Source organism: Bacillus sp. ABR (assembly GCF_056172715.1).
The window spans coordinates 288,357-346,027 of record NZ_JAOYSL010000001.1 but is presented as its reverse complement, the minus strand read 5'-3'; the positions used below and the strand labels follow the sequence as shown (position 1 = coordinate 346,027).

Below are 57,671 nucleotides of genomic sequence, written 5' to 3'. Positions count from 1 at the left end.
AAATCTATCAAGTAACTTTAGCTTAATATCTTGTTCAAAGTCTTCTCTCTCCTGATATGAAACATTGTATAGACATTTTTTGATAAGAGGGGTTAACATTTGTAATAATTCTTCTTGTTCAATTTGAGTTATGTTTTCATGTTTACAAAAAGAGTCCATTTCAGTCCTCCTAATTTTTAAGACTAATAGTGCTTTTTAAATCTGTTGAGACTTCTCTTATGAATGTTATTGATATTTTGTTTTGAATCTCCTAAAAAAGTTGCTATGTCTTGAAGAGTTAAGCCTTCTATATACATTAAGTTCAATACTTTTTTTTGCTTCTTATTTAATCTGGTATAAGCTTCGTATAACGTTGGATCTGTAATACATTCTGTTAAATTTACACAAGAAGTTGTAAAGGGCTCTTCTACTGGATCTGGGATTGTCTCAGTTCGTGTAGTTTTTTCATCCTCATTATTTAAAGGAGCATCTAATGTAAGTAAGAAACGCTGCTTAATCTTTCGATCTTTTTTATCAAAATCAATTGAAGATATCCTAATCATGGTGCTGAAATATTTAAGCATTCTTGCCTTTTTATAAAACACTTTGAACTTTCTATCTAACAATAAATGATTTTGTTCATTTGGATTTTCAGTCACCTCTTGAAATAATCGTTGATTTTGGGGATCAGCAAGAAAACGTTTTACAATCGGCTCATTTAAAAAATCGAAATTCAATAAAGTTTGACTCAAAGAAATCACCTCTATTTTTATAATGAATTCAGCCCACAAAAAGTAAACGGTTCAATAAATATCAAGAAACATATGTTCTATTTTATGTGGATTTATCACCACTTTCAAATAATCTTTATAGTAAATTTAAGGTAAATTTAAATAATCTATAATGGACGTTTACTTTCAATCTATTAGATGCATTAGTTTACTTAAATGGCAGCATAGCCAAGGGGTAAGGCAAAGGTCTGCAAAACCTTTATCATCGGTTCAAATCCGATTGCTGCCTTTTAGAAATAAATAAAAGGAGAATGATTATGAATCCAAAAGTCGTTATTTATACAGCAAAAGGTTGTAGTTTTTGTATCAAACAGAAGGAATGGCTAGATAACCATTCGATTGAATATAAAGAAAAGAAAGTAGAATTTGAAAAAAATAGACAAGAGTTATTAGAGAAAAAAGTATTAGGTGTACCTTATACAGTGATTAAGATTGAAGATGAACCAAATGAAATTACGGTAGCCGGTTTTAAATTAAATAAGTTAGAGAGTCTTTTACTGGGGGATTAATAATGGAACAGTTTGAGCGCTCACTAGAGCATTATTCTCATGTAAAACAAGAGTTAATAAAAACAGCACAAAAGCTTAACTCGTGTGACTCTGAAGAAAAAGAGATGTATCAAGAGATTGCCCTTTGCTATAGTAAACATCTAAAAAAAATGAATAAACTTTTAGAAGAAAAGTATGGATTGAATCTATGTTCTATCGAAACATAAAACACCCCCATTCTCGTAGAGATGGGGGGTTTTCATTTGAATAGAAACAGACATTGATACTCATGAGGTCAGAAAGAAAATCACAGTATTGACTTTGTATGTGAGCATTTTGGATACGTTGTGCAACCATAAAACGAACGGCCAGAATGCCTATTCTTTTTACTGACCATTTCAGCACCACAAACACACTTGATCGGCTTTGCCTTTCCTTTCTGTTTGAATTCACCAGCTGTCATGCTTACTGATAAATTGAGTGCTGTCATTAGTTCAATGAGTTTGTATCTATCCAAAAGCTTAACATCATTGCTTTCAGCCAGTTCTCGCGCACCTTTAGTATAAAAGTTGTTCGTGATTACCCAGGACTCTTCAGCCTTATAGTGATTTTTAGCGGTCACTATTTCCTGAATCGCTTTTATACCAACCTTAGCTTTTTGACGCTTTGCTTGCACTACGATCTTTGCTCCTGATTTTTTTATGATAAAATCAGCCCTAAAACCCTTCCTTTCAGGTGTCACCTGAACCTTATAATCATTGGCGCTAAACATATATGCCAGATATTGCTCAAACTGAAAATCATTCATATAATCAATATCCTTGATGCCGGACTTTATGAATTTTTTCTTGTTTTTGTTCTTTGAAAGATAGTTTGCAACATGATAATAAACACCTATCATTACGATCACGGCAAATACAATAAACAAGACATTCCAGGTGTTAGGTAGTTTCAATAAGATATTTGTCCTCACCAAAATTGACTCCTCCTATTGTAAAGAAAGAAAAAACCTCCTAAATAGGAGGCTATCTTTGCTCAGCAAATTCCACTCTTTTATTTTCAAAGCTATAGACTATCAATTGGCCCAAGCTTTACCCTTGCTTAACTTTAGTTTCACTTTTACAGTAAACCCATTGAGTCATTTGGCTGCTTCCTTTAGCGCAACTTTTTTCTACCCCAATTTCTCCAAGTTGTTTTAAACTATAAGCCTTAGAATTTTTAAGAATAGTTTTTCCGCACTGTTTACATGTTGCTATTACTTCTCGTTCAACAATTATTCTCTTTACGTTGTTCTTAATGGAAAAATAAATTTTATTGACAAATTACTTCAATTCCATGTAAAAGTCTTCTTTCGTCATTTTGCCTGCTTCAACTTCCGACAGCAATGACTCTAGATATGCTGTTACATGCACCTTCGTAAGTAGATAATCATCCGGCACCATCAATTTTGGGTGAAGCTGCATACGTAGTATTTTTATTGAAAAGATTGAATAAAAAAGACAGTTCAAATGCATACTTTCAATCTATTCATCAATAACTAATTCTTAATTCTTTTACCATGATTAATCAATTTTTCAAACGAGACCTTCTCCCTTTTTCCATTGATTAACATGTACAATACTTTCTCATCCATTTCTAAATAGCCCTCATTATTAACCCTAAATGTTTCTATCCCCCTGGCTGTATTATTAGTGGTTGGGTTAGCATTAAAGAAGCAATAACAATTAAACTTAAAACAATCAATAAACGCCTTAATAATAATTTCATATAGGTATCCTCGCCCTTTTTAATAAAAAAAGAGTATTTCTTTTTAAGAAATACTCTTTTTTCTTGCTATTTATTTAGTTCATCCCATGTCACGTCAAGTTCACCTTCACTGTTACCTCCATTATTTTTAATATTGCCACCACCAGTTCTTTTACCGTTAGAGATAGAATTTATTAAGCGACTTTTTTTTGAGTCTCTTTTTTTACTTAAGATTTTTTTGGCTAGTTGAACTAGAACTAATATTGTGATTTTTCTTGGGAATATTTTGATTTAAGTGATCTAGAAACATTGGAATTATTATTAGATTTATTTGAACTGTATCCATTTTGGACTTTCTTATTGCTGCTAGGAGTTTGTTCTTCGGTTTTACTAGTAACGCCTTGATTACTTTTCTCATTGCTAGTCACAATGTTTTTCTGTTCATCTTTAGTTTTTGTTTTGACATAATTTTTTTCAAGTCTCACTCCAGCTTTTAACGCTTTTTTCTAAGAATGAATGCCGTAATAAAAGACTCTAGGTGCTACAATTAAATATGGAAACCAACTTAAAATACATTATATGGTACAAGAAATGTAACTTCCATATTTATTCGTATTATCTCTTTTTATAATGTTGGTTTTTGGCATGTACCAACAACCTTGAATTTCCTATTATAAATAGAAAACCTCAGTCACGAATTGGATCACAAGTGGATTTTAAGCTTCTCCCCACTAACTAGATTAGTCGTATAGTTAACTTGGTTGGTGATCTTCGACCAAGCACCACGCATAATTTTTTTTCAAGGAACATTCTAATAATCATTACAGTTTAACTTGCTCTATAACTAACTGATCTTGATCTTCCAACCTTAACCAATTCACTATTTCTATTCTTGCGTTTAGCAAGAACTTTGCCTTCAATTGTTCTTACTGTTCTTATATCATAATAAATTTCATGAAATCTTAAGATTTGATTATTATTGACATTTTGAACAAATAAACTTGATTTCAAAACATAAATCTCTTTATTAAAGGTCTTAATCGTCACTGTATTAGCAAGATCAACAAATTCAAATCTTACCATTTTTTCTTCTGACTTTTTTTGCGCTTGTCTCATATTTGATGTTGCACCACCGTTTATAAATTTTCTGTTAAATCCTCTATCTTTATTCCTAATGTTTGCGCGATTTTCATCATTACGGCAAGAGAGGATTTATTATAGTCTCCATTCTCAATCTTAGAGATGGTTGCTTGTGAAACCCCGGAAGCTGTTGCCAAATGAAACTGGGTCCACCCTTTTTCTTTTCTCTTTTCTTTAACGATGTTCTTTATGGTTTTCACCTCCTTAAGGAATATTCTTAGGGGATTAAAATATCTCACCTTTTTCTGCTATTATTAAATAAAAAACAAGCATTGGTGCGTGGATCTTATGAACGAATTACGAAATGGAATAGGAAGTAATATTCTCAAACGCAGGCAAGTATTAAAGATATCATCTCCTGAACTCTCTACTTTCAGGAGCCTCCCAATCCACTATAAGTAAAATTGAAAGGGGGACTTCCTCTCCAAACATCGAGACACTGATTAAAATTTGCAAAGCTTTAAATATTACATAGTATGAAGTTCTGCCTAAATCTCTCTTCCTTGAAATTGATGATATCGCCCAGAATAATGGGAATATTAAACAATTTCTTAATCAAATTTCAGGTTGCGAAATAGAGTTTAATCAATCATTTTTGTCAACTAATGTTCTTTCACATATGAATAATATTGCCCCCTCATACAATCCTTCAACGAATTAAGTGATAAGGAACGTGACCTATTAAGCGGATTTTCAAATTCGATTACGAATATTACTTTACAAGATGATAAAACAAAAAGGGAGGGTTAATTTTATACCCCCCCCCCTTTATTTAAGTTTCTTCTTTATCGTCTTCAACTGTTTTTTTATTGTTTCGACCGATTTAAACAAATGTTCTGCAATCTGCCCTCTTGTTAACCCTTTTTCTTTTAATTTATAAACCTCTCTTTCGGCCGGAGTTAATATGCTGGCTTTTCTCTCTATACGCAGTTCATTAATCAACAGACTTGAAACATTCGCATTTAATGTAACCTTATCTATAAAAGCTTCTCTAATAAATTTTGGAATATCTTTGTACGATGACTTGTTAATGTAATTCATGGCCCCTTGATCAAATGAATCTAGAATGATTGCAGGCTCTTCCCAGGAAGTAAGCATTATGATCTTCTGGAAACCTCTTTCAACTAACTCTTTTGATAAATCTAAACCGCCTAATTCCTCATCTTCAGATAAAGTTAAATCCATAAGAATAATATCAATTTCATGATTCTCCAGCTGTAAGGCTTCACTTTTCGTGAAAGCTTTTTTTACAACAACCATATCTTTTTCTTTTGAAATTAAGTCGCTAATACCTTTCATCCATACTGGATCATCCTCAACAATCATTACCTTGATCCTATTATCCATAGCTTTCACCAACAATTTCTTTTTTCGAACTTGAACTTGATTTTAAGTTGATAACTCTGTTTCTAGGAATAGTTAAGGTTATAGTTGTTCCCTCTCCTAGTTGGCTATTTACTTTTATGCTGCCGTTGTGTTTTGTCATGACGTTATAACAATATGTTAAGCCAAGACCAAAATTTCCAACCTTCTTTTTCGTAGAGAAAAAGGGGTCCAACATTTTGGCCTGCATTTCTTTATTAACGCCCTTACCATTATCAGCGACATCAATATGTAATTTACGACGCAACTGGTAGACTCTGATCTTTATCTGCTTATTATCCCCCATTGCTTCCATCGCATTTTTCATTAAATTTAATAATGTTTCTTGCAAGTGAATAGGGTCTGCATAGATATTCGCATCCACTTCAAATAATTTCTTTAATTGAACAGTGCTGATCTGTGGCTGAAGTAGTTCAACACTTGAATTAACAAGATCTATAATATTAAATTCTGTTTCCTTTAATTCAATAATATCAAGTTTACTTTGAATACGGCTCGACAACTCAAACAAGTGATTGGCTGATTTAAGAATCATATCAACTGATTCCTGATTTCCCCCAAATTTTGACCCTTTCAGATTATTTGCAAGGAGATCTATTTTGGCTACTTCATTTTTTATTGAATGATTTAATAAGGCAGTACCAGATGTTACTGCCTTCATTGTTAAGTCTCTTCTTTGTTTTTCAAACTTTATCTGTACTCCCAGGAAGCCATATTTGATTATAAAATAAACAAATAATACAAAAGCAATAGCTATGACCCAAGGGTTTAGCATCCACACACCAAATATTCCAAAGGCTTCTAAAATTATATTGGTGAATACCGCAAATAATAGTGTTGGAACAACAACTAGACATGTATAAATCTTTTGTCTTTTGCTTGTTATACTCTTTTCTGTATATGCTGCATAAACCATCAAACCTATTGAAATAAAGACATATGGTACGACCCATAAAGAGAGAAATACATGATGTGTTTGCCATTGAGGAAATTCTGTAAAGTAAATCTGCATAATGATTACGGGTATGAACAAAATTATTTTCCAAATGAAACTTCGCTTTTTACTTTTGATTATTTCTGAGAACACAAGGCCGAAAATCATAATTGCATATGCTGTTCCATAGTGTCCTAGCGATGATGTAATATAATGGATTAGCTGTAGATGGCTAGATGAACCATCCAAGTAATACGACAAAATTACACTTAAACCACCAAAACCACCAAAAAATCCTATAAAGCTGCCCCATCTTGTTTTTTCATTTTCAGGATAAGTAAGAAACAAAACTAAACTCATGGCCCACAACAATGCAGTTAGGATGAACATCATTTTATTTCTTTAGCCTGCTTTCAATAAATTGAAGTGTGTCGGCTGCTATTCTATTTCTAGATAGTACAATTCCAGCATGGCCACAACTGTATACGTGCCTTTTAGGTTGATTCCAGCTATTCCACAGAGTATCTGCATCGTTTATGTCAATATACATGTCATATTTTCCTGATATTAAGAGTACATTTTCTTTGTCTACGAGAAGTTTTGCTTTACTAGGGTTCATAATATCCCAAGCTTTGTCGAGTTCTTCATACTCTGTTCCATGTTCCTCCAGATCTCTTCGTATATACTTCCCAGGAAGAGTGTTCCAGATGGAATGCGCAATATTATTCGCATAAAAAGCTGATACAACAATATTCACGTCTTTCTCGACTGTTGCTAATAAGTTTGTTAGCCACCCTCCTAAACTAATACCAACTACGATTATTTCCCCACCTTCATTTTCCTTGATCCATTTAATCAACCCTCTAAGTTCAACAATAGCTTGCTGGGAAGATTGCACTGTTCGACTTATATTAGCACTAATCATCTGTTCACCAGAATATGTTGAATTTTGTGGTTCCCTATCGAAATGATAAGGCAGCGTGTAGTAATACATATTCCAATCATAATTTTTAACGATCTTATCGTGATAAATCTTCTTGATTCTGTCGTATGAATCCATTCGCCATCCATGTACGAAGATTACATTGGGGTTGTGCTTTGACTCTTTTCGTAAAAACACTTCCCCAGAAACCTTGTCATTCTTATCTACACCAGATTTGATGCTTGAATTAAAAGAAAATATTCCACTTTTTAAGTTTGCTGTATGGTTGTTGATGTGGAATTCTAAATCAATTGGCTGAGCACTAAAAAAACGATCCCTGTTACCTACGTCAATAGGCAAATTGTTATAGTGACTTTCTTTGCTTCTTGTTCTGTGCATATCCATTAATGCTGCGTAATCTATTACTTTTAAAAGCTTCAAAAGAATTAACTCCTTTAATTTCAAATTATTACTATACGAATATTTTAGCATAAAAAGGTTATTTTTTTGGAAACAAATTAAATAACTAAATTGATGAATGAAGGCTAATTAGTAAGCCAATGATGTGTAATAAACAAGGTAGATTAAAGAAACAATTAATATAAAGATAAACAATAAAAATAAAAGACAAAAAATATAAGGGAAATTATAAAAACCTTGTTGATGCATATATATTAATAGATTGAGAGATTTTAATGATTCATATAAATCCACAATCAACAACTTCACATCAGCAATAATACCTTATTAACAATTCACATTTTTACAAATACATTTAGTCTGTTTAATTTATTTTGTATATATGTCCTCAGCCATTCTGCCTTTAATATTGGGAATGCCGGCGGTGCAGCGCTTGGCGGTCTTGCTATCGACATCACACATTTACAGCTTGTTCCGTTATTTGCTGCAGCTGTGACATTTATTGGCCTTATCATTACGTTTATGAGTTATCAGTCAGATAAACGAATAAAAAGGACCTGACATAGGTCCTTTTTTATTTCATCACGGTCATTTCTGGCTCTTCTATTTGTTTCAAGCGTTCCTGAATAGGATGAGAAAAAGAGTGCTCTGACAAGACAATATGGGAGACGGTTTTTGTAAATCCAGACACTTCTTGAATAAAGGCTTCAATTTCTTCAAGAGACGAAACTGACAGCTTAATGAAAAAGCAAGACTGTCCTGCCACTCGATAAGCAAAAAAAGCGCGTGGGTGCTCGTTCATAAAAGCCACAAAACGCTGATACTCCCCATTTAACACCGTAACTTCCAGCAGGCAGTCAATCAGAAGCCCTAATTTTTTATAATTGACCTGAACAGAATACCCTTCGATAATCCCTGCGTCCTCTAATTTACGCACTCTTTCTGCTACCGCAGGTGCTGATAAATTCACTCGTTTGGACAATTCCCTCATGGATAAGCGGGCATCTTCTCTCAATTCATTTAAAATATGCACATCAACATCGGTGATTTTCATTCGTACCTCTCCTATCCAAAAATCGTTCCATTTGAAAAGTATTTGATGATAATACTTATGATGCGAAATGTAAAATAAAACTAAATAATGGTAGAATTTATTTTAACGGAATTGAATGAAAAAGCAAGTATGGAGGGATCACTTGATGAAAGAATCTTTAGACAGCCAGGCTTCTAAAACATTTCCCATCACACTTGCCATCGCACTCACACTTGGCGTTTTTGCGGCGGGATCGGAGGAACTGGTGATTTCACCACTGCTGCCTGATTTATCAAACTCATTTCAGCACTCTCTTGATGTTCTCGCTCTTTCCATCAGCATTTATGGGTTAGCTGTGCTGGTTGGAGCTCCGCTTCTCGTTCCTTTAGGGGACCGGTATTCAAGAGAGCTGTGTTTGATAATTGGGCTGTCTTTCTTTTTGATTGGAACAGTGATGTGTGCTGCTGCCCCAAATTTGGCCGTGTTTTTTACCGGCCGTGCTATTTCTGGGCTGGCGACTGGTGTATTTGTGCCAACAGCCTATGCTCTTGTGGGGGACCGGGTTCCATATGAATATCGCGGCAAAGTGATGGGACTCATTGTCTCGAGCTGGTCTCTTTCTCTTGTCCTTGGTGTGCCCATTGGCGCTTTTATCGGTCAAAGTTTGAACTGGCGCTGGACATTTTGGATTTTCGCCATGATGAGTCTCGTTGTCCTGCTGCTCGTCATCCTTGAATCTAGAAAACAAGTCGCCACAGCTGATAAGAAGGCACCTCAAGCTAGGGAGAAATCAGGTTCTTTATGGGGGGCTTTGAAAATCGACCGTGTCCCTGCCTATTTGACCGTGACATTTTGTAACATGCTTGGATTTTATGGCATGTACTCATTTTTAGGAGCTTACCTGCAAAGTTTGTTTTCCGGAGGGCAATCAACAGCTGGACTTCTGATCATGGCTTATGGCGTTGGTTTTTCCATGAGTATATTTACGGGGAAATTAGCAGATTGGTTTGGCAAAACACGGTCTCTTTTCTTTGTGCTGGGCGGGATTGCGCTCGTTCTTGCCTTACTTCCTTATGCACCGTTCTCATGGACATTGCTCATTTTCGCTTTATTTATTTGGGGTGCCATGCAAAGTTTATCCGTCACGCTTTTGAGCACCGTCCTGAGCGACTGCTCCCAAACCCACCGAGGCAAAGTGATGGCTTTTTACAGCCTTGCTTCCAATCTAGCCGTTATGCTTGGGTCCGCTTTGATGGGACCTGTTTATGTCCATTTCGGCTATCATACGGTAGGACTTGTATGTGCACTCATTACGCTCGTTGGTTTTCTCATCAGCTTCATCAGCTATAAACGTGAAAAAACCTTACAGCAGAAACATAAAAATACCTTTGAAACGTGAGCTCATTTCACTGCACATCTCGATATGTGCAGTTTTTTAGATCAATTTTTAATATCATCATAAAATACATTTTTTATAAATTTTGTTGACAATTACCAATTTTATTTTTTATAATCTAGTAAAAATTTGAAAAAGATTGGATGGTAAACATGATCTTAAAGAATGATGTTTTTCATTTCAAAGAAGAGCCCATCGTTTCACCTAAGATGTTTACAGTCAATACATTAGGCCCTAAGGGGACAAGCAGTGAATATGCAGCAAAACATTTCATCTCTCATTCCACCACTACACTCGGCACTCATACGAAACTATCCCTTTACGACACATTCGAAACTTGCATTGAACATACTCTCTCTAACGCACTCCAATACACTCTCGTTCCACACGCATACGAAGGAATCAAACATTTCTACATGAGACCTGACCTGCAGCTTTTACAAATATTCAGATGTGACACGCCCATGTATGGTTTGGCTGTCAGGCCAGATTTCCCCTTTCAAGAACAAATGCTTCACCATTTAAAAATTGTTTCTCATCCTGCACCTGTGAATTTGATTCAATATTTTATTCATCAAAATGCTGAATTTGAGCTTGTCAATTCCACAAGTACAGCCGCACAAAAAGTAAGAGACGGCGAATTTGATTTCGCTTTAACCAATGAGGTGGCTAGAGCTACATACGGCCTCACCTTCATTCGAACATTTAAAAGCATTCCTATGAGCTGGTCTATATTCGGAAAAGGAGAGATGTAACATGACGACTGAACAAAAGGTGCAAGAATTATATTTTCCTCAAGCGAAAAAACGAGAATGGGATAATGGTGTCATCCAATATTCTACTGTCAGAGGCGATACGGAAGTGTTAATTTCATACGTCCCTCCTCACACGATCATCGAACCTCACGAGCATCCAGAAGCGCAAATCGGCATCGTATTAAAAGGCGAGCTTCAAATGACGGTCGGCCAATCGACCCAAGTGCTCACCCCATTAGAATCAGCCTATATTGCACCACCATTCGTTCCTCACGGCGCATCGAATCTGACAGATGAAGAAGTGATCGCCATTGATATTAAGAGATTAAAAGATGGCGAGGAATATACGGCTCCTCCTACTTATTTCTTAGACATTTTCAAAACGCGTGATTTGCTTCCTGGCATGGAAGTGACCTTTTTTGTGGAGGACTGGATGGAGCTTATGATTGCCAACATTCCGGGGAATGGCGGGGAAATGCCTTTTCATAAGCACCGTAATGAACAAATTGGGATTTGCATTAGCGGTGGATACGATATGACGATTGAAGGCTTTACAGAGAAGATGGAATTTGGCACGACCTACTTCTGTGATCCAAAAGAAGATCACGGCGCCATTAATCCAAAGCCAGAAGCATCAAAGTCTATTAATCTCTTCTTCCCTCCACGCTATAACCGCTTAAAGCCAAAAGCGTCTAAGGTGAAGAAATGAACATTGCCGGAAAAGTCGTCCTGATTACAGGAGGTGCGTCTGGGATTGGGCTTGCCGCCGTCAAGCTTTTCCTTGAACACGGAGCAAAAGTAGCTGTGGCTGATATTAATGAAGATAGCGGTAAACAACTCGTTGAATCATTGCCTCATGAACATGCTGCGTTTTTCAAAACAGATATTACAAATGAGGCTGACTGTCAAAAAACCGTTCAATCCGTGCTGAGCCAATTCGGGACAATTGATGTGTTGATTAACAATGCAGGCATCGAAATTGTCTCACCTATTCACGAGATGACACTGGAAGATTGGAACCACATTCTACAGGTCAACCTGACGGGTGTATTTCTCATGAGTAAGCATACATTGCCGCATATGCTTGAGAAGAAAAGCGGAAGTATTATTAATACTGGATCTGTCGGAGGTCTCGTTGGCTGGCCTGACATTCCTGCATACAACGCAACAAAGGGCGGTGTCATCCAGCTCACCAAATCGATGGCGATTGACTATGCCGCTCATCAAATCAAGGTGAATTGTATCGCCCCAGGCATCATTGATACGCCATTAAATGAAAAATCCTTTTTAGACAATCATTCAGAAAGTCTTGAGGTTGTCAAAAAGGAAAAAGCAAAGGTGAATCCCTTGCTTCGTCTCGGAAAACCTGAAGAAATTGCGGGCGTGATGCTGTTTCTCGCCTCTGATCTATCCAGCTATATGACTGGAAGTGTTGTCACAGCAGATGGCGGTTACACCGCTAGATAAAAAGGAGTGCTTTCATTGAGTAAAAAAACCGTACTTGTCATTGCTGACTTAGGAGGATGCCCGCCCCATATGTTTTATGAAAGCGTGGCGGCATCTTATCATATCGTTTCTTACATCCCGAGACCCTTTGCCATTACAAAGGGACACGCTGAACTAATAGAAAAATACTCCATTGCCGTCATCAAAGACCGTGATTATTTTGAGACACACCCTTCTTTTGAGCACCCTGATTCTATTTACTGGGCACATGATGATTATTTGAAATCAGAGGAAGAGGTGGTGGATGACCTAGTCCGTGTGGCTTCCTTTTTCAAAGCTGATGCCATCACCACCAATAATGAATTATTCATTGCACCAATGGCAAAAGCCGCCGAACGGCTGGGGCTGCGCGGCGCTGGGGTAAAAGCAGCTGAAATGGCGCGTGATAAAAGCCAAATGAGAGCTGCATTCAACGCTGCTGGTGTCAAAGCGGTGAAAACTCAGCCTGTCACCACTTTAGCTGATTTCCAGCAAGCTATTGAACATATCGGGACACCGCTTATTTTAAAGCCTACATATTTAGCAAGCTCGATTGGCGTGACCCTTTTTCATGACAGAGCCGGCAGTGATGATCTCTTTTTAAACGTACAGTCCTATTTGCAAACCATTCCCGTCCCAAACGCTGTGACATATGAAGCACCATTTGTCGCTGAAACGTACTTAGAGGGGGCTTACGAGGATTGGTATCAAGAGGGTGGCTATTCTGATTATGTCAGTGTAGAAGGGTTCGTCGTGGAGGGAAAATATATCCCTTTTGTCATACATGACAAGACCCCTCAAATCGGTTTTACAGAAACGGCTCATATTACTCCCTCGATCCTAGACAATGAAGCACAGCAAATCATCATTGAGGCAGCTAAGAAGGCAAATGAAGGGCTGGGACTTGAAAACTGTGCGACCCATACAGAGATCAAGCTCATGAAAAATCGAGAAACAGGACTGATCGAATCCGCAGCTAGATTTGCTGGCTGGAATATGATTCCGAATATCAAAAAAGTGTTTGGTGTGGATATGGCCAAGCTGCTGATCGATGTATTAGTCGATGGAAAAAAAGCGAATCTGCCAAAAGAGCTGCTTTCTGGACATACGCATTATATAGCAGACTGCCATTTATACCCTCAGCATTTCAAAGAAAGCGGACACATACCGGCAGAGGCCACACATATCACCATTGATCATGTCCATATTCCGCAGGATGCTTTAGTTGGAGATACTGTGATCGTCAGTGAATCCGTCCCATCTAAAGGCACCTTTGTGGATCTCTCTTTATTTGAAGCCTTTAATGGCATCGTGTCGCTTGAATTAAAAGGGTCATCCTCACAGGATGTTGCCGCATCCATCCGCAACTTACAGAAGCAAGCTGCCATTCAGTTAATGGATGAATTAGTGAAGGGATAGAAAGAGAGGGTAATGTGGTGAAGATCTTACCATCTAACGTGATTGAACGGCTGCCAGAACAGAAATTTGGAACCGTCTTTGAGAAAATTGCGCATAAAGCACAAAACGGGGCGAACATCATCAACCTTGGGCAGGGAAATCCTGATCTTCCGACTCCTGCACATATCGTAAGCGCGCTTCAAGAGGCAGCAGGCACTTTAGAGTTTCAGCAGTATGCACCTTTTAGAGGCTTCGACTTTTTCAAGCAAGCCATTGCAGATTTCTACAAAAAAGAATTCGGCACTGAGATAGACCCACAGAAAGAAGTGGCCCTTTTCAATGGGGGGAAAACAGGCCTTTATGTCATGAGTCAGTGTCTGCTTGACCCAGGGGACATTGCCCTCGTCCCCGATCCAGGATACCCAGAATATCATTCTGGGATCTTGATGGCAGACGCAAAGCCCTACTGCATCAAACTTGAATCAAAAAATGGCTATTTGCCGAATTTCTCTTCAATTGATCCGGAGGTGCTCAAAAAGGCAAAGGTTCTTTTCTTAAATTATCCGAATAACCCAACAGGTGCTGTGGCAAATGATGCATTTTTTGAAGAGGCTGCTGATTTTGCATCAGCTCACGGACTGCATGTCATTCATGATTTTGCCTATGGTTCATTTCATTATGAGCAAAAACCAGTAAGCTTTCTGAATGCTCCTCTTGGAAAAAGTGTAGGAGTAGAATTATATTCTCTATCCAAAACATTTAATATGGCAGGGTGGAGAGTCGCTTTTGCTGTAGGTAATGAGGACATCATCCAAGCCATTAACGCCTTCCAAGATCATGTGTTTGTTAGTATGTATGGCGGATTTCAACAAGCCGCAACCGTCGCCTTGCAAAGTGATGACCGTCACATTCAATCATTAAAAGAGGTCTACCTTGAACGAATTCACTTCTTCATCCGTCAGGCAGAAAAGCAGCTAGGATGGTCCATCGAACGTCCAGCTGGCGCCTTTTATTTATGGGCTCCAATCCCTGATGAGTTTGAACATTCTCATGCATTTGCAGACTATTTACTCGAACATACCGATGTCGTTGTCACGCCCGGGGGGGTGTTTGGAGCACATGGAAAACGTCATGTCCGCATCTCAATGGTTGCTCCAATTGAACAGCTTGCCCTGTTTATCGACCGGCTTCGCATCCTTCCGATTCGCTTTAATCAAAAAACCCGCATCTAGCGGGTTTTTTTGACAAATGGCTAAAATGGGTCTTGATTTTAGCCATTTGTCTTCTTTTCAGCGTGATAGAAAACCTTTGCAGCCCTAGGAAGGACGAGTACCGGAGCGGAGCGAATTTGACATTCGTAAGCACCGGCACGCAGACCTGACACCAAATGCGAGGGTTTATCTACACGCTGGATCAAAAAACCGCATCTAGCGGTTTTTTTGATGCTATATACTTTTCATCGCTCCACCATCGACAGATATTTGTTGTCCTGTAAGATAGGAGGCTTCCTCTGATGCGATAAAAGCGGCCAATGAAGCCATTTCACTCGCTGAGCCCACTCGTTGCATTGGAATTCCTGACGCTACAGCCTGTACAGCTTCTTCCCGCGATAATGCCTGTTTACATATCATGTTTCCGATAAATTGTTCATACCGATCTGTAGCAATAAATCCCGGGTTTAAACAATTCACTGTGATCCCTGAAGGTGCAAGCTGTGTGGCAGCATTTTTACTAGCATTGATAATCGCTGCATTCATCATGCTGTTCGTAAACATTTGGTCACCAGGTTCCTTCCATAGGTTCCCGACAATTTGAATGATCCGGCCATATTCATGTCGTTTCATCATCGCTGCTGCACGCTTCATCGTATCAATGTACGCAATGGCTTTTTGAGAAAATGCTGCCATCATCTGCTCGCTCTCACATGAATCAAAGGTATCTGGCTTTCCCCCCGGAATGTTATTAATCAACACATCCAGTCTGCCAAACTCTTTTTCTATTTCCTCAAAAGCCTCAGCCCGCACCCCTTCATCTGACATGTCGCCACAGAAAAGAGCCACCGGCTCCTTTGTTTCTGCCATACGCCCAATGTCCTGCTGCGCTTCTTCTAGTGAGGATTGATTTCTAGAATTGATGATGATCTTTACATTGTCTTGAGCGGCAAGCTTTATGGCGATGGCCTTTCCAATTCCTGTACTTGCTCCTGTTACAAATGCAATTCTTTTAGACAAACTCATCCACATCCCTTTTCTTATCAGCTTCGTACATATACATAAAATGACACATATAGAATGTATTTCAACAAAAAAAGACCTTTCTCCTGCGAAAGGCCCCTCGTTCTCTATTTAAATGTCGTTTCCCAATCAAACCCGATCATTTCGTCATTCCAGGCGATTCGCTTTTCATCTGGGTTTTTCGGGTCATACGATTCTGTTGTGAAATACACAATTTGCAGCGGCGTCTCACCTAATACACGGTAGCCATGCGCGACACCCTTTGGTATGAGAAGCAGCATCGGATTGTCTTCCCCCATATAATACACATCGGTTTGCCCCTTTGTGGGAGAGTCCTCACGCAAATCATATAACACGACCTGTGCATGACCTGCGGGGAAGAACCAAACGTCGTCTTGTTTTTCATGATAATGAAAGGCTTTGATCACGCCTGGAAAGCTTTTCGACCATGACGCCTGACCAAAGCGTTTCAGCATCGGTTCATCATCTCGAATGAGCTCTGCAAAAAAGCCGCGGTCATCACAATGTTTCATGAGTTTTTTCGTTTGAACACCATCAATCATGCTGATGCCATCTCCCTTCTTTCTGCAAGTATTCGTGAAGTGCATCCTTCCAATGCCTCGGCTGCCAGCCTGTGGCTTCAATCGCTTGAAGATCTAAGACAGAATAGGCCGGGCGTGGCGTTTGGAAGCCATACTCTTCCGTGGAAATCGGCTCAATTGTGGCGGACAAGCCGCTTTTCATCACAATTTCTGACGCAAAATCAAACCAGGAACAGCTTTCTCGGTTACTGACATGGTACACGCCTGCCTTCTGATCAAACAAATGAATCAGAGCCTCGGCTACATCCTTTGTATAAGTAGGAGACCCTATCTGATCGTTCACAATGCGTAAATGATCCTTCGTTTCAGCAAGCCGAAGAATGGTATTCACAAAATTATGCCCCTCATGTCCGTAAAGCCACGAGGTACGAATGATTTTCACTTCGTCTGATACAAGCTGAATCAATTCCTCACCAAGCTTTTTACTCTTTCCATAAATGGTTTGAGGATCTGCTTGTGCATCGACTTGGTAAGGGGTGTCCGCCTGCCCGTCAAACACATAATCTGTACTGACATGTAACACATCAGCCCCTGCGCGCTTTGCTTCTAATGCTGTATAGTAGGCGCCAATGCCATTCACAAGATACGCCTTTTCGGTTTCTGTTTCACATTGATCAACAGATGTATAGGCTGCTGCACTGACAACAATATCAGGCTGATAGTGTCTCATCGCATGTCTGACTGCTTGCTGGTCTGCGATATTGAGCATGTTCCTCGTTAAGGCAATGACGGTCATGTCTTTTTCCTTGAGCTGCCTGCTCAATTCTTTCCCCAATTGGCCGCCTGCACCGGTGATTAAAACTTTCATCCGTCACCCTTCTTCGCTCTGATCGTATTTGGCTCGATACCAATTGATCGTTTTTTCGATACCTTCTTCAAATGACGTCTCCTGCGTCCAGCCGAGCTCGCCTTTTAGCTTGCTGGCATCAATGGCATACCGTCTGTCATGTCCTTTTCGGTCTTGAATAAACGCAATTTGATCATGACTAATCCCGAGCTGCGATAAAATCGTTTTGGTCAAATCGAGATTTGTTTTCTCATTGCCGCCGCCAATATTGTATACCTGCCCCGCTGTGCCATTTTCGAGCACCTGCTTCACAGCTCTCGCATGGTCCTCTACATACAGCCAATCGCGAATTTGCTGACCGTCTCCATAAATCGGGATGTTCTCTCCATTGACTGCTTTTCTAATAATGGTCGGGATTAATTTTTCCTCATGCTGATACGGTCCGTAATTGTTGCTGCATCGTGTAATCATCGCGGGTAATTGGTGAGTGTGGATATAGGATTTCACAAGCAGGTCTGAACTCGCCTTGCTTGCTGAATAAGGATTATTCGGTGAAAGTGGTGTTTGTTCTGTGAAAGCAGGATCATCTGGCTCCAAATCTCCATATACTTCGTCTGTTGAAATATGAATGAGCTTTTTCGCCTTTCCTTTTAAGACCGTTTCAAGCATACGATACGTTCCGAGGACATTTGTTTGAATAAAAGGCTCTGCTGATTCAATGCTGCGATCAACATGCGATTCTGCCGCAAAATGAATGATGGCATCATAGACTTCGTCAAATGCTTGATCCAGCTCATGCTGAAGGGTGATATCCCCTTGAATAAAACGAAAATGAGACAACTTTAATAATTCATCCATCTCCTCTGGATGGCTGGCATACGTTAATTTATCAAAAACGGTGAGCCGGACATCTGTATCCTGAAGCAGCAGCTTCACAAAATTCAGTCCGATAAAACCCGCTCCGCCTGTAATTAAATAAGACTTCGTCATTCGGATCCCTCTTTTTTCTTCATCGTTTCAAACATTTTCGCAGATGCTTGGTGGAGAGATTCATGTGTTCCTGCATCAATCCACCACCCTTTTAACATATCATAGGTCAGCTGGCTATTTGAGATATACAGATTGTTCACATCTGTAATCTCTAATTCGCCTCGATCTGACGGTGAGATTCTCTCAATATATTGAAAGACTTCCTGGTCATAAAAATAGATGCCCGTGACGCAGTAAGATGAGCGCGGATACTCCGGCTTTTCCTCTATTGATAAAATTCGTTGGCGCGAGGCATCAATTTCTGCAATGCCAAACCGCTTTGGATCTGCCACTTCTTTCAACAAAACCTTGGCTCCTCTTTCTTGCTGCTGAAAGGCTTCAACAAAAGGGTTTAGTGAATCCTCAAATACATTATCACCAAGCATCAGCACAAACTTCTCCCCTTCTACAAAGGGCTTTGCATAGGATAAACCGTCTGATATTCCAGACGCTTCAGGCTGTACCTGATATACGATGTTCATCCCCAGTTCCTGATCGCTTTCAAGCAGCTTTTGAAACAGCGGGATTTGTTCTTCTTGTGATATGACCATCACATCTAAAATCCCTGCTTCCTTCAATTTGAACAATGACCAATAAATCATTGGATATGGACCAACCGGCAATAAATGTTTATTGAAAATCTTCGTTAAAGGCGCCAGTCGTGATCCCTTTCCTCCTGCTAAAATAACTCCCTTCACATCTACACATCCTTATGTTCTTTTTGGTGATGATTCATGAGGTGTATAAGAATGTTTTTCACTCGTTCAGTTCCTTTTCCATCTATGAGTGTCCGTCCATTGAGATGAATGCTTCTGCGGAGAAAATAGCTGCCGGACAGTCTTTCCACAGCACGCCGAATATCTCTTTCATCCACAAGTTCACCTAATCCAAGATGGTGACAGGCTCCCTTTTGCGCAAAACGAGCGGCTGTCACTGTTTGGTGGTCTACTTGTGAAAGGACAATACTGGGCACTCCGATACAAACTGCCTCGTATAATGTCATCCCGCCAGCCACTATTGCCAGATCGGCTTCCGAGAGACGCGCAAGTAATTGATCTGTATGACGAATGAATTGTATATGCTCAGCCTCTATTTGTTCTTCAATGCGGGAGGCTTTTCCTGTAACCGCTAAAATGTGTAGGTGATCAGCTTCGAGAAGTGCTGATACAGCCTTTGATAACAATCCACGCGGGTCACTGCCCCCAAGGCTGATGACCACCTTTTTGCATTCTTTTCGAACCTCATATGTGTCTTTTAATCGGCTTATCTCTTGATCTAACAATAAATAAGGTGTTCCATCAAAATATGCTGTCCCATCTACTTGCATGTGCTTTTCGTCCAGACCGCCATAAATGCCGTTCACGACAGCATCGGCAAGCTGACACGCTTCTGCTCTATTTTCTTCGAATAAAACCAGCCTTGCAGAGCCGGAGCACGCTTTGATCAATCGAAGAAATTGGAGGTCACATTCAAGTACATCAATCAGCAAAAGATCAGGATTCAGCTCTTTTATATCCTTTTCCATCTGAAGGAATGCCTTCGACTCCTGCACTAAATGAACGTGCCAATTTGGACCTGAGAGCATTTCTACACAGATCTGTTCATTTGTATAGAAATATAAGTCGTTTCCTTCTTGAAGCAGTTGATTTGCCAGCCGTTTCATTCTGACAACATGCCCCATTCCTCTTAAAAACCCGCCATACACAACAATCATGATTTTCTTGTTCATTCAGCATCCTTCTGTTTCACAAATTGATTCAATCGAACAATATCGGGATCTTGTTCGCAAATGGTGATGAGTTCAGCCGTAGGTACATCAATGGAGCCGCCAGCTTTCTCTAGTAAACGGGTCGCAAACTCATAATCTTCTTCTGTATCAATCGTGAATCGATAAGCAGGATATGCAAGTTCTTTGGGCGGTGTGAATAATTGCAGATGAAATTGCTCAGGATGCTTTCTGATATAGAGCGTGACATGCTCACGCTCTGGCTGCGTAAGGGGAAAATTGTCGATTTTACTTAAAATCTGTGCGTCGATCATTTCCCCGGAAATACCGAGTGGTGTGCCAGTCGTATACGTGTAATCAGCCTTCTCTTGTCTATGTTTTTCAAGCATTTTCGACAAAAGGGCCGGATCTATAAATGGGTTATCTCCTGTTAAACGCACAATGATTTTCGGTTCAAAATGACGGACAATCTGCGCAAATCGCTGCAATACATCTGTCTCACTGCCACGAAATACTTTATATCCCTTTGAGAGACAATAATGAGCTAGCAGATCATCTTCTGCCTCAACTGTTGTGGCGATCATGAGGTTCTGCGTTTTGTGATTGTAATGATCTGATTGCTTTACCCGTTCAACAATCAGGTCGATCAGCGCCATACCGCCGATCGGTTTCATCACCTTTTTTGGCAGCCTTGTTGAGCCCATTCTCGCCTGTATGACAAAGAGCACATCATTGATCATTTGGCGTCTCCTGCATGAGTACATCTTTCCACGAAACCCCTGTATGGGCTGGGATATCTCTGACAGCCTTTGCGCCAAGTAAAATCGCCATATAACGCGGATGCAGACCTTGGCTTTTTTGTCCTGGACGTAACACGGCTAGATTTTCTGTGGTTAATGTTTCGCCCTTCGCAATGCCTTTTGTCGTAAAAATGCCTCGATACGCAAATTCACGAATCTTGCCTTCAATAGCTGTTGTCGTTTTATAAGAACTGCCAAGGAGCTCTTCTGGCACTGAATGAGTGTCAGCTTCTTTTAGATGCCGCTGCTTTTCTGCCGCTCGAATATGCTGAACCATTTCCTTCAATTCATCAGGATCAAGAGCAAAGGAATGATCAGCCCCAGGTAACGTTTTATCTACTGTAAAATGCTTTTCAATGATTGCTGCCCCAAGCTTCACAGCGGCCACTGGCGCTTCAGTCGGATGCTCACTATGATCAGAAAAGCCAATAACTGCATCGGGAAATGCCGCAGCTAATGTTTGAAGCACTCGCAGATTCGTGTAAGCTCTAGGTGCTGGATACTTTGCTACGCAATGCATGATAGCGACCTGCTGATTTTGCTCGCTTGTAATCGCCTCATATGCTTCATGGACATCTGAAATGGTTGCCCCGGCTGTTGAGAAAATAATGGGCTTTTGAAAAGATGCCGTGTGACGCATAAGCGGCAAATGATTGATTTCATAGGATGCCAGTTTGAAAGCCGGCGGATCAGTCTGATTCAATAGATCCGCAGATTCTTCGTCACACACTGTGCTTAAAAAAATCAGCCCTTTTTCCGCGCAGCGTGACAATAACACCGGGAGCCATTCTGGCGGCAGCTCCATTTTTTCTACTAAAGAAAAAATGGACACCTCTTCTCCCTTGGCTGTTTCATACAAACCCGGTTCCTTTTGATACATCCGATCAGCTTGAAACATTTGAAACTTCACCGCATCGGCACCTGCTTCTTTTGCCACATCAATTAAAGCAAGTGCCTGATCCAGCTTTCCATCATGGTTAATACCTGCCTCTGCAATGATAAAGACAGGCGCACCATCCCCCACTTTGCGATCTCCGATATAGAAATGCGCCATCTTACCTCTCTCCTTTTTTCGGCCACACATGGTAATACAAGAAGGCATTTTTTGTTCTAAAGCCCAGCTTTTCGTAAAGCTGAATCGCGGTTGTGTTATGCATCTGAGTACCGGCAGACATAAACCGGTGCCCTCTCTCATACGAGGCTTTTATCATCGCCATAACCAGCTTTTTTCCGATCCCTTTTCCTTGTACATCTGGTCTAATGGACAATAAATCCAGGATCAGTTCGTCGCCCTTTGTTACACCTTGAATCAATCCAATGACTTCACCGTTCACCTTTGCCGCGAGATTGATATCTGCACGTCCGAGTAAATTATTTCTCATCCATTCCTGAAAGAACTGCTGGACGACATTCTGATCTAGAAAAGGATCAAGTGCATACCGGCTTTTCCCAAAAGCCTGATGAGCAAGTGACACCGCCTCATCGTATTCCTTTTCATCCGGAAGACTGATGACCACATCTTCACCTGTTGATGGTATTTCCATTTGAACAGGGGGCGCCTCAAGACGAGTGAGACCGCCTACATAGTACACATGTGCCAGCCTTTGGACGATGCGGTTTTTTTCAAGATCAGACGCTTCAAGACGTAAAAAGAAAAAATCGCATTTTTCTGTTCTCATCCAATTGATGAAGCGCTCCATCAATTCCTGAAAAGCAGACGCTGACTCCGCTTCGACAAACTTCACATGAAAAATGTGCTGATCAAAAATGCCGCTTTCCCATTTTGACCATTCATATAACAGGACCGCTTTAAGCTGGGCGCCATTAACAAGAGCAAACTGCTTGAAGGCGTTCATTTGTTCCGCTTGTTGGCCATATTTCTCCAGCCAAGCCGCCAGCACCTGATCATCGATGGAATGAACGACCTTCATGATGATGCCTTCTGTTCTTTTAAAATAGACAACACCGCTGTGATAACATCCTGCACATCTTCATCTGTCATACTTGGATAGAGCGGCAGTGAGAGCGTCTGCTTGTAGTATGCGAGTGACTCAGGGAAATCCTCTGGTGAATAGTGATACGTTTGTTGATAGTATGGGTGCAAGTGAACAGGGATAAAGTGAACACTCGTGCCGATTTTATATTCCTTTTGCAGCTGATCAATCAGTTCATCACGCGTGATGAATGCTTCTTTTGGATTCACTTGCAGTACATACAAATGCCATGCATGTCTTCCTTCTTGATGCACAGGCGGCAGGATCAGGCCCTCTTCTTTTTGAAAAGCCTGATTGTATGCTTTCGCAATCTGTTCTCTCCGTGCCTGCATGTCATCTAGTCGGCTTAGCTGAACAAGCCCTAACGATGCCTGCACGTCAAACATATTCATTTTATAACCAGGTTCCTCGACCTCGTAATACCACGTTCCTTTTTCTCCATAACGATTCCACGCTCCCTTGCTCATCCCATGGAGCGCTAGTCGTCTAATTCGAGCCGCAAGCGCATCATCATTTGTTGTCAGCATGCCGCCTTCACCAGTCGCTAGGTTTTTCGTTGCATAAAAGCTAAAAGCGGTCGCATCCCCAATCGATCCAACGGGCTGACCATGGTATGTTGTGTAAAGAGCATGGGCAGCATCTTCAAGTACAAATAGATCATACTTTTTGGCAATCGCTAAAATCCGGTCCATATCGCACGATTGACCAGCAAAGTGAACAGGGACAATTGCTTTTGTATGTGGTGTTATGGCCGCTTCTATTTTCTCTGCATCCAGATTGAGTGTTGCTGGATCAATATCGACAAATACAGGCGCTGCTCCCGTATGGATGATTGTATTTGCTGTTGCGCAGAATGTCAGAGGTGTTGTAATCACCTCATCCCCAGCCCCAATCCCTCTTGCCTTTAACGCTAAAAATAAAGCAGCCGTACATGAATTGACTGCGATCGCATGTTTTGCACCGGTCAGCTGCTGAAATTCTTCTTCAAACTGTCTTACTTTTGGTCCAGTTGACAGCCAGCCGGACTTTAATGTTCCGATGACTTCATCGATTTCTTCCTGTTCAATGAAAGGCAGAGCATAAGGAAGAAATTGTGCTCTCTTTTTTCCCATATCGCTTGCACACCCCTATCTTCATCTCTGAAAATCCACACCAGTTTTTGTTTTGAGCAGAGAAAGCAGAACATCGGTAGATCGCGCATGCGGATAGTGTTGTTTAATGAACTGAGCTCCTTGCTGCTTTGCCAGCTTCATCTCTTGTTCATCCGACAAAATACGAATGGCTTTCTCAGCTAGTTCAACAGGGTTTTCCATATGATAGCTGCCAAGCGACTCGTAATATGGGTATCTTCTGCCTTCTGTCATTTTCCCGATCAGCACACTCTTTTCAAAAAGCATGGCTTCAAGACCAACTGTTGATGTGAGCGTAATCACGATATCCACATATGGCAGCAGGTCATACAGGTCAATTTCTTTTTTAATCAACTTCACATGATTTCCCGCTCGTTCAATAGACACATAGTCGTTTAATCGATTTCGAGCAATTTCCCAAGGATGCGGCTTCATGATCAGCTGAATGTCTTTCCGTTTGGCAATCGTTTTAAGAACATCACCATAGAAGGCTTCAGAAAACGGCTGCGTTGCCACAAGCACGGTCTTTTTAGCCGGACTGAAGTTCAATTTACGAAAAATGAGATCCTGTTGAAGCGGTGTTCGCTCCTTCACCAAATCAAACCTCGGATGACCTGTGATTTCCACCTGTTCCGGCTGACAGCCTTTGTCTACATACCAGTCCTTTTCATACTTTCCAAACACCCCATGGCAAGTCGTGAAAATCGGTAAAAAGGCTTCGTCTCCCATAAGCGCGCCGTGCTGAAGACAGATACTCGTCAGCTGGCGTTTCACTGTTTGCAAAGCGAGTACGCGGCTGTAAGCATCCTCCGTCGTTCCAACAATAACAGCTGCAATCGGCTGCATTTGAAACAGCACTTCTATCTGGTCAATGACATCAATAAATTGCACAATGTCCTTCCGCAGTTTTTCTCTAAAAAAGACATTGCCAAAGACAGGGTGGTGAGCGTAAGGTTTAAGGAGAGCATTTGCTTTTTCAATATATTCAGCGTGGGCTTCTTTATTAACCTCTCCGGTTAATTCCGGCTTACTGATAACTGGTAATCCGAAATAATCTGCCTTCTTCCAGCGAGCAAGCACCACCGTTTGGTTTGGATGGAACCGCTTGTAATTTTGTTCAGTAAAACGCAGGTGTTCAAAGTGCAGCAATACCTTTCCATTCGCCGGACGATAAGCGATACGCTTGATCTGCTGCTTATGCTGATCAAAAAATGGCTGAATCTCTTCCGGTAATGGACAATCGGTTGTCAGTTCTTGACCAAATGCTTCATCTTCCATGCGTTCCCTCACTTCAGGACTGATATATTGATAAAAATTGCTGATCAACCCAAGAGGAATTTCCTTGTAGGACAAATCTTTCATCAGATTCACATACTCAAAGTACACCTGCCAATAATGATGAATATAGTGCGACATTTCAGATCACCTCCCATATTTTTGTTTTAATATACTGCGGAGATCCCAGCAGGTAGACTGCTCGGGAAGTGCATGAATAAAGGCACTTTTCTCTTCTGCTGCCAACTGATAATGAATCGACTGTTCTGTGATGTAATTTGTATCTAATATTTCATCAAAGGGATAAAACGGATAAAAATGATTTAATCGAAAAAAGAAGCGGGCATCCCCTATTCGATAAAAATGCGGACTCTCGTCCCAGTAGGACCCAAATTCATCATGAATTTTTGATAAGATGGATGCACGATGCACGACAGAGCAATGATCTATGGCGCAGGGAGCATTCCATTGCACTGTTTGCGCCGGCCGAATCATTTCCTTCACTGGCTCTTTTTTGCTATTTAAATAGATAACTTTAGAACTAGAATAGACAATATCTTTATCTGGATGGGCATCTAGATAATGAGTGAGCTTCTCTAAACGGTCCGGGGCATAGACATTGTCATCTGTGGCATAGGAAATATACTCGCCCTTTGCCAGTTCTAATGCTTGATTAATCAGCACGGCATAGCGAGTTTTCGCTGTTCTCTCTTCCAATGTTTTGACACCGCTTTGGATAAAGTGAACGCGTGGATCTTTGCGAAACGGTTCAATAGCAGCAAGGGTTTTTTCGTTTGATCCATCATCCATGATAAAAAGTTCAAAGTCTGACAGCGTCTGCTGCAGGACCGCTTCAATCGATCTGCCGACGTAAGCCGCCTTGTTGTAGCTCGTCATAATGACAGTTACTTTTGTCAAAATTATCACCTCGGTCTCTTTCAAACTATGTTTATCATATGTGTCTCCTCTTAAAGAGACTGTAGAGTGACCTATTTTTTATAAAATTGTATTTTTTTATTGATCTTTCTTTGAAAAACGTGAACTTTTTGGTAATATAAGTAATCATTTATGTGTATTAAAGGAGTAAAGAACATTGGAAGCTATGAAGAATGATCACTCCCAAGAAGAGGAAGTAAAAGGATTTTTTCGATTTTTTAAAATTTTCGTCGCGACAAAAACGATTATTCGCTCATATCGACATTCAAATATACCAATTTGGCTGATGATGCTCCTTGCAAGTATCGCCGGTACGGGCTGGATCTACGAAGGGTATTTTAGCGAGTATATGGGCAATCATATTCCATTCCCTTTTATTCTGTTACAAGGAGCGGGTTATGGTATTTTGGCAGGCAATATGATTCTATTTTTCGGTGCCCTCATCATCAAGTGGTTAGGGCGTCTCTTTTTCGGCTGTCAAACGGCGTATCGAGATATACTCAAGGCCTGCACACTGACGGTTTTTTTCCCTTCTGCTTTATTTGCACTTACTTGGATTTCCACTGTTGGGATGCTCGGTCCGTATACGTTTGTTAAAATCACACCATATTTAGATCAGCATTATGAAGTATGGTATTATATCGATCTTTTGACTCTTACGGATGTATATGCAAAGACGTGGATATTTGGAATGGCTGTTTTAGGCATTGTCGCTGTGATGAAGCTCAGATTATGGCAAGCCTTCATCATTGTGATCACACCGCCCGCCGCGTTTTTTCTCATCGTGACACTTTTATTTGATGTTCAGCACGCTGTAAACTGGATCATGTAAAAAGGACGAGTACCGATAGAAGGCGAAGGTTTGTCTAAACACTGAGGAATTGCGCAGCAGTTCCTTTTTTTCGTTCAATGTACATATTCTCCCCTCCTGTCTCATAGTGTGAAAGAGAGAAAGAATGCTATGGAAACAACAGGCGCCTAAACGCCTTCTGTTTAGAACACCATGAGGAAAGAGGAGGAACGTTATGAAATTGAAAAATCAATTTGGGCAAGGTTCGGGTTTCGAAGGTCAAGATTTCCGCCAGCAACAATATGGAGCAAATCCGTACCCTGCGCAGCAGATGGGTTATTCAGTCCCTCCCCAAACGCAGGGTCAAATGCAAGGACAAATGCAGCAGGGGTTTTCACCAATGACGTCTACCGGCACTTCACAAGGAGGCCAAGGAACGCAAGGCGGCGGTCAGCCATATCAAATTCCTTCTGGACCGATTTATCAGCAAAATGTCACCGGACAGCTGCCTATTGAGCAGTCCTATATTGAAAATATTTTACGATTGAACCGCGGCAAGGTAGCCACGATTTATATGACGTTTGAGGCGAGTAAAGAATGGAATTCGAAGATTTTTAGAGGCGTCATTGAAGCTGCAGGACGTGACCACATTATCATTAGTGATAACAAGACAGGAACACGATACTTACTATTAACAATCTATCTTGATTACATTACGTTTGATGGAGAAATTCAGTACGACTATCCATATTCAATGTCAACATATTCTCCGAGATAACGACATACATGGCAAAAGCAAGGCTCAGGTGCCCTTGCTTTTTTCTTTTGTCTAGGTTTTTGTCACACCTCTGGGGCGCGGCTCATAAGATGCCTAGTAGTTTTTATCAAAAGCCTAGAGGTGACATCAATGACTGTTGAACTGGATTATACATCACCAAATGTGAAATTTTCATACGATCTGAATCAAAGCCCCCTTGTGAAATACGATCAGCATAACCTGATTAATGTGTTAGGAAAAAAACAATTAAACTCGTTGGATCAAGTGTCCCTGCTGGATATATATTTGAGTAAAAGCAAAGTCGTAGAGCCTCATTATCATCAAAATGCCGCAGAGCTTGTTTATTGTATAGCCGGTTCTGCTGCCGTATCGATGCTGAATCCATTTACAAAAAAACTGCACACCTATACCATTACACCTGGACAGGTGGCAAACGTGCCTCAAGGCTGGTGGCACTATGAAGTCGCTCTCCAAGACAGAACTCATTTGTTAGCTATTTTTAACGCATCTACACCTGAAGTGATCCTAGGCTCAGACCTTCTTACCCTCACCCCTTCTCACATCATGGCCCATACTTATTGCATGAACGAAACACAATGGAAGCAGGCGACTAAGCCTGTGAAACCAAGCGTGTTTATCGGACCATTTTGCCACCGGGAGGAGGAGTCTCAAACGCACCCTGTCCCGCCTTCTCACTACGTCCCTTATTATCAAGCACCGCCCAATTATACTCCTTACTGGAGTTAAGAAAAAAACCGATGCCCCTATGAGAGCATCGGTTTTTTACCTTATAAATTTTTTGCTGCTGCAATGACAAGCATGATCCAAGAGGCGATAAATGCTACTCCGCCAATGGGAGTAATGGCACCTAGAATCTTCACCTGAGTCAATGCCAGCACATAAAGGCTTCCTGAGAAGAAAAGGATGCCTGCAAGCATCACCCAGCCAGCGGCAGGAACCAAGGAGACACCTGACAGCTTATCTGCAAGAAAAGCGACAACAAATAAGCCAATGGCATGGAACATCTGATATTGAACACCTTTATTCCATATTTCGATATATTTTTCAGGGATTTTCCCTTCTAGACCGTGCGCACCGAAGGCTCCAAGGCCTACAGCAAGCATGGCGTTAATGGCACCTAAAATGAAAAATAGTTTCATTCGTCATTCTCCTTATCTCGTCAATTATGTTTATCATAGCGCGGGTGAAGGGCGACATTCAACTTTCCCTTTACGTTGACACGAGATTGTCGGATTTCTTTTTCTTTCGTAACAAGACCTGATCGACAACAATCGCAATGAGCGTGCCTAGAACAAGACCGTTGCTTAATAATGAAATGAGCACAGGATGCATTCCTTTCAAGGCCCCCTGAGGCACAAACATCGCCCCTACGCCTGCTAAAACGGCAATCCCAAGGACAAAGCGAATCCGCGGAATTTCTTCTTTCTCATATTGATCAAACTCTGACATCGCAAGCCCAATCATAGAAGAGAAGACCACAAAGTTTACAGCAAGCCCCACAGGTGATGGCAATGCAGAGAAAAAGCTCATGAGCAGTGGAAACAAACTAATGAGAACAACAAGTAGACTTCCTATGAAAAAAGGCTTTCTCGAAGGAATTTTGGTTGTCTGGATAAATCCTGCTGCCCCCGAAATAGGTACAGGCGCAATCGCACCGATCAGCCCGCTTAGTAAATGACCAAATGCTGCGACAAAACCGGCAGGACGTGCTCTCTTCCGCTCACGCAGTTCACCAAATGCCTTCACTGAGCTTTCCACAATTCGGATACTTGCCAGCATGTTCACAATGAGTAAAATCGTTATAAAAAAGGACGTGACAAGCAATCCACTGTCAAAGACCGGCATACCGAATGGAAACAGCTTCGGAAACTCGATGATTTGCTCTGGAATTCGAACTGGCTTCGCCAATCCGAGTAGAGCGAATAACAGCCATCCGCCTGCAAGTGCGAATAACACAGAAAACTGCCTCAAGTAATGCCATTTTGAGCGGCTGATCATGAAGGTGAGGATAATAATCAAGATCGATAAGCAAAAGACAAGCCCGTCTACTTGATTTCCTCGATACCCGATCCCCATCAGCCCTTTCATGATTGGCTGACTTAGCTGCACAACAAGCAGCAGCAGGTAAATGCCTGTGACGACTGGCGTAAATAAAGACGCGAGCCAATTGATGATTTTAAATAGACTAAAAATAAAAAAGAAAATAGCACTAAAAATTAAAGCCCCTTGTAATGCTTGCAAGGTTTCAGGATACGTCGCAAAGATTGTTCCTGTCATGCCGGCATAAAGGGTATACACACCCCACCAAAGCCCTGCTGGACTTTCATTGATCGGCAGCATATGGCCGCATAAACACTGCACCATCGCCACAAGACCAAGTGAAAAGAAAGTACTTTGAATCAGCTCTGCCGCTTGTACTTGGTTCAATTCAAATGCTTGTGCAATCGCAATTGGTACGGCAATAGAAGCTGCGATAAAAAATGCCATCCACTGAATGGCGCCCAAAAATAGTTTCAAACCAATCACCTTCCCTTTGTCGTGACAAGACCATTAAAAATCAAAAATAGAGTCGCCGTTCCCGTCCTTCTCTTTTTGACCCTCATCATTTTGCTGAAATTTCTTCGCGCCACTTGTGCCCATGAGTTTCTCCAGCATGGCTTGATCTGTAGACACAGATGGCGCTGATGGTGTATGTATCGATGGGGGTGGTGAGATAACCGGCGACTGCGGCATTTGCGACTGTGATGGTGCGTCGAGAATGACATCACATAGTGAAGAAATCGCCGCCACTTGACGTTTCACCTCTTCATCATTTCCACTTTGTTTTGCTTTTTGAACCGCTTCCTCCATTTTTTGAAGCAGGCTTGATATATGAATATTCAAGGGTAGACCCTCCAATCTAAAAAAATCTCTTTTCAACATTATTTTACCAAATGAACAAACCAAATGGGTTCATTTTTTCAAAGCAGTGCGCTCACGACTCTCTTATTTGACCCGTCACCATCATTCACACATAATAAAAGAAACAAAATCGTCTATGAAAGGATTGAATAATGGACAAGCTCACTGCTCTAATTCAGAAACAAAAAGTCTTTCAGAAGCCGGCGGTTCAAGAACGCATCCGCATTCTTCAAGACTTAAAAGCAGCAATCAAACAGCATGAGAAGGATATTTTACAGGCCTTAGCCCATGATTTACATAAATCCGAACAGGAAGCCTATACAACAGAAATCGGGATGGTGTATGAAGAAATCAATCATACCATCAAGCACCTTCACAAATGGGCGAAGCCAACACGCGCGAAAACACCGCTGACTCATATCGGATCGAAAAGTATGATCATCAAGGAGCCCTATGGAAGTGTGCTCATCATTGCTCCTTGGAACTATCCTTTCCAATTGGCCCTTTCTCCATTAGTCGGCGCGATTTCTGCGGGAAATGCCGTGATTTTAAAACCATCTGAGCTGACGCCGGCAGTCTCACAAGTGATCAGCACTATCATGAAACGTGTATTTCAAGAAGACCATGCGGCTGTCGTAGAGGGCGGTGTCGATGTCAGTACAGAGCTGCTGAAGCTGCCCTTTGATTATATCTTCTTTACTGGAAGTGTGGCAGTCGGCAAAGTCGTCATGGAAGCCGCCGCAAAGCATTTGACCCCTGTCACACTTGAGCTTGGCGGAAAAAGCCCCTGCATCGTCATGCCTGATGCTGACATCAAGCTAGCAGCGAAGCGGATCACCTTTGGAAAATTCACCAATGCAGGGCAAACCTGCATTGCACCAGACTATTTGCTCGTTCATGAATCCATCAAAGAGGAACTTTTGCTAGAAATGACGGCCTGTATCCGTGACTTTTATGGTGAACATCCCGAAACACATCCGCACTTCGGAAAAAATGTCAGTCAGCGTCATTTTGACAGGCTTTCACAATTTCTCTCAAATGGAACGATCGTCACAGGTGGACAGCGCAATGAACACGAGCTTAAAATCGCTCCGACCATTTTAGACGACATCACTTGGGAGGATCCCGTCATGCAGGAGGAAATTTTCGGGCCGATCCTGCCTGTCATGACCTTTGATTCTCTGCATGAGGCAGCGCATATGATCAAAGCAAGGCCAAAGCCGCTGGCGCTTTACTTATTTACAACAAATAAAGACACAGAATCGTATATTCTAGACAACCTCTCATTTGGCGGAGGTTGTATCAATGACACGCTTATGCATGTCGCTACTCCTTACCTGCCATTCGGAGGCGTCGGCGAAAGCGGCATGGGACGATATCACGGGAAGGAAAGCTTCTTTACTTTTACGCATGAAAAAAGCGTCCTGCGCCAAACGAACCGCTTCGATTTTTCCTTCCGTTACCCAAATGCGAAAAACGGACTCGACTTGGTCCGCAAATTTTTAAAATAAACAGGACGAAGGGGCTCTCCCCTCGTCCTATTTTCATTCAATATCCTTGATACACCAATTGATTTCTTCGAATCCCATTTGCTTTAAATACGTGTTTACCTTTGAAAACGGCCGGCTGCCAAAAAAGCCGTTTCTTGCAGAAAAAGGACTTGGATGAGGTGACTCAATGATGTAATGCTTGTTTTGATCAATGCGTTCTTTCTTGTTTTGAGCATGTCTTCCCCATAACACAAAAACGACGGGCTGATCACGTTCATTCAGCACATCAATCACGCGGTCTGTCACACGTTCCCAGCCCTTGCCTTTATGCGAATTCGCCTCTCCCTTTCTCACAGTCAGCACAGTGTTTAAGAGCAGCACACCCTGCTCTGCCCAGCTAACAAGTGAGCCGTGGTTTGGAACAGGGCAGCCAAGATCATCCTTTAGCTCTTGAAAAATATTTCTCAAAGATGGCGGGTGTTTGACGCCTGGCTGAACAGAAAAGCTTAATCCATGTGCCTGCCCTGGGCCATGATAAGGGTCTTGTCCTAAAATCACCACCTTGACCTTTTCATATGACGTCAAATGAAGGGCACGATACACGTCATCTGGTTTTGGAAAAACGGTCTGCGTGCGATATTCTTCCTTCATCCATTCACGTAATTCCTGATAATACGGCTGTTCAAATTCACTTTTCATCACAGCCCACCAGCTATCATTTAAAAATGGCTTCATTGTGGTTTTCCTCCTTCTACTTGCTGCGCTAGTCTGGAGATCATCGGTTTTCCATCCCACACAATCTCACTCTCTGATTCTCGCTTTTTCATCGCTGGTTCTTCTAATAATATAGCAAAGTTCGCTGTTGGCAGGTCGCCTAAATCATGCTTGTCACTTAAATCATCTAGGTAGTTCTTCCTTGTTTCACCAAGATCACTAGACTGATTTCCACCGCCGTCAAAAAACGCATAGATCACGCTGGCAGCTGGTACTCGTTTGACTCGGGCATGCTGTGATACACGCAAAAAGAAGTCCCAGTCCCAATAATGATGCATCGCTGGATCAAAATAGCCAATCTCATCGTGTATAGAGCGTTTGTACATACTGCCGGAAGGAACATATGTAGAAAAGACACGCATATCCTCAATGTCCGCTGTATAAGCAAACAAACGTCTCGACAACGGGAAACGGGTCGCGCCTTTTTCTTCAAACGACACAATTTCTGCATCAGAAAAGACAAAATCGGCATCTTCCAACGCCTTGCTCATGCGTTCGATATGACAAGGTGTGAAGTAATCATCGTCGTCACTCAGCATGATGATGTCGCCTGTCAGCTCCCGCACCCCCACATTTCTGGCATTCACATGCTGGACATTCTCATCTAAATGAATCAAGCGGATCGGAAGCTCAGGGTAAAGTTCCTGAATGATGTCGACTCGCTCTCCTGCATCATTGACGACGACAATTTCAAAAGGCTGTACGGTTTGTCTTGAAATGGATTCAAGCAGCTCACACAGTGCGCTGAGCCGGTTATGTGTCACAATTAATAAGGAAATCTTCATATGCAGCTTACTCCTTTAATAGATTCGTCTTTTTCCATTAAAACATAAATTGACTTTCTTCTCATGATATAAAAGGCGGTTTGATTTGATGAGAAAATGGGAATTTTTGATGAAAAGGAGTGATGATCATGGAATATATCACGGCTGAGAATAGTAAAGAAGCGAAACAGGCCATCGACCACTTTCATTCATCGGGTTCAACAAAGGACGCTGTATTTGTTTTTGCGTACGACCCAGAACGCTCTGATACCGTAACGGAGTATACAGACGCCAAAAGCATGACTGCGGTCGATCAAGGGATTTTGGATCAAGTCGCCAATGTCATTCGCACCCGGGATGATGAACTGATGGCCAAAATGATGTCAGTTGGCGCCGATCAAAAGTTAGCTTTAACCCTTTTAGACGAACTGAAAAAAGGGAAATTGGTGATTTGTAAAAGGTAAGAAAGAAAGGCGTTCCGAAGAGAGGAACGCTTTTTTATGCCGTTTCATTGTGATAAATGGAAAAGCTGATTATAATAAGGGATAGAACAATAACTGTTACACATCACATTGGAGGTTCAGCAACTATGTCTATGAATAAAGCACTCACCATCGCAGGTTCGGATTCAAGCGGCGGTGCAGGTATCCAAGCAGATTTAAAAACGTTTCAAGAAAAAAACGTCTACGGGATGACAGCTTTAACCGTTGTCGTTGCAATGGACCCTCATAATCATTGGGATCATCAGGTGTTTCCAATTGATACGGCGACGATTCGCGCGCAGCTCTCTACCATTGTTGAAGGCATTGGTGTAGATGCACTGAAAACGGGTATGCTCCCAACCGTCGACGTGATCGAGCTTGCAGCTGAAACCATCAAAACATACGACCTAAAAAATGTCGTCATTGATCCTGTTATGGTTTGTAAGGGTGCGAACGAAGTCCTTTACCCAGAGCACGCGGAAGCATTGCGCGAGAAGCTCACGCCACTGGCAACCGTTATTACACCTAACCTTTTCGAAGCAGGTCAATTAAGCGGAATTGGCGAGATCAAAACGATCGAACAAATGGAAGAAGCAGCAAAACGCATTCACGAACTTGGTGCAAAATATGTGGTCATCACTGGAGGCGGTAAGCTAAGCGAAGACAAAGCCATCGATTTGCTTTATGATGGACAAACCTTCGAACGCCTTGAAACAGATAAAATCGACACAGAATACACACACGGCGCAGGCTGCACATTCTCAGCAGCAGTCACAGCTGAACTAGCGAATGGATCAGACGTGAAAGAAGCCATTTATGCAGCAAAAGAATTCATCACTGCTGCTATCAAAGGCTCTTTCCAGCTAAACGAATACATCGGACCAACAAAGCATTCTGCTCATCGTTTTGATAAATAAAACAGAAAAAAACCGATTCGCCGTTTAGGTGAATCGGTTTTTTGTTTATCGAAAGCTGCGTCTCTGTGCAAACAGCCAATCGGTTAAGCCTGGCGTCTCATAAGCAGGCGTCCATGATGCATGGTCATATTCATACTTGCTTGCGTACTCCGTATAAAGCGGCTGGCCGCCTGCTTTTTGAATAGCTTGAATTGTATTTCTCGCATAGCTGATAGGGATAATGGAATCATCTTCTGCATGAAATGCCCATATCGGCTTGTGTGCTAAAATTCCTGCCTTGCTTGGATCTGCACCCCCCGCAATAGGAATCATCGCTGCAAACAAACGAGGATATGTGATGTTCAACTGGTACGTGCCAAATCCACCTTGTGATAAACCCGTCGCATAAATCCTTTTCTGATCAATCTGATAAGAAGTTAACACATGCTGAAGGACATCATAAGCTTTGTGTAAATCCGGTGAAAATTGAAACACGTTTGTCAGATCGATTTCATTTTGCAAATTTCTTGTTAATGCAAAGCCTCCATCCACAGCATTTCGCGCCTGAGGGGCTAATACGTACGAAGGATGTTTCTTTTGGACTTCAGGGGAAGCCCATAAAACTGCACCATCATTCGCAAGTAACTGCTTTTGATTGTCTGTTCCCCTCTCACCGCCTCCATGTAAGAACAGGACGAGAGGATAGGCTTTACCCCTCTTACGATTTTTTGGAATATACAGCCGATAAGGCATTCCTTTGTATTCGAAAGATAAAAAAGATGATGCAATGTCCTCTCGTGTGACAAACCGATAATTGTATGTAGACGTGGAAAGGCGGTGGTTTTTCTTGTAAACGCTTACTTTTAAAGTCGTATCTTTTTCGATATGTATGGGCTTTTTGTACAACTGACTTTGAGTTGTCGGCTGGCTGCCATCTGTTGTGTAATAAAGAGAAGCTTTTTGAACGTGAGAATGCAGAGCTACCTCTTGTGAACGATAATATTGACCAGACGGGACTGAAGCAGTTGATGCAGCATACGACGTATGATTTCGGGCAGAAGAAATGGAAGGAAAAAGAAAACTCATAGAAAATAGGATAATCATAAAGGTGATCAGGCATTTCTTGGTTGTATGGTTCATATCGTTCCTCCTGTACATGCTCAGATGAATTTTTATTTATTATTTATCATGACAATAAAAATGTCAACGCTTTCATTTAAATTTCTGAATAATCTGACCGGAACAAAAAAGCATACCCGCAACCGAGTACACTCTTTTATCAATACATGAATGCCTATTTTTGCTGATCGGACTCTTTCGCCATTTTTCGAATAAAGGCTTCGATGGATTCAACAAATAAAGCATATTCTTTCATTTGTTTATACGTATCTGCCAGCTTCTCTTTCACTTCTTCCTGCTCTAAAGAAGGTTCACCGAGAATAGATTGAACTTGAATGAGCAATTCTTTATATTCTTCACGTTTATCTTCAACATGATCTGCCATTGTCTCCAAGCGTTTTCTAGTCGTCGGCTGCTGTTTTGAATTCAAGTAAACAACCCCTTTTTTGTCCTACCGCATTTGGATAAACGTCAGCCTCAGCTGTATATATTTTAAAATGATACCATAATTCCACCTGTTATCATATATGTAAAACGTCATCAAACCGTTTAGGCCAACCTTGTATATACATGATATAGACCTTAAGATACAGGCTGATTTCACTAGAAAAAAGCAGATCATTGATCTGCTCAGATTGTAGACAAATTATTTTTCAAGCCGGATTTCCCCTATTTCCTTCTGACTCTTGAAGGCTGTTCTTTTTTGCTCAAATTTCATCGCTAATACTAATATGGAAGCTATTATTAAAATAATACTTAAGAAAATCAAACCGGCTTGCATTTTTCCTGTAGCATCTTTTAGCCATCCAACTGCATAAGGGCCAACAAAACCTCCTAGACTTCCAATTGAATTAATGACTGCAATTCCAACAGCTACTGTGGCTGGACTCAATATCATAGTGGGTAATGACCAAAAAGGACCTTTAAAACAATACATGGCTGCCAATGATATGGTGATGAAAATCATTGCAATAAATGGATTGGATACCATTCCTACACTGAGTAACGTTAAACCAGCTACGAGTAACGGTAAAGCTGTGTGCATACGTCTTTCACCAGTGCGATCTGAGCGTCTTGACCAGTAATTCATGACGATTGAAGCAATAATGTAAGGGATTGTAGCAATGAAGCCGATCTGGGTGTTTGATAAATAGCCAGATAATCCTTTAATAATTTGGGGCATCCAATATCCAACGCCCAGTGTACCTGCAGTATATACAAAGTAAATTAAGGCGAGGTACCATAGTTTAGGATCAGTCAAGGCCGTCTTATGACTAGTTGTTTGTTGGCCTTTCTTTTCTCGTAGCTCCTCGTCCTTTCTTAATTCTGAAATCAACCAATTTTTTTCTTCGGCTGTTAGCCACTTTGCTTGTTCTGGCCGGTCTGTTAAGTAGAAATATGTAACAAACCCTAAAATAACAGCAGGGGCGCCTTCGATAATAAACATCCAACGCCATCCAGGCACATTCATCCAATGAATATGATCAATAATTAAAGTAGAAACGGGAGCCCCTATAATATAAGAAACGGCGATTGCTGTCATAAACATCGCAATTGTACTTGCTCTTTCTTTAGCTCGGAACCAATAAGTAAGGTATAGAATAATACCTGGAAATAGACCTGCCTCTGCTATTCCAAGAAGGAATCTAATGATATAGAGCTGGGTAGCATTCTGAGCAAACCCAGTTGCCATAGAAATAATTCCCCAAGTAAAGAGTATCCTAGTAATCCAAACTCTTGCCCCAAATTTTTGCATTAAAATATTACTTGGTACTTCAAAGAGAAAATAACCAATAAAAAAAATACCTGTCACAAGACCAAACATTTTACTTGTTAGTCCTAGTGCTTCATTCATTTCCAATGCAGCATATCCCACATTTGCCCTGTCTAGATAAGAAATAATATAGAGTAAAAATAGTAACGGGATAATTCTTCGTGTCACCTTTCGAATCGTCTTCTTTTCGAAATTCAATTGAGAATTTTCCAATCAAATTCCTCCTTTTAAAAAGAAATTTTGATAACGCTTACATTTATCTAAAAAATAAAGAGATACTCTTACGCTTCTGTAAGATGTCTAAGAGTATCTCCATTTACCCTTCTGTTGTTTCCTCAAGACAGCGAACAAAATGAAATATATCTTCTTTCATCGTGTCAAAACGTTTATTTCCAACTAGAAACGCTCTCAATATCTGGTATACCGTTAAATATTAAGTGTTTCGGTTGATAATTAATGTTACCTAACACAGTTTCTCCATCTACATCGGGAAAAGCAGTCTCAGTAGAAGTAGAATCCAGCACCACAAGGTTATTTGGAGTAAAAGTAAAATCGTCAATTCCTAACAATTTAGGAGCTGTTACCAGAACGGTTCTAAAAGCTTCATCTAGAGACAGTCCACCTACAATCATTTTAGAAATGATGTAGCTCATGTTATAAACGGGGTATTTTCTCCATGACGCGCTTGTTAAATCTGAACTGATCGTATCTGGTTTAATTCCTTCAGCTAAGCATTTATAAAAAACATTCCAATTAAAGTGTTTTCTACCGTGACCGATATCTAATACTATCCCTCTTTCTACTGCATCTAGAAATTCTTTTTTTACCTTCCCGGCAGTATTTAACACGTTTCCATCCCTTCCTTGAAATGGATGAGTGAGAATGTCCCCTTTATTAAAATATTGTGTTACCTCTTCAATATCTAGTTTAGTTTCAGTTAAATGAACCATCATTCGTAAATCAGTTCGATCGGCTGCTTCTCTTGCTAAGCGTAATAAAGACCGGTCAGTCGTTATATCCACCTGACCTAAGCGAATCTTAATTCCTAATAAACGATCATCAGCTAAAGATGCAACTTCAACAATTCGATCCAACGAAATGCTTTCTGGCTTGGTTGGGTTAGGGTTGGGATGATTGGTTAGCCCTTCTGGTAAGGCTGATAACCAAGAACGAACTGTTAATGGGCTCTTTTCCCAATAACGATTTGCTTCCTCCCATCCGTCATAGCCAAAAGTACCTGCGTCCCCAACTGTCGTTACTCCTGAGGAGAGATATTGTTTATCTTTCACACCAATCTCCGCTCCAGGTGCCCATAGATGACAATGAAAATCGACTAGTCCTGGTACAATTACGCTAGATTCAGATAAATGAATATCCCTATCATCCTCATGAGTAACTGTTATTCTTGTAGACTTATTTGGAATGAATCCTTTTTCTGACCAAATAGAACCGCCTTTAAAATTCCATACTCCCATGCAAATACACCCCTTAACTTCATATTGATATAATAGATTCGTTTATTTAATTGTTAACAATAGCATTCTCTTTACATGCCTTGATAACATCCAACCACTGTGCTAAATCACTGACCAACATACACTCCTCTTCTTTTTGGATAGTAGAAACAATCAACTAAGAGATTCATTTCCATACACAAACCAATAAGATAGCGCTTTCAAAAAATAAAATGAATGACGCAATCCTTATCCCCAAAGGATTATCACGCACCTCAAAAAAATTTTATGATTTATCTCATGTAATAAAAATTACTATTTTTTATATAAAAGTAATGTTTATTACCAACAATTTAAATGTATGTTATCACTCATACTTAATAAAGTAAACCTTTTTTATAAAGAACAGCAGATAAAGTAAAACGAACAGTGAAGCAAATGGGAAACGATCGTTTTCCGGAAAATATAATGGAATTGATGGCGAGGGATATGTAGACGTTGTGATTACCATTGGTCCAAAAGCAAAAAAACAATGAAAATAAAAATTCCACTTATGACAGTGGAATAAAATGAGGATGCGGTATTGGGGTACCCAATTTCCCGCACCTCGCTTATCTGATAGAGAAATGTATTCTACATCAAGCCTTCCTATCAATCGTGCAGACGGCTCTGAATCTCCTTTTTTTATATGACGTGCTGTTTTTGGTTACTTTTAATTTCACATCATATTAATCATCACATGTAGGGTTCGGATCAACGACCTGCTTCTTTTTGTAAATGCCATGTCTTCAATGTCAGTTTTGTTTCATTTCTTCCACTGATGGAGATTGATTTATTTCCCGGGGAAGGAAAGTAACGTGCAGTAAAAACTTCTCGGCCACCATTTACAAAAATCTCAATCGACGATGCATCAATAAAGATATGCAGATCGTGTAATTCCTCTATGACCGCTTCACGAACTTCCTTTGATCGATCTTCAAATCGATCCCGCTCTAATGTCAGCTTCCCTTCCTCTTTATCATAGATGATCCGAGCAGCTGCACGGATACAGCATTCAAACCCTTTCTGTGTGTCAATTTGATCAATGAATACCTCTGCGCTCGTAATATCATCTACAGGGATAGAATGAACAGAACGTTTAATATGAAAAACATGCTCTTGTTCATTGGTCCGCATGGATTGAAGTTCACTTACTGGTTTTTGAATGAGATGTCCGTCATCATCTAAACGGAGCTCTCTCGGGATCGTGAGGCAGTGTATCCATTGATAAGAAATCGTCGGATGATGCTCTTCTCCTTGATCAGGCACCCCCATCCACCCGATTAAAAGACGTCTGCCTGATTCGTCTAGAAAGGTTTGCTGGGCGTAGAAGTCAAAGCCGCGATCCAGCTCCTCAAACGCTCCATGTGTATATTGATAGGTATGATCATCCAATCTCCCAACAAAATAGCCTGATTGATGGGTATTGTGATATTTTAAACCATCCGGCTTGAGCCCTTGCGGTGACACAATCAATACATCCCGGCCGTCTAATTCAAACAGGTCTGGACATTCCCACATATAGCCGAAATTGTCTAAACCATTCTTTCCACTGCCTGCAATCGTGCCTTGAAACGTCCACTTCTCTAATGTATCAGAGGTAAACAAAACAAGGTGTCCTTTCAGGTCTAAGCTTTGTGCACCAAGAACCATGTACCACTGACCATTCCTCTTCCATACCTTTGGATCTCTAAAATGGGCAGTGAAACCTTCCGGCAGCGTTGCCACGACACCTTTTTTCTGAAAGTGAATGCCATCCTCTGAAACAGCTAAACATTGATACGTCTCACGGTTCCCTTGTTCATCCCGAACGTTTCCAGTGTACATCACATGCATCAGCCCATCGTCTATAAATGCACTTCCAGAATAACAGCCGTTTTGATCAAACCAATCACTTGGGGCAAGAGCGGCTTCTTCGTGATGCCAATTCACTAGATCTGTCGATGTGTAATGACCCCAGAATTTTGCACCATGTCCCGTTTTGAATGGCTGCCACTGATAAAAAACATGATAAATTCCTTTCCACTGAATCAGCCCATTCGGATCATTTAAAAGACCGACTGGCGGCATTAAATGAAATTGCTGCCGGTACACATCCTTTTTAACCAAATGCTCATAGTTTCGAATACGTTCTGCTATCTTTTGACGAAGTGCTGCGTCAGTTGTTGTCATGACTGTGACCACCCCTTGATTATTTTTCGACTTCTTTTACTTTAAAAATGATGGTGAGAATAAATGAAACAGCAACAGCGATTAACATACCAATTACATAATTGACCACATTTTGAACACCGAATGGTGCTGCAATCGCAATCATCGGAATGCCTGTTAAACCATAAGCATTGGCGGCTACCTTCGTGAAAACGACGAATGCCCCGCCCAATGCGCCTCCGATCATCGCCGCAATAAATGGTTTACGGTAGCGAAGGTTTACACCGAATATGACAGGCTCGGTAATTCCTAAAAAAGCAGAGAAGGCAGCAGGAAGGGCAATTTCTTTTGTTTTTGCACGCTTGGCTAAGAAAAAGACAGCCAATCCTGCCCCGCCTTGCGCGACATTGGACATTGCCCAAATTGGCAGCAAATAGTTACGTCCAATATCATTCAGCAATCCTGCCTCAATCGCATGGAAGCTATGGTGAACCCCTGTGAGCACAATTAAAGAGTAAGCACCGCCGAAAATGAGTCCTGCTAAGAACCCTGCATGGTCATAAATAAGCGTCAGCGCATTCGAAATTCCTGTACCAAGCATTCTTCCAAGCGGTCCAACTGCAATAAACGTCACAAATCCAGTTACAATCACCGTCACAAATGGGGTCACAAGTAAATCAATACTGTTCGGAACCACTTTTCTTAAATTCTTCTCAACAAGACACATGATATATACGGTCAATAACACTGGAATAACCGTCCCTTGGTAACCAAGAAGAGCAATATCAACATTGAATAAATGCATATATTCTGGTTTTGCTTCCGTCAATCCCCACGGATTAAGCAGATTCGGGTGAATCATAATTCCCCCAATGACGGCTCCTAAATATGGATTTCCGCCAAACTCTTTCGCTGCACTGACCCCAATTAAAATCGGCAAAATGATAAAGGCTGCACTTGAGAACATATCAAGCATTTGGAAGACCGCAGAGCTTGGGTCAGCCCATTTGAAGGCTTTCATCATACCTAAGAGACCCATTAATAAACCGCTTGCCACAATTGCTGGAATGATCGGTACAAAAATATTCGATAACGCCTTTGCAAAACGCGCAAGTGGATTCATTTTTTGTTTCACTGCTTCATCATGGCTGACAGGCTTTTGTTTCTCGTCGCCTGTCTCGAGACCAGTCTCACGAGCAAATGGTTCATACACTTTGTTGACAGATCCAGTTCCAAAAATCACCTGAAATTGCCCTGAACTTGAGAAAGCCCCCTTCACTCCTTCAAGTTCTTCAATAGCCTCTTTGTCAATCAAATCCTCATTTTTCACCACCAATCTGAGTCTTGTTGCACAATGTGTGGCACTGATGACATTTTCCTTGCCGCCTAACAGACTTGTTAATTCTTTGGCTGTTTTTTGATAATCCATGATGTCTCCTCCTTTTTTAAAGCAAAAAAGACCTAAAATTCACCAACGAGCAAAGGACATACACGTCCCCTCGTTACGCAAATTTTAGGTCTTGCCTGCCTGACAGTCACAATCCCGCGATATCAAATTTTGATGACGCTTTCATCATAGTATAAGACTGTGACATGCGTCAACCTCTTTTTTCAAATCCAATGACCCATATACACTAATAAGAGTAGTGTGCATAAAAAAAAGCCTGCATGCAGGCACGATCATTTTAAACCAATTCGGCTTCCTGCAGACGCTGGACATGCAGCGTGATGTAGCCGATCTCCGATTCAGGGAGATGAAGTCCATATTCATCTTTTAACAAATCAGCGAGTCCAAGTGCACACCGGTAAGCCGTATCATACTTTGTTTGGATAAAAATCAGCATGTCATCGTCCATGATTTGAAATGCCTCATTCGATTCCAACCTGCCTAATGCATACCTCAAATGTGTCACAAGCCGCTGATAGGAAATACTATCCTCATCAATTGAATGCTGAAAATAGCTTTCAATATGCTCGATCATTTCTTTGATCATCGTTGTATATTTTACGGTCTTTTTCATGGACTCCGTATTCATTTTGGCCGTATGAATATGAAGTGCCACATATCCTGCCTCATCGTCCGGCAGTTCGACCCCAAGCCGCTCCTTTACATAACGAATAGCATACTTTCCAATCTCATATTCCTGCTTATATAAGACTTTGATCTCACCAAGCAATTTATTATATAACACAATGCCTTTTTGAAGACGTTCAATGGCGAAGGATAAATGATCAGTCAGTGATATGTGGATGTGATCACTGAGCGGCATCATGAGTTTACCTTCTGCATAACTGATGATATGCTCTGCCACCTCAATATGCGCTTCTGGCAATGTGGCAAGAATTTGTTTGAATTTCTCATTTTCTTCACGCACAACAAAGATTTTCTCTATTTTTTGAAGAGGAACGACGTCATTTTTCCCCTTCTGAAAAGCAATTCCGGGTCCCATCACAATTTTCTCCTGATCGCCCTCCTTTACAACCACTGCGTTGTTATTCAATATTTTATATATCTTCAAGGGGTATCCTCTCCCAGCAGATAACATTTCTTATGTGGGATTTTACCCTGTTTCACTTTTTCTGTAAAGGTAAGAGCGGACCAGCACGCGCCTCTCGCATCGTCTTCTCTTCAAGCATCATCAGACTTTGAGTCATCCGCTTCTCTGTCCTGCGTTTCTTCTTATGTTCTTCTGCCAGCTTTTCCAGCTCTCTCTCTTTCACTACTTGAAAAGATCCGGCATCCGCCGCGGCCGCCTGAAACCCTTGCTGCTTCATCATCACACCAGGGTTCACAAGCACATTCATCATGAAACCAAACCATACGCTCAACCAGCTTTTTAATTTCTTCACTGAACATCCCTCCGCTTTTCTTAGAATCTAGCAACTCTATCAAAACAACTGCTCCTATCATATCCCGAGAAAAAAGAGAGGTTTGTCACAATCTGGGTGAAAAAACAAACTAGTTTTCAGAAGTTTTGTTGAAAAGTGCAGAAGATCATCATGTGCCTAGATGTTTCATTGAAAATTTTATGCACACGCTATCCCAAAGATAAGCACACCTTATCAACAGGGTTTATCCACATATCAACACCCTCTCACTAGATTTTGTGTATGTAAATTTTTTATTTTCCATATATGTATCTTAATAATCGAGTTATCAACAGATATTTGTGAATAAGTGTGACTTTATAAACAAAATAGTTCTTTGTAACTATGTAAAATAAGACCATTTTAGTAAAGGAATTGTTTTCAACATATTGAATACTTAATAACGGGCAGTGAATCTTTCCTATTTATCCACAAAAAGAAAGGCTATCTCCCTAAAAACACAGCTAGAAAGGGGAAAATTAATGAAAAAGGTCATATCTCGTTCTTCTGTTCTATTGTTCTCCACTATTTTTATTTTATCCACATTCTTTACCGGTCAACAGGCTGCTGCTGCTCCATCTAACAAAAAGGTGGAACTAGAAAAAGCAGAAATCTTCGGTGAAATCAATGTCAACTCGAGAAAACAAACCACTGTCATTGTTGAATTAAAGGAAAAATCCTTAGTTGAAGCCAAGCAAGACGGCGAAGCACAAACAAAAGCCTCCCTCAAAAAATCTCGAACAAAAGTAAAGAACGCAGCACTCAAAGAGGTAGATAAAGCGAGTGTTCGTCAAGAATATGAAAAAGTCTTCTCTGGTTTCTCTATGAAACTTCCTGCAAACGAAATCCCGAAGCTGCTCGCAGTTGATGGAGTAAAAGCTGTTTATCCGGATGTTACATATAAAACCGATGAAGTGAAAAAGGAAAGCATCCAGCTTCCAAACGAAGATGTCTCCCCGCTTATGGATAAGAGCGCTCCATTTATCGGTGCACCAAAAGCATGGGATGCCGGCTATTCTGGAAAAGGGGTCAAAGTCGCAGTCATTGATACTGGAGTAGACTATACCCACCCTGATTTAAAAGGAAACTTCGGTTTATACAAAGGCTATGATTTTGTTGATAATGATTATTCTCCGCAAGAGACTCCTAAAGGAGATCCTAGAGGCGAATCCACAGATCACGGCACACACGTCGCAGGAACGATCGCGGCAAATGGACAAATTAAAGGTGTCGCAAAGGATGCCACACTTCTTGCATACCGTGTACTTGGACCAGGTGGATCTGGAACAACTGAGAACGTTCTTGCAGGCATCGACCGGGCGGTTACTGACGGAGCAGATGTCATGAACCTCTCTCTTGGAAACAGTGTCAATAACCCTGATTATGCAACGAGCATCGCTCTCGATTGGGCCATGTCTGAAGACGTTGTCGCTGTTACATCCAATGGAAACAGCGGTCCGAACAACTGGACAGTCGGTTCACCTGGCACATCAAGAGATGCTATTTCTGTCGGAGCAACTCAGCTTCCGTACAGCCTTTACAATGTGAAATTCCCGAACTATTCAACTGCAAAAGTCATGGGCTACTACCAAGAAAGTGATTTAAAAGCGCTTGACCAAAAACAAGTCACACTCGTCCAAGCTGGAATCGGTGATGAAAAGGCATTTGAAGACATCGATGTTAAAGGAAAGGTGGCCGTGATTGAACGTGGTGCCATTGCTTTTGTGGATAAAGTCGACAATGCAAAAGCAGCTGGTGCAATCGGCGTTGTGATGTATAACAATACCGATGGAGAAATCCCAGTCGATGTACCAGGTCTCGTACTCCCTACAATTAAGCTGTCAAAAGCTGAAGGAACAGCGCTTATCAAAGCCATTGAGGCTGGAAACAATACAACGGCTTTCTCCATTCAATTTGTCAAAGAACTTAGTGAGCAAGTCGCTGACTTCTCGTCCCGCGGACCTGTTGTGGATACGTGGATGATTAAGCCTGATCTATCAGCCCCCGGCGTCAGCATTGTGAGTACGATCCCAACGCATGATCCTTCTCAGCCTTACGGATATGGTTCTAAGCAAGGAACAAGTATGGCTTCTCCGCATGTGGCAGGAGTAGCAGCGATCATCAAACAAGCAAAACCATCGTACTCAACTGGACAAATCAAAGCATTACTGATGAATACAGCAGAAAAACTGTTTGACGCAAATGGCAGCCCATTCCCTCATAACACACAAGGAACAGGCAGTGTTCGAATCATGGAATCACTTCAAGCGTCTTCTATCGTTTCTGATGCGAGCTATTCTTACGGCACTTTCTTAAAGGAAAAAGGCGTTCAAATCAAAACGAAGAAATTCAAGGTAGAAAACCTTTCAAAAGCACCGAAAACGTATACCATTGATTACAAATTCAATGGCAGCGGCATTAGTACAAACGGAACGAAAAAAATCACCGTCAAAGGGAATTCCACTGGATCCTTTACTTCCGCAGTACAGGTGAATTACGGAAAAACCAAGAAAGGGACGTACCAAGGTAGCATAACCATTCGCGAAAATGGCAGAAAGGTCACGGAAATCCCCACTTTATTGATTGTGAAAGAGCCAGATTATCCGCGCGTCACTTCTGTTTCCGTAGAGCCTGACAACCGTGCTGGAAGCTATGTCATCAGCAGCTACCTGCCTGGCGGTGCTGAGAACCTTGCATTCCTTGTCTACTCGACAGATGGAGAGTATTTAGGTGAAGCTGGTGTTTATCAACATGTTGATAAAGGAGAGCACCGCGTAAAATGGAATGGCACGATCAATCAAGGCCAGAAGCTTGAAGCTGGTGAGTATACAATGCTTGCGTATGCAAGTTTGAAAGGAAAATCAGATACCGTACAAACGAAGGAACCTTTCGAAATTTACCCTGAATAAATGCGAATCACAAGAAAAGCCTTGTATGAGCGGATAAGCTCATCAAGGCTTTTCGATCATATATGGAGGAAAGAGAAACTCATGTTGATATGGCTGGATCGTTTCTTTTTTTACTGCTTTTTTTCTGACGATCACCTTGGTTTATTTACTAACTTTTTTACATACGAAGCAGCCTCGTCCTTTTCATCAAGCATGCGAGCTGACTGTTTATGCTTCCTGTATCTACCCGCTCAGCCTGCTGGTGTCAGCCGCCTTCTTCCTCACTATGATGCTGCTTTTCCCCTTTTACTGGCTGCGTGGACGATAAATATACATACGTTATGCATCAAAGGCTTCTTTTAATAAACGATACGATGTGAGCCGGTCTTGCATGTGATGTGTGATGGTCACAGCGATCAATTCATCTGTCCGATAAGCCTTGGCGAGTGTGGTCAGCTGCTTTTTCACAGATGCTGGTGTTCCAACGACCATCCTTTGACGATTGGCAGCCACTCGTTTTTGTTCATATGGACTGTAAGAATACGCCTGTGCCTCTTCATATGAAGGAAAGCCTTCAAGCTTCAGCCCCTGTTCATTGGCAAGTAAAGATAAATCTAAGCTGACAGCTAGTTTTTCTGCCTGCTCCTCTGTTTCAGCACATAAAACAAAGACTGCCAGACTGACACGTGGCTTATCACCGAATACTGAAGGTTCAAACCGATTGATATATTGCTCTACAGAATCTTCTCCGCCTTCACCATTAATAAAAAGAGCAAACGTGTAGCCTGCACCTGCTTTCGCCGCAAGCCTTGCACTCCCTCCAGAGGAACCGAGCATCCAAACTTCTGGCGCGGTCTCTACCTTCGGAGAAGCAGTCAAATGAGGCAGCGGGTAAAATTCATCCGCTAAATCGTGTAAATACACCTTCAATTCTTCTACTTGCTCAGGATATTGATCACCTAAACGCTTTCGCTCCCCATGATGAAGGGCAATAGATGAAATGGGCATACCACCAGGGGCACGTCCAATCCCAAGATCAATTCTGCCAGGAGCCAGCGCTTCGAGAACCCTGAAGTTCTCTGCTACTTTATAGGCGCTATAGTGGGGAAGCATGACGCCGCCCGAGCCAATGCGTATATGCGACGTAACGGCTGATAAATGGCCGAGAAGCACCTCTGGACTTGATCCTGCAAGCCGATTTGAAAAATGATGCTCTGATACCCAAAAACGGTGATAACCCCACTTTTCCGCCTGCTTCGCTAGTTCAACCGTCTGCTTCAAAGCCTCAGCAGGCGTAGCACCTCCTATCAAAGGAGATTGATCCAGTATACTTAATTTCATCATGCTGCACCTCTTACAGAAATCCCCCTCTCTCAAGCGAAAGGGGGATTCTTATTTATTTTCGATTAAAGCCCTTCTCTTTCACAAATTCTCCAAGGAAGGCACGCTTTGGCTGGCTAAAGCCTCGCAGCATCTGCTCAGACCAAGTATCTTTTCTCTCGCCGTTTGTTCGTGCTTCATAATATGCGGAAATACGATCGTCATATTCTTTTAAATAACGATCCACATACGCTTCATCTTGCTGATATGAATTTTCATGATATATGAGTTCAACTGGCAGTCGTTCCTTTTGAGACGACTGATTAGCTGGATGCCCAACAGCTAGACCGAATAACGGCAGCACATAAGATGGCGTTTCAAGCACTTCAGAGACTTCTCTCAGCTGATTACGCAGTCCGCCAATATAGCAGATTCCAAATCCCATTGATTCTGCGGCAACACTGACATTTTGTGCAGCCAATGCCGCATCAATGACGCTAATGAGAAAGGCTTCTGTATTCTCAAGCGCCTCCTGATGATTCTTCCCTGCTTTTTTTGCAATATGATCATGGCGTTTCAAGTCTGCACAGAAGACAAAGAAATGCCCATTCTTCTCAACGTAAGGCTGATTCCCAGCCAGTTCAGCAAGCTTGGCCTTCTTCTCCTGATCTGTTACACCAATAATACTATACGCCTGTACGTAGCTTGATGTTGAAGCAGCCTGTGCACTTTTGATCAGTGTCAGCACCTCTTCTTCTGTCAAACGCTCGTCTGTAAACGAACGAATGGATCGATGATTTAATATGGTTTCTATCGTTTTGTTCAACTCGAAGACCTCCTTGACTTCTTCTATCATAAAACAAAGACATAGGGCTTTTCAAAAATTAAAACTCGCAATAAAAAAAAGACAGCCTATACTTAGACTGCCCTTACCCGTTTTATTTAAATAAATAACTTTGATATTTCGTTAATTGAACGCTTGCGTTATAGGCGATCCCGAATCCAATCAGAACGGACAAGACAGAGCTTCCTCCAAAGCTGATAAATAAGAGCGGAATCCCTGTTACAGGCATCACGCCTATGTTCATTCCAATGTTCTGGAACGTATGGATCACAATCAAGGCTGTATATCCGACGCAGAAGAATGACGCAAATCGGCTATAAGGATGTATTCGGTCAATCAGTACGACCAGCCGGTAAATCAAGAAGAAGAACATGATCACAACAAACGCACAGCCGATAAAGCCAAAGGCTTCACCTATAATGGAGAAAATCATATCCGTTTGTGCTTCAGGAACATAGACCTTTAAGTTTTTAATGCCATTCCCAAAAATCTGCCCTGCCCCAATGGCCATAATCGCCTGCTCTACTTGATATTTATCAGATCCAGATGCATCCTGCGTCTGTGCTTGGTTGGCTGCCGAAGAACTATCAGGCAGCCAAGCGGTAATACGGTTGATCTGGTACTGCTGAATGCCTATTGTTTTCGCAAAATCAGGGAATAAGATGATTACGGCTAAAATAGAGGCAACTAAAAGCACAACCACTGAGCCGATGAGTGAGATCAGTTTCCAATTGACCCCTGATAAAAATACCATCACCACAACAATAAACATACAAACAGCCGCAGTCCCTGCATCCTGCAAGAAGATTAGTCCAACTGGTACAGCCGCCACTCCGGCAATTTTTAATAGAAGGAAAATATCATCCTCTAATGTCCGCTTTCCTCTAGGTGTAGACTTTCCAATGACAGATGCGAGCATCATAATCAAACCAATTTTCATGAACTCTGAAGGCTGAAATGTCCCTATTCCTGGCAACACAAACCAGCTTTTTGCACCATTTTTGATTGGAGCAAAATCATGACCCCCGATTTGTGCAGGAGCGACTTTAAGAAGAATTAACAGCATAATGCCGCCTATAAATATATATAAGCTCAGTTTCTCTAATTGCTCTAAGTCAAAATAATTAATAGCAACAATACATATAACTCCGACCATATAGTATATGATCTGCCTCGTCCATGCATTAGATCCATACTGCCCAAATTGACCCGCAGCATAAATCGCAATGACACTGATGGCAAAGAAGGCTAAAAATATAAAAATCAAATCTCCTTGATAGTAAGGAGATGTATTCTGCTTGTTCATGAACTAACCACCCTTATTACAAAACATAAAAGCCCTTGTTTATATTAGATTGAAATTTTCACAAAATCAACTCACCTTAAATATGACGGAAGATACATCCGAAAGGTTCCATTCAATTTTCAAAAAATGAAATACTTTTCATCCTAACAATAGGAAAAAATTCCTCTATACACTTTTCATTCAACCGATCTCAAGTCCTTTAAAAAGTTTATTTTACAGATTTTAAGGGGAAAATTCAATGACCTATGTGGCGATATGACAAGTAAACATCAGATGAGATAGCTGCACTGAGGAATGAGGAATAAAACCATTTTGTATGGAATAAGGCCCATTTTCCAATTATTACGTTTACTTCAAAGTCAATTGTGGTATAATACCTGTAACAAAATGTTCACAATATCTCCTAAAAACAGACACAATTGCATCCTGACCTCTCATTTGATTTGAACATCAACTTACAAAGGAGTTGGATACGATGGATATGTTCTTTGCGTACCTATGTATTGCAACGGCTACACCCCTGTTTTTATGGCTGGAAAACAGAAAGATTGCATTAGCATCTATTCCACCCATTATGATTATGTGGATTTTCTTCGGTCTTTACATGACAAGCAGTTTATCTCCAGCAGGACATACCTTCATGATCGCATTCTTTGCCATTAACGTGATTTTGGCTCACATTGCAGCGTTCCTCATCTACGGACTTCCATTCATTCGCAAAAGATTCAGCAGCAGATAGATATCGCCCAACTATTGGAAGCGTTATCACCATTATGATAAAAACCACTCACCTTTAAGAGATGAGTGGTTTTTTTATTATTTCTCTGAATGCTCAGACTGCTTTGGTGCAGACGGTGAATAACCGTCTTTACTGTTCTCTCCGTGGCTGTAGTGAGCCGCAAAGATCCAAACAGATCCGATAACGAAGATAATCGCACAGAACAGACCAAACAAAGTATTTCCGACTTGAACAGTTCCGTTCTCGCTCTCTGTCATGTGCATAAACATGAACAGCTGCAAGAATGCTTGAATGAACGCAAAACCAAAGATAATCCATAGTTTTGCGGAACTGCCAATTTCAGCTCCAATGGCAATCCAGAATGCTAAGATTGTCAGCACAATGGATAGGATGAAGCCAACTACGTGTTTCCAAGGGAAGTGTTCGTGCTCTGCTGAGGAATGTGTTTTTCCAGCCATATCACAAAAGCCCCCCTAATCCGATCAAGTAAACAGCTGTGAAGATGAAAATCCATACAACATCAAGGAAATGCCAGTATAGACTTGAGATGAAAATCTTCGCTGCTGTTTGTGGAGTTAATCCACGTTTTTTAATTTGGAACAAGATTCCGGTAATCCAGAAGATACCGATCGATACGTGTAGTCCGTGAGTTCCTAAGAGTACAAAGAATGCAGACCAGTACGCACTTGTATGGATGCTCGCACCCTCATGTACATAATGGAAGAACTCAAAAATCTCAAATCCAACGAAGCCTGCACCTAGAAGCAGTGTGAGAATCGTCCAGATGACAACCCCTTTTGTACTTCCACGGCGCATTTCATGAACGGCAATCCCGCATGTAAATGAACTAACCAATAGCAGGAATGTCATGATCAATACAAGTTTCATATCAAACAGCTCAGCTGGTAAAACGCCACCAGCTGTTCTGCCATGTAGAACAAAGTAGGTCGCAAAAAGTGTTGAGAATAACACGATTTCCGCGCCAAGGAATATCCAGAAACCAAGAATGTTTAAACGTCCGGTTTCAGAGCGATATTCAAGCGGTGCATTTGCATAGCTGCTATCATTATGTCCCATTACTTCTGCGCCTCCTTATTCTTTTTCTCTGTTTCGATTACCTCTTCAACAGGAATATAGTAGCCATCGTCATATTCGAATGAACGTAAAATCATCGTTGCGAATACACCGATTAAGCCAATAACGCCAATCCAGTACCATTCAAATACAAGACCGAATGCACCAAGTCCAAAGAATGCAGACATGATCAGCGGTCTGCCTGAATTGTGCGGCATGTGAATTTTCTTGAATTCTTTTTCAGGATGAACGTCTACATTGTTTTGCTTCCAATGATGGAATGCATCTGGTGTTGTCACTTCTGGAAGTGCTGCAAAGTTATAATGCGGCGGAATTGCAGAAGATGTCGCCCAGTCAAGTGTACGTCCTTCTCCCCAGCTGTCTCCAGACACTTCGCGTTTTGCGTGTCTCCAGCTGTAGTAAATGTTGTAGCAAAGGATGATGAATCCGATACCCATCATAAATGCACCAATTGTTGAAATAAAGTTTAGTGCAGTCCAGCCATCTTCTGGTCCATACGTATAAATACGTCTTGGCATTCCTTGCAGTCCTAAGAAGTACTGCGGGAAGAAACAGATGTTAAATCCGATCATGAATACCCAGAAGAACCATTTGCCGATTCTTTCGTTTAACTTGTAACCAAACATTTTTGGATACCAGAAAACAAGACCAGCAAAACAAGCAAATACAGTACCTGCGATTAATACATAGTGGAAGTGGGATACAAGGAAGTACGTGTTATGGTACTGGTAATCCGCAGCTGCCATCGCAAGCATAACCCCAGTTACACCACCGATTACGAAGTTCGGGATGAAACCAAGTGCCCAAAGCATTGGTGATGTAAAGCTGATACGGCCTCGATACATCGTAAAGAGCCAGTTAAAGATTTTCACACCTGTTGGTACAGAAATCGCCATTGTTGTAATCGAGAAGAATGAGTTAACCGCTGCACTGTTCCCCATTGTAAAGAAGTGGTGAACCCACACAAGGAAACTAAGAACAGAGATTGCCACAATCGAGACAACCATCGCTTTGTAACCAAACAACTGCTTTCTTGAGAACGTCGCAAAAATTTCTGAGAAAATACCGAAAGCCGGCAGGATAACAATATATACCTCAGGATGTCCCCAAATCCAGAATAGGTTCGCCCAAAGCATCGGCATACCGCCTGCTTCGAGTGTAAAGAATGCAGAACCGAATAAACGATCAAATGTCATAAGTGCTAAAGCAACTGTTAGTACAGGGAATGCAAAAACGATGATGACAGACGTAATCAATGTTGTCCATGTAAACATTGGCATACGCATAAGTGTCATACCTTTTGTACGCATTTTTAAGATGGTCACCATGAAGTTAATACCTGTCATAAGTGTACCAATACCTGCAATTTGGAGCCCGAGCAAGTAGTAGTTCTGTCCAGGTCCTGGTGAGAAATCATTTCCGGCGAGCGGCATGTAACTCGTCCAGCCTGCACTTGGTGATCCTCCAATAACGAAGGAAATGTTGAACAGCATTGCTCCGACCATGAATGTCCAGAAGCTAAGGTTGTTCAAATAAGGGAATGCAACGTCACGTGCACCAATTTGAAGAGGAACAACGACGTTGATTAAACCAATTAAAAATGGCATCGCCATGAATAGAATCATGATCGTACCATGCGTTGTAAAGATTTCATTATAGTGGTTTGAATCTAAAAACGTATTATTAGGAAGCGCCAGCTGCGCGCGCATCATCAGTCCGTCTACCCCACCGCGGAAGAACATAATCACAGCAGCAAGGATATACATGATACCAAGCTTTTTATGATCAACTGATGTCAGCCATTCTTTCCAGAGCCATTTCCACTTTTTAAAGTAGGTTAAAACAAACACGATGGCAATGGAGGTAAGAGCGATAGAAATTTGCGCACCAAGAATTAATGGGTCTCCAGTTACAAAAAACTCATCCCATTTTAAATGCATAACGGCCTCCTCCTTTCCTTAGTCAGTTTATTCTGTTTCTAATTTTCTTTTATAGTTCTTCACATTCTCGAAAGGATCTGTCTTGGAATGCGGAGAAACTGCTTGGTAACCTAAACGTTTGCGTGCTTGGAGTGCATATTCAGAATCCTCTCCGTGCTTCGCAAAGGATAAATGTGTTGATGAGAATGTCTGCACATCTGCAGCATCAGGAAGCATCAAGTAGTCATACGTTTTCTTCGTTAACTTCGGTGCTTCTTTCTTTGTTTTATTTACCCATTTATCATAGTCAGACTGCGTCATCGCATTGACTTTGAATTTTTGCTGAGCAAAGCCCTCGCCTGTGAAATTGGCGTTTCTTCCTTGATATGTGCCAACTTGATCAGCTTGAAGGTATTGTTCCATCTCCATTCCAGCCATCGCATACTTCTCCCCGCCTAGCTGAGGAATCCATAGTGATGCCATTGTATCAGCGGAAGTGATTTTGAATAAAACCGGCTGATCTTTTGGAATGTTTAAGTAGTTCACTGTCTCAATATTTTCCTCTGGATAGCTAAAGATCCATTTCCAATCAACAGCTGTCGCATAAACGACAAGAGGATCTTTATGGCTTGTTGCTTGAGGTGCCTCTTCCAAAGAGTAAATTGTTTTTACAGTTGGAACTGAAAGGGCAGCAACGATTAATATTGGGATCACTGTCCAGACAACTTCTAGAAGCGTGTTCCCGTGTAGTTCTGGGTTATAAGAGGCGTTTCCAACGTCCTTACGCTCACGGTATTTAACCAAAATGATGGTAAACATTACAAATACCGCACCAACGATAAAGAGCATAAATCCGATCGATAAAAGGATTAAGTCTTTTTGTTGTGCTGCGACTGGTCCTTTAGGATCTAAAACAGCGATATTGCTGCAACCTCCTAATACAAAAACACTCACGAGCATCGCTAATAAAAGCATAGGTTTAATGGCTCTGAACAAGAAGATCACCATCCTTCCTTAGATAATGTATAAATTGCTGAATAATTGTGAAAAGCCATCTGCCTTCGAAAACTTTTCTTCCCTTTGTAATGCTATCAAAATCTGTTAGAGTTAGCTTCCCTTTTTTCAAAAGTTCATTTATTTTTCAACAGATTTCTTTTAAAATGTCATAAATTCGACATAAATTTATATTATTGCACACACAATAAATTTCTAGGATTTTGAAAAGTTGAGAGTTGAAGGCAAAGGACAAACAATCAAGAACTTTGTCAAATTTAGGTTTACCACAATAAAAAAGTTTGGTCAAATTTCAATTTAACTTAATGAAATTTTATCTAGGTAAACAATTTCAAAATAGGTATCCCCACATTTAACAAAAACCTTACTTATTTTAACGCAAGTTGATAAGAAAAGAAAGTATCGATCCTCTGACTATACGCTGTAAGAATTGGTAATCATGTTGAATATGTGGAATCCCACTTAATGACTTCCAGCAAAAAACCGGCTTAGCGCCGGCATTCTGCAATTATTCATCTCTTACTAAAATATCAGGGCGCCTATAGATGTCCCCTTCATGTTCAACGTCAATGTATGTCCACTTGCCTGTATAGGTTAAAAAGCGGTTCCCCTCTTTCTCTACGACCATCGTATCCTCTGATTTCAATCCAGGCAATGAAGGGTTCCATGTAAACACTTGCTGCAGCTGAATTTCTTCCTTCGATGAAGGCACTGCAATTATTTCTCTAGATACAAAGCCCGTTTTCCCTCCTTGATGAAGCTTTTTCCAGCTTTCAGGGAAGCCCTCTTTTTCATACTGAGCAATACCTGCTTTCAACACATCTCCCAAAGTCTTACCGGGGCGCGTAGCGGCATTCATGACCGTGTCAATTCGTGCCAGCCGCTCTTTGTTCACTTCAAGCTCCTGTGGAAGCTGACCGAAGTAAACAGACCTTGTGACATTCGCCACGAGTCCATGCCGTTCAGCGCAAAGGACAACAAGCGCATGCTTTTGAAGTTTTTTGTCTGTTGGAATTGGATGACGGTATTGATGAATCCGGTCATCTGTTGCTACAAGCAGCACTTCAATCGTCATTCCCTGCGCGATCGCTTTTTGAGCCGCAAGCGAAGCGATTTCGTGCTCCGTCTGTCCTGGAACGATTTCTTTACAGACGCTCTCTACAATGACCGCTGTTTCATGACAAAGCGTTTCATATTGGCGGAGCTGTGATGCAGAAAGAATGGATCGAACTTGCGACAAATCCGGCTCAACCCATTCGAATCCGTCCATTTGAATGTCTGACCCGATTCGTTTGTCTTTTGTGAGTGTTTGAATGTGTGCCGTATCATCCTCAAACCAATCCATCGTCACCACTTGAAATGGGTGATCGATATACGCCATCTCTTCTTCAATGATCCGCTTTTCTTCCATTTGATTCACAATGAGGACGATGTCGTCTTTTAACACAAGCAGCTTGCACACGCCCTCTGGTGTATTTAACACGATATGATTTCTTCTTCCTCCTGTCAGCCAGGAGAAGTTATTTCGCTTGTGAATCAAGACACCGTCGAGCTGTTTTTCTTCCATTATTGTTCTTACTTGTTCAATCATCTAATCACCTGCCTATATGAGTGTATGAATGAAACGTTTAAAAGCTGTTTTCCCTTGCTCGGTTCTTTTAAACACACCCGCCTGTGAGAGAATTCGAGAAAAAATGATGCCGACTTCTTTTTGTAAAATGGCTTCTGTATTCTCCTCTGTAAAGGTGTTCTCTTCAAGCAGACGCTTTGCCCATGCTTCGTGTTTCGTGATAGTAGGACGGGCTTTGATTTCTTCAAGGGGGTTTGGGGATAACAGCGCTTCTTTTAATTGGCTTAATTCC

At 41.3% G+C, this 57,671-nt stretch carries 60 protein-coding genes and 1 tRNA gene (2 of these 61 cut by a window edge); 18 read left to right on the top strand and 43 right to left on the bottom strand.

All coding sequences use genetic code 11. From position 1 onward, the window contains the following. Both OIT90_RS01680 and OIT90_RS01675 read right to left on the bottom strand, forming a co-directional pair. On the bottom strand, positions 1–159 hold the 5' portion of the coding sequence (locus OIT90_RS01680) for a hypothetical protein (RefSeq protein ID WP_126682449.1). It extends 75 nt beyond the left edge of the window; only the first 159 of its 234 coding nucleotides appear in the window; its start codon is at positions 157–159; the stop codon falls past the left edge of the window. Between the two features lie 23 nt (positions 160–182). After that, entirely contained in the window at positions 183–731 is a 549-nt protein-coding gene (locus tag OIT90_RS01675; protein WP_474892193.1) for a sigma factor-like helix-turn-helix DNA-binding protein, read from the bottom strand. Between the two features lie 197 nt (positions 732–928). On the opposite strand from OIT90_RS01675, the gene OIT90_RS01670 reads away from it, so the two are divergent. From OIT90_RS01670 to OIT90_RS01660, 3 genes are all read left to right on the top strand, one after another. Further along, positions 929–999: transfer RNA gene (locus OIT90_RS01670), tRNA-Cys, on the top strand. Between the two features lie 28 nt (positions 1,000–1,027). Next, positions 1,028–1,279: a glutaredoxin family protein gene (locus OIT90_RS01665; RefSeq protein WP_330545669.1), complete on the top strand. Its 252-nt coding sequence runs from the start codon at positions 1,028–1,030 to the stop codon at positions 1,277–1,279. 2 nt (positions 1,280–1,281) lie between these two features. Next, positions 1,282–1,485: a hypothetical protein gene (locus tag OIT90_RS01660; RefSeq protein WP_126682452.1), complete on the top strand. Its 204-nt coding sequence runs from the start codon at positions 1,282–1,284 to the stop codon at positions 1,483–1,485. Positions 1,486–1,565: 80 nt separating this feature from the next. Here OIT90_RS01660 and OIT90_RS01655 read toward each other — a convergent pair whose 3' ends face one another. The 3 genes from OIT90_RS01655 to OIT90_RS01645 all read right to left on the bottom strand — a co-directional run bounded on the left by OIT90_RS01655 (position 1,566) and on the right by OIT90_RS01645 (position 4,344). Beyond that, complete coding sequence (locus OIT90_RS01655; protein ID WP_474892320.1) at positions 1,566–2,231, bottom strand: restriction endonuclease; 666 nt, start codon at positions 2,229–2,231, stop codon at positions 1,566–1,568. A 1,601-nt stretch (positions 2,232–3,832) separates the two neighbouring features. Continuing rightward, entirely contained in the window at positions 3,833–4,120 is a 288-nt protein-coding gene (locus OIT90_RS01650; protein WP_126682454.1) for a hypothetical protein, read from the bottom strand. Positions 4,121–4,140: 20 nt separating this feature from the next. Beyond that, positions 4,141–4,344, bottom strand: coding sequence for a helix-turn-helix domain-containing protein (locus OIT90_RS01645; protein ID WP_260563315.1), 204 nt, complete (start codon positions 4,342–4,344; stop codon positions 4,141–4,143). Positions 4,345–4,502: 158 nt separating this feature from the next. Here OIT90_RS01645 and OIT90_RS01640 point away from each other — a divergent pair, with 158 nt between their 5' ends. Then, a complete protein-coding gene (locus OIT90_RS01640) occupies positions 4,503–4,619 on the top strand; it encodes a helix-turn-helix domain-containing protein (protein ID WP_126682599.1) in 117 nt (38 codons plus the stop codon). A 293-nt stretch (positions 4,620–4,912) separates the two neighbouring features. Here the strand turns inward: OIT90_RS01640 and OIT90_RS01635 are convergent, their stop codons facing one another. From OIT90_RS01635 to OIT90_RS01620, 4 genes are all read right to left on the bottom strand, one after another. Continuing rightward, entirely contained in the window at positions 4,913–5,470 is a 558-nt protein-coding gene (locus OIT90_RS01635) for a response regulator transcription factor (RefSeq protein WP_126682455.1), read from the bottom strand. A 13-nt stretch (positions 5,471–5,483) separates the two neighbouring features. Then, positions 5,484–6,821, bottom strand: a complete 1,338-nt coding sequence (locus OIT90_RS01630) for a sensor histidine kinase (RefSeq protein WP_474892192.1) — start codon at positions 6,819–6,821, stop codon at positions 5,484–5,486. A gap of 34 nt (positions 6,822–6,855) precedes the next feature. After that, positions 6,856–7,824 (bottom strand): alpha/beta hydrolase family protein, encoded by a 969-nt coding sequence (locus tag OIT90_RS01625; protein ID WP_474892191.1) that lies wholly within the window; start codon positions 7,822–7,824, stop codon positions 6,856–6,858. A gap of 553 nt (positions 7,825–8,377) precedes the next feature. After that, positions 8,378–8,857, bottom strand: a complete 480-nt coding sequence (locus tag OIT90_RS01620) for an Lrp/AsnC family transcriptional regulator (RefSeq protein WP_047202792.1) — start codon at positions 8,855–8,857, stop codon at positions 8,378–8,380. A gap of 145 nt (positions 8,858–9,002) precedes the next feature. Here OIT90_RS01620 and OIT90_RS01615 point away from each other — a divergent pair, with 145 nt between their 5' ends. From OIT90_RS01615 to OIT90_RS01590, 6 genes are all read left to right on the top strand, one after another. After that, positions 9,003–10,235: an MFS transporter gene (locus OIT90_RS01615; RefSeq protein ID WP_058838509.1), complete on the top strand. Its 1,233-nt coding sequence runs from the start codon at positions 9,003–9,005 to the stop codon at positions 10,233–10,235. Positions 10,236–10,384: 149 nt separating this feature from the next. Continuing rightward, positions 10,385–10,987: a type 2 periplasmic-binding domain-containing protein gene (locus OIT90_RS01610; protein WP_024423797.1), complete on the top strand. Its 603-nt coding sequence runs from the start codon at positions 10,385–10,387 to the stop codon at positions 10,985–10,987. Position 10,988: 1 nt separating this feature from the next. Beyond that, positions 10,989–11,696 carry a 3-((4R)-4-hydroxycyclohexa-1,5-dien-1-yl)-2-oxopropanoate isomerase gene (gene bacB / locus OIT90_RS01605; protein ID WP_039182276.1) on the top strand — a complete coding sequence of 236 codons (708 nt, stop codon included), beginning with the start codon at positions 10,989–10,991 and terminating at the stop codon, positions 11,694–11,696. Continuing rightward, positions 11,693–12,454 carry a glucose 1-dehydrogenase gene (locus OIT90_RS01600; RefSeq protein WP_039182279.1) on the top strand — a complete coding sequence of 254 codons (762 nt, stop codon included), beginning with the start codon at positions 11,693–11,695 and terminating at the stop codon, positions 12,452–12,454. The genes bacB and OIT90_RS01600 overlap by 4 nt, the downstream gene beginning before the upstream one ends. A 15-nt stretch (positions 12,455–12,469) precedes the next feature. Continuing rightward, positions 12,470–13,891, top strand: coding sequence for an ATP-grasp domain-containing protein (locus OIT90_RS01595; RefSeq protein WP_474892190.1), 1,422 nt, complete (start codon positions 12,470–12,472; stop codon positions 13,889–13,891). 17 nt (positions 13,892–13,908) lie between these two features. Further along, on the top strand, positions 13,909–15,102 hold the full coding sequence (locus tag OIT90_RS01590) for an aminotransferase class I/II-fold pyridoxal phosphate-dependent enzyme (protein WP_474892189.1): 1,194 nt from the start codon (positions 13,909–13,911) through the stop codon (positions 15,100–15,102). A gap of 213 nt (positions 15,103–15,315) precedes the next feature. Here the strand turns inward: OIT90_RS01590 and OIT90_RS01585 are convergent, their stop codons facing one another. The 12 genes from OIT90_RS01585 to OIT90_RS01530 all read right to left on the bottom strand — a co-directional run bounded on the left by OIT90_RS01585 (position 15,316) and on the right by OIT90_RS01530 (position 26,365). Continuing rightward, positions 15,316–16,107 (bottom strand): SDR family oxidoreductase, encoded by a 792-nt coding sequence (locus OIT90_RS01585; RefSeq protein WP_474892188.1) that lies wholly within the window; start codon positions 16,105–16,107, stop codon positions 15,316–15,318. A 104-nt stretch (positions 16,108–16,211) separates the two neighbouring features. Then, a complete protein-coding gene (locus tag OIT90_RS01580; RefSeq protein ID WP_058838504.1) occupies positions 16,212–16,667 on the bottom strand; it encodes a dTDP-4-dehydrorhamnose 3,5-epimerase family protein in 456 nt (151 codons plus the stop codon). After that, positions 16,660–17,514 carry a dTDP-4-dehydrorhamnose reductase gene (rfbD, locus tag OIT90_RS01575; RefSeq protein WP_041087734.1) on the bottom strand — a complete coding sequence of 285 codons (855 nt, stop codon included), beginning with the start codon at positions 17,512–17,514 and terminating at the stop codon, positions 16,660–16,662. Before rfbD ends, OIT90_RS01580 begins: the two co-directional genes overlap by 8 nt. Positions 17,515–17,517: 3 nt before the next feature. Continuing rightward, positions 17,518–18,483, bottom strand: coding sequence for a dTDP-glucose 4,6-dehydratase (rfbB, locus tag OIT90_RS01570; protein WP_474892187.1), 966 nt, complete (start codon positions 18,481–18,483; stop codon positions 17,518–17,520). Continuing rightward, entirely contained in the window at positions 18,480–19,220 is a 741-nt protein-coding gene (locus OIT90_RS01565; RefSeq protein WP_099663781.1) for a sugar phosphate nucleotidyltransferase, read from the bottom strand. Before OIT90_RS01565 ends, rfbB begins: the two co-directional genes overlap by 4 nt. Before the next feature lie 2 nt (positions 19,221–19,222). Further along, positions 19,223–20,251 carry a PseG/SpsG family protein gene (locus tag OIT90_RS01560; RefSeq protein WP_474892186.1) on the bottom strand — a complete coding sequence of 343 codons (1,029 nt, stop codon included), beginning with the start codon at positions 20,249–20,251 and terminating at the stop codon, positions 19,223–19,225. Beyond that, entirely contained in the window at positions 20,248–20,988 is a 741-nt protein-coding gene (locus OIT90_RS01555; RefSeq protein WP_144491602.1) for a cytidylyltransferase domain-containing protein, read from the bottom strand. The genes OIT90_RS01560 and OIT90_RS01555 overlap by 4 nt, the downstream gene beginning before the upstream one ends. Then, positions 20,978–22,102 (bottom strand): N-acetylneuraminate synthase family protein, encoded by a 1,125-nt coding sequence (locus OIT90_RS01550; RefSeq protein ID WP_474892185.1) that lies wholly within the window; start codon positions 22,100–22,102, stop codon positions 20,978–20,980. Before OIT90_RS01550 ends, OIT90_RS01555 begins: the two co-directional genes overlap by 11 nt. A gap of 1 nt (position 22,103) precedes the next feature. Further along, positions 22,104–22,979, bottom strand: coding sequence for a GNAT family N-acetyltransferase (locus tag OIT90_RS01545; protein WP_474892184.1), 876 nt, complete (start codon positions 22,977–22,979; stop codon positions 22,104–22,106). Further along, complete coding sequence (locus tag OIT90_RS01540; RefSeq protein ID WP_474892183.1) at positions 22,976–24,154, bottom strand: DegT/DnrJ/EryC1/StrS family aminotransferase; 1,179 nt, start codon at positions 24,152–24,154, stop codon at positions 22,976–22,978. The genes OIT90_RS01545 and OIT90_RS01540 overlap by 4 nt, the downstream gene beginning before the upstream one ends. Positions 24,155–24,175: 21 nt before the next feature. Further along, positions 24,176–25,588 carry a capsular polysaccharide export protein, LipB/KpsS family gene (locus OIT90_RS01535; RefSeq protein ID WP_059377872.1) on the bottom strand — a complete coding sequence of 471 codons (1,413 nt, stop codon included), beginning with the start codon at positions 25,586–25,588 and terminating at the stop codon, positions 24,176–24,178. Positions 25,589–25,594: 6 nt separating this feature from the next. Continuing rightward, on the bottom strand, positions 25,595–26,365 hold the full coding sequence (locus OIT90_RS01530; RefSeq protein ID WP_064498861.1) for a glycosyltransferase family 2 protein: 771 nt from the start codon (positions 26,363–26,365) through the stop codon (positions 25,595–25,597). A 184-nt stretch (positions 26,366–26,549) separates the two neighbouring features. Between OIT90_RS01530 and OIT90_RS01525 the strand changes: the two genes are divergently transcribed. From OIT90_RS01525 to OIT90_RS01515, 3 genes are all read left to right on the top strand, one after another. Further along, positions 26,550–27,215: a YIP1 family protein gene (locus OIT90_RS01525; RefSeq protein ID WP_228280201.1), complete on the top strand. Its 666-nt coding sequence runs from the start codon at positions 26,550–26,552 to the stop codon at positions 27,213–27,215. 193 nt (positions 27,216–27,408) lie between these two features. Next, complete coding sequence (gerQ, locus tag OIT90_RS01520; RefSeq protein WP_458210048.1) at positions 27,409–27,951, top strand: spore coat protein GerQ; 543 nt, start codon at positions 27,409–27,411, stop codon at positions 27,949–27,951. Positions 27,952–28,080: 129 nt separating this feature from the next. After that, positions 28,081–28,698 carry a cupin domain-containing protein gene (locus OIT90_RS01515; protein ID WP_039182316.1) on the top strand — a complete coding sequence of 206 codons (618 nt, stop codon included), beginning with the start codon at positions 28,081–28,083 and terminating at the stop codon, positions 28,696–28,698. Positions 28,699–28,739: 41 nt separating this feature from the next. On the opposite strand, the gene OIT90_RS01510 is transcribed toward OIT90_RS01515, so the two are convergent. From OIT90_RS01510 to OIT90_RS01500, 3 genes are all read right to left on the bottom strand, one after another. Then, positions 28,740–29,111 (bottom strand): DUF423 domain-containing protein, encoded by a 372-nt coding sequence (locus OIT90_RS01510; protein ID WP_025093833.1) that lies wholly within the window; start codon positions 29,109–29,111, stop codon positions 28,740–28,742. Positions 29,112–29,181: 70 nt separating this feature from the next. Next, positions 29,182–30,489: a purine/pyrimidine permease gene (locus OIT90_RS01505; RefSeq protein WP_458210046.1), complete on the bottom strand. Its 1,308-nt coding sequence runs from the start codon at positions 30,487–30,489 to the stop codon at positions 29,182–29,184. Positions 30,490–30,522: 33 nt separating this feature from the next. After that, a complete protein-coding gene (locus OIT90_RS01500) occupies positions 30,523–30,855 on the bottom strand; it encodes a YwdI family protein (RefSeq protein ID WP_410558969.1) in 333 nt (110 codons plus the stop codon). Positions 30,856–31,025: 170 nt separating this feature from the next. On the opposite strand from OIT90_RS01500, the gene OIT90_RS01495 reads away from it, so the two are divergent. Further along, a complete protein-coding gene (locus tag OIT90_RS01495) occupies positions 31,026–32,384 on the top strand; it encodes an aldehyde dehydrogenase (protein ID WP_474892182.1) in 1,359 nt (452 codons plus the stop codon). Positions 32,385–32,417: 33 nt separating this feature from the next. Here the strand turns inward: OIT90_RS01495 and OIT90_RS01490 are convergent, their stop codons facing one another. Beyond that, on the bottom strand, positions 32,418–33,098 hold the full coding sequence (locus OIT90_RS01490; RefSeq protein ID WP_039182328.1) for a uracil-DNA glycosylase: 681 nt from the start codon (positions 33,096–33,098) through the stop codon (positions 32,418–32,420). After that, a complete protein-coding gene (locus tag OIT90_RS01485) occupies positions 33,095–33,922 on the bottom strand; it encodes a glycosyltransferase family 2 protein (protein WP_106025477.1) in 828 nt (275 codons plus the stop codon). Before OIT90_RS01485 ends, OIT90_RS01490 begins: the two co-directional genes overlap by 4 nt. A gap of 128 nt (positions 33,923–34,050) precedes the next feature. On the opposite strand from OIT90_RS01485, the gene OIT90_RS01480 reads away from it, so the two are divergent. Further along, a complete protein-coding gene (locus tag OIT90_RS01480) occupies positions 34,051–34,365 on the top strand; it encodes a YflT domain-containing protein (protein ID WP_106025476.1) in 315 nt (104 codons plus the stop codon). Positions 34,366–34,490: 125 nt separating this feature from the next. Beyond that, positions 34,491–35,300 carry a bifunctional hydroxymethylpyrimidine kinase/phosphomethylpyrimidine kinase gene (locus OIT90_RS01475; RefSeq protein ID WP_024423821.1) on the top strand — a complete coding sequence of 270 codons (810 nt, stop codon included), beginning with the start codon at positions 34,491–34,493 and terminating at the stop codon, positions 35,298–35,300. Between the two features lie 45 nt (positions 35,301–35,345). Here OIT90_RS01475 and OIT90_RS01470 read toward each other — a convergent pair whose 3' ends face one another. From OIT90_RS01470 to OIT90_RS01435, 8 genes are all read right to left on the bottom strand, one after another. Next, positions 35,346–36,419, bottom strand: a complete 1,074-nt coding sequence (locus OIT90_RS01470) for a chitobiase/beta-hexosaminidase C-terminal domain-containing protein (RefSeq protein ID WP_144468062.1) — start codon at positions 36,417–36,419, stop codon at positions 35,346–35,348. 154 nt (positions 36,420–36,573) lie between these two features. After that, the gene (locus OIT90_RS01465) at positions 36,574–36,828 is read right to left on the bottom strand and encodes a hypothetical protein (RefSeq protein WP_474892181.1); all 255 of its coding nucleotides are present in this window, start codon (positions 36,826–36,828) and stop codon (positions 36,574–36,576) included. A gap of 216 nt (positions 36,829–37,044) precedes the next feature. Next, the gene (locus OIT90_RS01460; protein ID WP_474892180.1) at positions 37,045–38,385 is read right to left on the bottom strand and encodes an MFS transporter; all 1,341 of its coding nucleotides are present in this window, start codon (positions 38,383–38,385) and stop codon (positions 37,045–37,047) included. Positions 38,386–38,558: 173 nt separating this feature from the next. Beyond that, complete coding sequence (locus OIT90_RS01455; RefSeq protein WP_064498915.1) at positions 38,559–39,647, bottom strand: amidohydrolase family protein; 1,089 nt, start codon at positions 39,645–39,647, stop codon at positions 38,559–38,561. Between the two features lie 732 nt (positions 39,648–40,379). Next, on the bottom strand, positions 40,380–41,837 hold the full coding sequence (locus tag OIT90_RS01450; RefSeq protein WP_330545688.1) for a glycoside hydrolase family 32 protein: 1,458 nt from the start codon (positions 41,835–41,837) through the stop codon (positions 40,380–40,382). A 19-nt stretch (positions 41,838–41,856) separates the two neighbouring features. Beyond that, on the bottom strand, positions 41,857–43,245 hold the full coding sequence (locus tag OIT90_RS01445) for a sucrose-specific PTS transporter subunit IIBC (RefSeq protein ID WP_474892179.1): 1,389 nt from the start codon (positions 43,243–43,245) through the stop codon (positions 41,857–41,859). 256 nt (positions 43,246–43,501) lie between these two features. Next, entirely contained in the window at positions 43,502–44,335 is an 834-nt protein-coding gene (locus OIT90_RS01440) for a PRD domain-containing protein (RefSeq protein WP_039182354.1), read from the bottom strand. Between the two features lie 52 nt (positions 44,336–44,387). Next, positions 44,388–44,666: a hypothetical protein gene (locus OIT90_RS01435; RefSeq protein ID WP_327842040.1), complete on the bottom strand. Its 279-nt coding sequence runs from the start codon at positions 44,664–44,666 to the stop codon at positions 44,388–44,390. 500 nt (positions 44,667–45,166) lie between these two features. On the opposite strand from OIT90_RS01435, the gene OIT90_RS01430 reads away from it, so the two are divergent. Continuing rightward, a complete protein-coding gene (locus OIT90_RS01430) occupies positions 45,167–47,593 on the top strand; it encodes a S8 family peptidase (protein WP_474892178.1) in 2,427 nt (808 codons plus the stop codon). A 318-nt stretch (positions 47,594–47,911) separates the two neighbouring features. Here the strand turns inward: OIT90_RS01430 and OIT90_RS01425 are convergent, their stop codons facing one another. The 3 genes from OIT90_RS01425 to OIT90_RS01415 all read right to left on the bottom strand — a co-directional run bounded on the left by OIT90_RS01425 (position 47,912) and on the right by OIT90_RS01415 (position 51,042). Then, positions 47,912–48,916 carry an LLM class flavin-dependent oxidoreductase gene (locus OIT90_RS01425; RefSeq protein WP_253293394.1) on the bottom strand — a complete coding sequence of 335 codons (1,005 nt, stop codon included), beginning with the start codon at positions 48,914–48,916 and terminating at the stop codon, positions 47,912–47,914. A 52-nt stretch (positions 48,917–48,968) separates the two neighbouring features. Beyond that, positions 48,969–49,718, bottom strand: coding sequence for an oxygen-insensitive NADPH nitroreductase (gene nfsA, locus OIT90_RS01420; protein WP_474892177.1), 750 nt, complete (start codon positions 49,716–49,718; stop codon positions 48,969–48,971). 112 nt (positions 49,719–49,830) lie between these two features. Then, the gene (locus OIT90_RS01415) at positions 49,831–51,042 is read right to left on the bottom strand and encodes an FtsW/RodA/SpoVE family cell cycle protein (RefSeq protein ID WP_144516247.1); all 1,212 of its coding nucleotides are present in this window, start codon (positions 51,040–51,042) and stop codon (positions 49,831–49,833) included. 475 nt (positions 51,043–51,517) lie between these two features. On the opposite strand from OIT90_RS01415, the gene OIT90_RS01410 reads away from it, so the two are divergent. Continuing rightward, positions 51,518–51,781 carry a spore morphogenesis/germination protein YwcE gene (locus tag OIT90_RS01410; protein ID WP_008345491.1) on the top strand — a complete coding sequence of 88 codons (264 nt, stop codon included), beginning with the start codon at positions 51,518–51,520 and terminating at the stop codon, positions 51,779–51,781. Positions 51,782–51,858: 77 nt separating this feature from the next. On the opposite strand, the gene qoxD is transcribed toward OIT90_RS01410, so the two are convergent. The 6 genes from qoxD to galT form a co-directional block, all read right to left on the bottom strand. Continuing rightward, the gene (gene qoxD / locus OIT90_RS01405) at positions 51,859–52,239 is read right to left on the bottom strand and encodes a cytochrome aa3 quinol oxidase subunit IV (RefSeq protein WP_007497818.1); all 381 of its coding nucleotides are present in this window, start codon (positions 52,237–52,239) and stop codon (positions 51,859–51,861) included. 1 nt (position 52,240) lies between these two features. Next, the gene (gene qoxC, locus OIT90_RS01400) at positions 52,241–52,858 is read right to left on the bottom strand and encodes a cytochrome aa3 quinol oxidase subunit III (RefSeq protein ID WP_039182371.1); all 618 of its coding nucleotides are present in this window, start codon (positions 52,856–52,858) and stop codon (positions 52,241–52,243) included. Continuing rightward, on the bottom strand, positions 52,858–54,816 hold the full coding sequence (qoxB, locus tag OIT90_RS01395; protein ID WP_007497822.1) for a cytochrome aa3 quinol oxidase subunit I: 1,959 nt from the start codon (positions 54,814–54,816) through the stop codon (positions 52,858–52,860). The genes qoxC and qoxB overlap by 1 nt, the downstream gene beginning before the upstream one ends. A gap of 27 nt (positions 54,817–54,843) precedes the next feature. Continuing rightward, positions 54,844–55,800, bottom strand: coding sequence for a cytochrome aa3 quinol oxidase subunit II (qoxA, locus tag OIT90_RS01390; protein WP_099663814.1), 957 nt, complete (start codon positions 55,798–55,800; stop codon positions 54,844–54,846). Positions 55,801–56,317: 517 nt separating this feature from the next. Further along, entirely contained in the window at positions 56,318–57,400 is a 1,083-nt protein-coding gene (locus tag OIT90_RS01385; protein WP_474892176.1) for a M24 family metallopeptidase, read from the bottom strand. Positions 57,401–57,412: 12 nt separating this feature from the next. Next, on the bottom strand, positions 57,413–57,671 hold the end of the coding sequence (gene galT / locus OIT90_RS01380; protein WP_474892175.1) for a UDP-glucose--hexose-1-phosphate uridylyltransferase. The gene runs 1,253 nt beyond the window's last position; the window shows 259 of its 1,512 coding nt (coding positions 1,254–1,512); its start codon lies beyond the right edge, outside the window; it ends in the stop codon at positions 57,413–57,415.

Bases quoted from the DNA above. Each gene is read 5' to 3' on its own strand.
- OIT90_RS01665 (WP_330545669.1), top strand. From the start codon at position 1,028: ATGAATCCAAAAGTCGTTATTTATACAGCAAAAGGTTGTAGTTTTTGT.
- OIT90_RS01660 (WP_126682452.1), top strand. From the start codon at position 1,282: ATGGAACAGTTTGAGCGCTCACTAGAGCATTATTCTCATGTAAAACAA.
- OIT90_RS01650 (WP_126682454.1), bottom strand. From the start codon at position 4,120: ATGAGACAAGCGCAAAAAAAGTCAGAAGAAAAAATGGTAAGATTTGAA.
- OIT90_RS01635 (WP_126682455.1), bottom strand. From the start codon at position 5,470: ATGATTGTTGAGGATGATCCAGTATGGATGAAAGGTATTAGCGACTTA.
- OIT90_RS01630 (WP_474892192.1), bottom strand. From the start codon at position 6,821: ATGAGTTTAGTTTTGTTTCTTACTTATCCTGAAAATGAAAAAACAAGA.
- OIT90_RS01620 (WP_047202792.1), bottom strand. From the start codon at position 8,857: ATGAAAATCACCGATGTTGATGTGCATATTTTAAATGAATTGAGAGAA.
- OIT90_RS01615 (WP_058838509.1), top strand. From the start codon at position 9,003: ATGAAAGAATCTTTAGACAGCCAGGCTTCTAAAACATTTCCCATCACA.
- OIT90_RS01610 (WP_024423797.1), top strand. From the start codon at position 10,385: ATGATCTTAAAGAATGATGTTTTTCATTTCAAAGAAGAGCCCATCGTT.
- bacB (WP_039182276.1), top strand. From the start codon at position 10,989: ATGACGACTGAACAAAAGGTGCAAGAATTATATTTTCCTCAAGCGAAA.
- OIT90_RS01600 (WP_039182279.1), top strand. From the start codon at position 11,693: ATGAACATTGCCGGAAAAGTCGTCCTGATTACAGGAGGTGCGTCTGGG.
- OIT90_RS01585 (WP_474892188.1), bottom strand. From the start codon at position 16,107: ATGAGTTTGTCTAAAAGAATTGCATTTGTAACAGGAGCAAGTACAGGA.
- OIT90_RS01580 (WP_058838504.1), bottom strand. From the start codon at position 16,667: ATGATTGATGGTGTTCAAACGAAAAAACTCATGAAACATTGTGATGAC.
- rfbD (WP_041087734.1), bottom strand. From the start codon at position 17,514: ATGAAAGTTTTAATCACCGGTGCAGGCGGCCAATTGGGGAAAGAATTG.
- rfbB (WP_474892187.1), bottom strand. From the start codon at position 18,483: ATGACGAAGTCTTATTTAATTACAGGCGGAGCGGGTTTTATCGGACTG.
- OIT90_RS01560 (WP_474892186.1), bottom strand. From the start codon at position 20,251: ATGAACAAGAAAATCATGATTGTTGTGTATGGCGGGTTTTTAAGAGGA.
- OIT90_RS01555 (WP_144491602.1), bottom strand. From the start codon at position 20,988: ATGATCAATGATGTGCTCTTTGTCATACAGGCGAGAATGGGCTCAACA.
- OIT90_RS01550 (WP_474892185.1), bottom strand. From the start codon at position 22,102: ATGGCGCATTTCTATATCGGAGATCGCAAAGTGGGGGATGGTGCGCCT.
- OIT90_RS01545 (WP_474892184.1), bottom strand. From the start codon at position 22,979: ATGAAGGTCGTTCATTCCATCGATGATCAGGTGCTGGCGGCTTGGCTG.
- OIT90_RS01540 (WP_474892183.1), bottom strand. From the start codon at position 24,154: ATGGGAAAAAAGAGAGCACAATTTCTTCCTTATGCTCTGCCTTTCATT.
- OIT90_RS01535 (WP_059377872.1), bottom strand. From the start codon at position 25,588: ATGTCGCACTATATTCATCATTATTGGCAGGTGTACTTTGAGTATGTG.
- OIT90_RS01525 (WP_228280201.1), top strand. From the start codon at position 26,550: ATGAAGAATGATCACTCCCAAGAAGAGGAAGTAAAAGGATTTTTTCGA.
- gerQ (WP_458210048.1), top strand. From the start codon at position 27,409: ATGAAATTGAAAAATCAATTTGGGCAAGGTTCGGGTTTCGAAGGTCAA.
- OIT90_RS01515 (WP_039182316.1), top strand. From the start codon at position 28,081: ATGACTGTTGAACTGGATTATACATCACCAAATGTGAAATTTTCATAC.
- OIT90_RS01510 (WP_025093833.1), bottom strand. From the start codon at position 29,111: ATGAAACTATTTTTCATTTTAGGTGCCATTAACGCCATGCTTGCTGTA.
- OIT90_RS01495 (WP_474892182.1), top strand. From the start codon at position 31,026: ATGGACAAGCTCACTGCTCTAATTCAGAAACAAAAAGTCTTTCAGAAG.
- OIT90_RS01490 (WP_039182328.1), bottom strand. From the start codon at position 33,098: ATGAAGCCATTTTTAAATGATAGCTGGTGGGCTGTGATGAAAAGTGAA.
- OIT90_RS01485 (WP_106025477.1), bottom strand. From the start codon at position 33,922: ATGAAGATTTCCTTATTAATTGTGACACATAACCGGCTCAGCGCACTG.
- OIT90_RS01480 (WP_106025476.1), top strand. From the start codon at position 34,051: ATGGAATATATCACGGCTGAGAATAGTAAAGAAGCGAAACAGGCCATC.
- OIT90_RS01475 (WP_024423821.1), top strand. From the start codon at position 34,491: ATGTCTATGAATAAAGCACTCACCATCGCAGGTTCGGATTCAAGCGGC.
- OIT90_RS01470 (WP_144468062.1), bottom strand. From the start codon at position 36,419: ATGAACCATACAACCAAGAAATGCCTGATCACCTTTATGATTATCCTA.
- OIT90_RS01455 (WP_064498915.1), bottom strand. From the start codon at position 39,647: ATGGGAGTATGGAATTTTAAAGGCGGTTCTATTTGGTCAGAAAAAGGA.
- OIT90_RS01450 (WP_330545688.1), bottom strand. From the start codon at position 41,837: ATGACAACAACTGACGCAGCACTTCGTCAAAAGATAGCAGAACGTATT.
- OIT90_RS01445 (WP_474892179.1), bottom strand. From the start codon at position 43,245: ATGGATTATCAAAAAACAGCCAAAGAATTAACAAGTCTGTTAGGCGGC.
- OIT90_RS01430 (WP_474892178.1), top strand. From the start codon at position 45,167: ATGAAAAAGGTCATATCTCGTTCTTCTGTTCTATTGTTCTCCACTATT.
- OIT90_RS01425 (WP_253293394.1), bottom strand. From the start codon at position 48,916: ATGATGAAATTAAGTATACTGGATCAATCTCCTTTGATAGGAGGTGCT.
- OIT90_RS01415 (WP_144516247.1), bottom strand. From the start codon at position 51,042: ATGAACAAGCAGAATACATCTCCTTACTATCAAGGAGATTTGATTTTT.
- OIT90_RS01410 (WP_008345491.1), top strand. From the start codon at position 51,518: ATGGATATGTTCTTTGCGTACCTATGTATTGCAACGGCTACACCCCTG.
- qoxD (WP_007497818.1), bottom strand. From the start codon at position 52,239: ATGGCTGGAAAAACACATTCCTCAGCAGAGCACGAACACTTCCCTTGG.
- qoxC (WP_039182371.1), bottom strand. From the start codon at position 52,858: ATGGGACATAATGATAGCAGCTATGCAAATGCACCGCTTGAATATCGC.
- qoxB (WP_007497822.1), bottom strand. From the start codon at position 54,816: ATGCATTTAAAATGGGATGAGTTTTTTGTAACTGGAGACCCATTAATT.
- OIT90_RS01385 (WP_474892176.1), bottom strand. From the start codon at position 57,400: ATGATTGAACAAGTAAGAACAATAATGGAAGAAAAACAGCTCGACGGT.